Source organism: Chryseobacterium indologenes (assembly GCF_018362995.1).
Classification (GTDB): Bacteria; Bacteroidota; Bacteroidia; order Flavobacteriales; family Weeksellaceae; genus Chryseobacterium; species Chryseobacterium indologenes_G.
Window position 1 is genome coordinate 57,672 of sequence record NZ_CP074372.1, and the last position, 57,671, is coordinate 115,342.

Here is a 57,671-nt window from a genome sequence, read left to right on the forward strand (position 1 = left end):
AGATAAAACAAAAGACTGAGCCTGCAGCAGTGTTTTTTGGGCAGGAGTAGCATTCACCGCTGCTCCGTTAAGCCATTTTGAATAATCGGTAATGGTAAATCCTAAATTTTGAAGATTCTGAAGGTAAGACTGTTCAATAGGAGCATCCTGATCATTGAGAGGAATTCCCAGCGTCGTACGTCTGTTGAGCGATTTCTGGCTGAGTTCAGAAAGAGGATTTGCATAAAATGCAGCTTTGTTGGGCTTATCAGTAAAGAAAACAAAAACAAGTTCTGTTTGGGCAGATACATGAAGATAACCCGTTAGGAAACAAAAGAGTAAAAGTTTTTTCATAACATTATTTTGTATAAAGATAAAAACAAAATCAATAAAATTTTTGATAGGATATTAAATTCCTTATTTTTACAGAAATATTTATTATATGAAAAAAATTCAGATGGTTGACTTGCAAAGTCAGTATTACAAAATAAAGAATGATGTAGACAATGCTGTTTTGAATGTAATGGACTCTGCAGCGTTTATTAACGGACCTGAAGTAAAGTCTTTCCAGAATGAATTGGAGTCTTATTTAGAAGTAAAACATGTGATTCCGTGTGCCAATGGTACAGATGCATTACAGATTGCCTTAATGGCCCTGGATCTGAAAGAAGGAGATGAGATCATCACAGCTGATTTTACTTTTGCTGCAACGGTAGAAGTAATTCACCTGCTTAAGCTAAAATCTGTATTGGTAGATGTAGATTATGATACATTCACCATTTCTACAGAACAGATTAAAAAAGCCATTACGCCAAGAACAAAAGCGATTATTCCGGTACACATTTTCGGACAGTGTGCCAATATGGAAGAAATTTTGAAAATTGCTGAAGAGCACAATCTATACGTTATTGAAGACAACGCTCAGGCAATTGGTTCAGAATATACATTCTCTGACGGAACTGTAAAACAGGCAGGAACAATGTCTACAGTAGGAACAACTTCTTTCTTCCCTTCAAAAAACCTTGGATGCTACGGAGATGGTGGAGCGATTTTTACCAACAATGACGAATTAGCACATCGTTTGAGAGGAATTGTGAACCACGGAATGTACGAAAGATACTATCATGATGAAGTAGGAGTAAACTCCCGTCTGGACAGTATTCAGGCTGCAGTTTTAAGAAAAAAACTTCCTCACCTTGATTCTTACAACGAAGCAAGAAAAAGAGCTGCAGATTTTTATGATGAAGCATTTGAAGGAAATCCGAATATTCTGACTCCAAAAAGAGCTGAAAATTCTACTCACGTATTCCACCAGTATACTTTAAGAATCCTGAACGGAAAGCGTAATGAACTTCAGAAGTTTTTAACGGAAAAAGAAATTCCTGCAATGATTTATTATCCGGTAGCATTAAGAAAGCAGAAAGCATACTTCCAGGAAAGTAATGATGCAGACTTTGTAAATACAGATAAGCTGTTGGATCAGGTAATTTCTTTACCAATGCATACAGAATTGGATGAAGAGCAACTGAAGTATATTACGGATGCTGTTCTTGAGTTTATGAAATAATGAAACAAAAGATATTTAAGTGTAAGTTGGTATACTATTTAGCAGTAATCACCAGCTTATTACTTTTCATAATATCAGCATTTTTGGTTCTTGAAATATTTAATGATTTTAGTTTATTGAAAACATTATTTATTGGTATTTCGTTAGTTATCAATTCATTTGCATTTGTCAATTTAGTTGAAAAATATGATAAAGCTATTTTGTTCCTGAATCTTAGTCTGTTTTTATCCATAATGAGTTTAGGTTATCCTTTATTACTTGGATTTTTAAATGGATATTATATTGTAGGACATTTTACTTTTAAATTTTTAATTGTATTGATATTGAGTTTACTGATTGTAAACCTATTTAAGGTGAAAAGATATAAGGGCGTTAACGAAATAGAAAATATAGGAAAACACGAAGATTAAAAAATAAAAATGGCAATACTTGTTACGGGAGGACTTGGATATATCGGTTCTCATACGGTGGTAGAACTTATCAATAGTGGCTTTGAAGTAGTTATTGTAGACGATTTGTCCAATACGGAAAGGTTTATTTTAAAAAATATAGAAGAAATTACAGGTAAAAAGCCGGCTTTTTATCCTTTTGATCTAAGAAGGAAAGAACTTCTTACTCAGGTTTTTGATGCCCATCAGATCGATGGCTGTATCAATTTTGCAGCTTCTAAAGCAGTAGGAGAGAGCCAGATAAAACCTGTAGACTACTATGAGAATAATTTATTCTCACTGATAAATATTCTTCAGGAATTTAAAGTAAGAGAAATTTCCAACTTTATTTTCAGTTCATCCTGTACAGTATACGGGCAGGCAGATGTAATGCCGATTGATGAAAATACTCCTTTAAAAGTACCTGAAAGTGTGTATGGGAAAACAAAACAAATGGGAGAACAGATCCTGATTGATTTTGCAAATGCCTATCAACGTAAAATTTCGTTATTAAGATATTTTAACCCGATCGGAGCTCATCCTTCTGCAAAACTTGGAGAACTGCCGATAGGAGTTCCTAATAACCTGGTACCTTATGTGATGCAGACGGCTTCAGGAGTACGCGAGAAACTGAATGTTTGGGGAGATGATTATGCTACAGAGGACGGGACAGCCGTTCGTGACTATATTTATGTTGTTGACCTGGCTAAGGCACACGTTGCAGCTTTAAAAAAACTGATGGAAGACTCTTCACCTGAAGCTGTGATTGATACCTACAACTTGGGAACAGGAAAAGGTTCATCTGTGCTGGAAGTGGTGAAAGCATTTGAAAAGGCCAATAATGTAGAAGTGCCGTATCAGATCTGTGCCAGAAGAGAAGGAGATATCACTATTGCGTATGCCAACGCTGAAAAGGCCGAAAAAGAACTCAACTGGAAGTCTGAAACCTCTCTGGAAGAATCTTTAAGAACGGTTTGGGAATGGCAGAAATATTTAAATACAAGGAATGTATAATTTCAATGGTTATGAAATTTTCCTGACTATATGAAAGAACAGGTAAAGAACGAATTATATAAACAAATTACAAAACACCTTCCCTGAATCTTTTGTTTTATCCTTTAAAAAGACATTTAATTCAGAGAAGTTTTTAATTCAAAATTAATATGAAGACACAGAGAATAGGGATTACATTTTCCTCATTTGACTTATTACACGCTGGCCACATCAAAATGCTTGAAGAAGCTAAAACGGTATGTGACTATTTAATCGTTGGACTTCAGATCGACCCTTCCCACGATCGTCCCAACAAAAATAAGCCAAGCCAGACTATCGTTGAAAGGTATATCCAGCTGAAAGCAGTAAATGCTGTGGATGAGATCATTCCTTATTATACAGAAGAAGATCTATTGGATATTTTAAAATCATTTGTGATTGATGTAAGAATCATTGGGGATGATTATATGGACAAAGACTTTACAGGTAAGAAATACTGTGAAGAAAAAGGAATTGAGATCTTTTATAACAAAAGAGACCATAGGTTTTCCACCAGTGATCTAAGAAGAAGAATCTATGAGGCTGAAAAAGAAAAAGATTCCAAAGCTGAACCTGTAAAATAAATTTTCAGCAAAATATATCAGGAATTATAGATAACAAACAGTTGTAAACAAGAGTTTTACAGCTGTTTTTTTATTTTGCCGGAAGCAGCTGGAAATTACATTTTAAGAATATGAAATTACTTCTTTTAGCTATATTTTCTATTTAAAGTCTTTGTCAATGAGATTCAGAAAGTCAAAAAACATTTCTTTCCAATGGCTTATTTTGGTTCCGTCTTCTTTTATTTCTTCAAAATTATGATTGCAGTTCAGATAAACTTTGCTTTTCAGATTCGTTTTTCTGTGACGGATAAATTCTGTGGTAATTAAATCACTGGTTTCTACAGGTACTTTATCATCATGGCTTCCAATGGTGACGAAGATGGGAATTTTTAACTTCAGAAGATTTTCTATAGGAGGTTCGTTTATTGCAACATTCCATTTGTAGGTATCGCCATTAAAATAATCTTTTATCGAGTCAGGATTTTGATAAATTTCATTATAACCTTTCATCAATTCATCAATTTTATCCTGAGCCTGGCTGGCACTTAATTTCCCTTCCAGCATTTGTCTTCTGGTAAAAAGTATATCATTAAATATCTGAGGTGTTGCATTCCCTGCTGAAAAGCAAATATGGGTGATGTTTTTATTGATAGCAGCTAGCTTTGCTACCACGTCACTACCTTCAGAATGTCCAAGCACAGCGATTGTTTTAGCATTGGGGTAAATTCTTTTCTTTATGAAATTAACAACTTTATCGGCAACTTCAGCTCTGTCTAACACATTATTCCTTCGTGTAAATGTTAGGGAAGGTGTATAATTATTTAATGTTTTTGAGTAATAGGGAAGTCCAATTTTCTGTATATAAACGAATGCATAATCTTTTGGAAACTCTGCCATTAATTTTTTTGGATAGTTATTGTAACAGCAAGGTTCTGTATCATCACCATTAACCATAGGTAAATCACCACTTCCCTGCAGATAGATGAACACTTTTTCCTTTGGTAAATTATCTGCAGTATAGATATAAAAACGTACTGTGTCACTTTTATCAGGAATAATGTATTCTTTTAATTTTTGTTTTTCAGGAGTCTGTGCCAATAGAAAGATTGGAAAAAGGAGTAGGATCAACAGGGTTCTTTGAAATAGATTCATAGGTTATTTTTAGTTTTAGAAAATAGATCTGTATTTTTCTTGAGTACTCTCTTTTTCTTTTTATGGGATAAATATAAACCTTTTAGCCTTATTGTCAGATGTTTATCTTTATATTTTACAAATTTATATTTAATCAAGCAAGTAAGCATTAATAAAAAATCCCGAAAAGTACTTTTCGGGATTTTATTTTTGTTGTATTACATCGGACCGCCTTGTTGGTCGTCTCCGGCTGCATTGGAATTGATATCCTTTTTCTTTTTAGGCTGATCTACTTTTTCACCCTGTTTGAATCTATAGGTTAAAGAAACAGAAAACTGTCTTGGCTGCCACTGCATATAGTTTCTTCGGGTATAATCCTCATTGAAACTGAGTACTTCTCTGCTTCTTGTATTGAAGATATCCTGGATGTTGAAGGAAATTGTTCCGTCTCCTTTCCAGATCGTTTTGGAAGCACCAAGGTTCAGCGCATACATATCCTCCGTATTTTGGTTGGCAGATTTCTGAGCTCCTCTATAGAATCCCTGCAGCTGTACACTTAACGTTTTATCAAGTTTAAATGTCGTATTAAGACGTGCTCTTGTAGAGAAACCATCTCCGGTAAAGTCCATATTACGGGTTTGTTTCTGCTTATTCTTATCAAGAGCATCATAATAAGCAATTCCGGTTGTTTTATATCCAAACATGTCTAAGCTCCCCATTATTTTTAACCACGCAAACGGGTCATAGGTAAAGTTCAGATCCAAACCATAACGTTCGTCATTTCCAAGATTGATAGGTTTTGTATAGAATACTCCAAGGTTTTCATCAGGTCTGTAGACCAGCATTTTAGTATCGTCAGTAGCGTGTCTGTAATATAAGGTAGGGTTAATCGTAAACTTTTTTCTTGTAATATTATATCCTACTTCAAATGAATCTACATAAGATGGATTAAGATCTATATTTCCTTCAAAAATATTCTGGCTGTTGCTGTAATTCGGGAAAGGAACCATGAAGAAAGATCTTGGTCTGTCTATCCTACGGGAATAATTAACTAAAATTTGGTTGTTCTTAGATACATCATAGCTTAAGAATACACTTGGAAATAAATTGTTGTAGTTCTTTGTTTTATTTAATTGCGGATCATTAGGATTTTGATTGATGTAATTGATCTTTACATTGGAAAGTTCATCTCTTAAACCGAGCTGATAAGCAAATTTTTCTCCGATTTTACTCTTAAACTGTAAATAGAAAGCATTGAAGATCTCTCTGTAATCCGTATCGTTATTATAGTTTGGAATATAAGGATTATTGGACGTGCTGCTTACAAAATTATTATAAGTATTATCATTCACATCCAATCTGTATCCTGCTTCAATCTTAGACTGTTCTCCTATTGGTAATTCGTAGTCTGCTTTCCCGATAATCGTTTTGCTTACAGAATGTCTTCTGGTAATATCCTGTGCATCCGGAAGCAGGTCATTGGTTTCAAGAATGTCTGCATTATTGTTACTTCTGTTTCTCTGTAAACTTAATGATACTGATAAATTCTGACCGTTGTCATCAAATTTGTGGTCTACACCTACATCTCCCTGGAAGGCAAGGTTATTAAATATCGTTTTAGATTCTCTTTGTCCGTATGGGTTTAATAATTGCCATGTTCCCGCAGTTCCATTCGGATCTGACGGATCTTTGAAAAATCTGTGGAAACTGTCATACGTCTGCAGAAGCTCATTTCCGTCTCCTTCAAAAGTTCTTACCAGTCCTGTTACATTGATCGATGTTTTGTCAGAAAGATCATACACAAAACCCGCACTTACATTATAATTTTTATTATATGTTTTACTTGTGGAGTTTTGAAGCTGATGCTCAAGAACATCATTAGGCTGTGTATTAGGAAGGATCTTAGGAAAAGTAATATTGTGATACGTCGTTTCCGAATTATTTTTCGTTTTGTTTTCTGTGTAACCGCCACCGCCGTTTACAAACCATGTCCAGTTATTTTTTCTCCAGCTCAGGTTGGTGTTAAGTGATGTTCTCGGGAAATATCCTAAAGATCCTACAACACTACCATTAAACCCGATTTTCTTGTTCTTTTTAAGGATAATGTTCAGAATACCGGAAGTTCCGCTTGCTTCAAATTTAGAAGAAGGGTTGGTGATAACTTCAATTCTTTCAATCTGATCAGCCGGGATACTTTGTAAGGCATTCGCTCCATCATCTATTCCCAGAAGGGCAGAAGGCTTTCCGTTGATCAGAAATTTTACGTTGGTACTTCCTCTCATAGAAACCGTTCCGTCCGTATCTACAGAAACTGAAGGAACATTGGTCAGAACATCCTGAAGATTTCCTCCTTTACTCACGATATCCTGCGAAGGATCATATGTTTTTTTGTCAAGTTCTACTTTATAAGGTTTAGCTGCTGAAGCGGTGATCACAACACCCTGGATTTCTTTTGTTTTTCCATCAACAGTAGAAGAAGGCTCTGCTTCAATAGATAATGCACCAATATTACCTGCTGCTGTAATATTTTTGCTGATTACGCTTTTTTTGTAATCAATAGCCTCTACTGTGATATCGTAATCTCCTGGTATAAGCTCAAGTTTATACTGTCCCTTTTCATCTGTCAGTACAGCATCACTTAGAGTTTTGTTTGTCTTATTGCTGAAAGTTACAGAAGCGTAAGGAACCGGTTGATTTTTTTTGTTGACAATGATTCCTGAAACTCCAGCCTTCTCCTGTGCAAAAGCCATCGCCGCCGCTGAAAGTACTAACGTAAGTCCTAAAGTTTTTCTGGTGAAAATATTGACAATTTCTGTCTTATTCTTCATAGGTTATTTTTTTGTATAAAATCGTGAAAGGATAACCCATACTGTTTTGAATATCCATATCAATTTGATCTTCAAAATAGTATGACTGTTTATTGTTTTTCTAACTGTATAAATTTTAGGTGCTTTCTAAACTTATTTTATATTTTTTGAGTTGAGCCAGTCCTGGTAAGCCTTTGCATTTACAGCATGTTCTTCAGCACTTGCCGTAAACTTATGGTATCCAAACCTTGCCGGATCAGCACACATAAATATATAATTGTTGTTTTCAGCATTTAAAACAGCATCAATCGAATTCTTATCCACTACACAGATCGGTCCCGGAGGAATACCTGCGTTTGCATAAGTGTTGTAAGGTGATGGTGTAGACAAATGCTTATATAATACTCTTTTAATAGATTCTTTAAAATTCGTCTGCTTATTGATCGCATAGATCACCGTAGGGTCAGACTGAAGTTTCATCCCTTTTCTATAACGGTTTAAATACAATCCGGCAATCGTTTTCATTTCATCTTTTTTTCCTCCGGATTCCTTATAAACAATAGAAGCCAGTGCATAGATCTGATCTCTTGTAAGGCCAGACTGCTGTTCTTTGTTTTTTCTTTCACTCGTCCAGAAATCATTGTACTGATTTTCAAACTTTGAAAAAAATTCCCTTGGGCTTACGGTCCAGAAGAAATTATAAGTATCAATGAAGAAATATTTTTTCAGATCTTCAACATTTTTATAGCCTTTCTCTTGTGCCACAGCATCCAGATCATTTATAAAATGTAACGAATCAATTTCCGTTTTTTTGGTCACCTTACCAATCATCTGATACATATCTCCAAAATCCCCGATTCTGTAAGAGTTTGCTGTCTGGTTCCCTGCTTTGATCATATTAACAAGGTTCTTATTTCCCGTCCCGCTCTGGATATGATAACGTCCTGCTTTAAAATTTGTATCAAGACCTTTTTCTTTAGCCACTGCTTCAAAAGATTCCCTGTCTTTAATATAAGGAGCAATAGAATCGAGGATCTGTTTAAAACCTGCCCTGTGAGGAATCAGAACATAACCGTCTTTTTCTACGTTATTTCCTAAATATTTATTGTAAAATCTCAAACCAAAAAATCCTGCGGCTGCAAAAACCAGCAGAATGATAATGAGAATAGCTTTTTTCATTCTTATAAATGTTGATTAAAAGTTTTTGTTTTTAAAGAAGATCTGTTTTACCTCTAAAAACTTGCTTTGCAGGACCTTCCAGCCAAATATTCTGGAATGTATCTCCGCTTTTTTCAGCATATACTTTAAGGTTTCCGCCTAAAGTTTTAACTTTTACAGAGGTTAGATTATGTTTTTGAAGAAAAGTTAAAGCAGAAGCCGTAACTCCTGTTCCGCAACTGTAAGTTTCGTCCTCAACGCCTCGTTCATAGGTTCTTACAAAAATTTCATCATCAGAAATTTTTTCTACAAAGTTTACATTGATCCCTTTTTCTTTATAATTTTCAGAATTTCTGATACCATATCCTTCGTCATAAACGTGGTAATCTTTCAGATTTTCTACGTATTTTACATAGTGGGGAGATCCTGTATTCAGAACAAAGTCATTTCCGTCCTGTGAAATAGAATCTACATTAATCATTTTTAATTTGATGATCCCGTTATGGATTTCTGCTTCATGCTCTCCGTCTGTTGCAATGAATTTGCATTTATCTTCAAAGATGTCAAGGAAAAAAGCAAAAGCTACAAGACATCTTCCTCCGTTTCCGCACATGGTACTTTCTCCTCCGTCAGAATTGTAGTAAACCATTTTGAAATCATAGTTAGAATCATTTTCCAATAAAATAAGGCCGTCAGCACCTATTCCGAAACGTCTGTCACATAATTTTTCAATACTGTTTTTATCTTTGGTAAATTGCAGATCACGGTTGTCTACCATTACAAAGTCATTTCCTGTTCCCTGATATTTATAAAATTCCATATTTTTTTGTTAAATGAAGAAGCAAAATTACTATATTTAAAATGAAAAACGAACAGTGTTAACTGTTCGTTTTCTTATTTATAATCGTTTTATCTAAAGCCGCCTCCGCCGCTCTGTTGTCTGCCTGAACTAGTGCTTTGGCTGCTGGAGCTGTTTCTGAATCCACCGCCGGAAGATTCTGATCTGCCGCTGCTTTGGCTGCCACTGTTCTGGTTCCTGAATCCACTGTTATTTTGGTTACCCTGATTATTCTGATTACCGCTGCTTTGGTTTCTGAATCCGCTATTACTGTTGGAATTTCTTAATCCGCTGTTGTTTTGGTTACCCTGATTGTTCTGATTACCACTGTTCTGGTTTCTGAACCCACTGTTACTATTGGAGTTTCTGTTATTATTGAATCCTCCGTTATTATTGTATGAACCGTTACCGTTCGTTGTACGCGTGTTCTGGAACCCGTTTTGAGGTCTTGATGAAGAATTAGATCTTCTTTCTACATAGACTTTTCTTCTGGAGTTGTTATAACTGTCATAGTAATAAGGTATTCCGTTATCATAGTAGTAATTAACGTTGTTTCTATAATAATATCCGTCATTGCCCCAATATCCGCCGCTTCCGTAATATCCGGAAGGTGCATAGTAATACCCGTTGTTATAATAAGGATCTCCATACCCATAGTTTCCATTGCTTCCGTATCCGTCGGTATATGCTAAACAAGAGGTTAAACTGGTAATAGCAAAAATACTGAATGCTATTTTAAATAAATTTTTCATGACTTTATTGTACTTTTTTTTCTTTAAAACTTTTTTTCCAATTGACGTATCCTAAGATAGCCATTATAGTAAATACCAAATATTGAACCGAAGTGATTCCAAGTCCCTTAAAAATCATCATAGGGATGCAGATAATATCTCCGATAATCCAGAAAATCCAGTTGTCAATGCGCTGTTTGGCCATCAACCACATTCCTACTAAAAATATTGAAGTGGTAAAAACATCCATCCAATTTGCCCAGTCCAGATGATACAATCCTAAACTGGTTCCTTCCATAGAAAACTGATTGTCAAGATAAGGCTTATAATAATAAATAAGAGTAACCAGTGCCAGACTCAGTATAAAAAGCAGGGTAGCATAGGTCCATTCTTTTCGGGTAGCCCAGGTAACTTCTACATGAACATGATCTTCAGAATTTTTTGCCCATAGAATCCAGCCGTAAATACTCATGACAGTATAATAGACGTTAATCATGCAGTCTCCTAACAGCCCGGCATTGAAAAGAAGGTATACATAGATCAGGGTTGAAATAATGCCGGTAGGGTATACCCATATATTTTTCTTAATGGAAAAAAATACGCTCAGTATTCCGAAAATTGCACCTGATGCTTCCAGCGTAATCTGTAAAGAATCATAGCTTTCATAAGGCTTTACAAAAAGATCATATAAATTCATGCAATCAAAAATAAGCAAAAATATGGACTTTTTAAAATGGATTTTATAATGTGTTGTTCAGGTTTTAAATACTTTAATGTAAAATAATTAAGGAAAGTTTAACGATAAACGTGGGAGTTCCTAAATTTTTTATATTTTCGTAAATCCTTAATAAATAAAAAAACATGTCGAAAATTTGGGTTAAAAAGCCACTAAGTGCCTATGAGGCAGATATGAAGAAAAGTGAGCTGAAAAAAGTCCTTGGAAAATGGAGTTTAACAGCAATTGGAGTGGGTGCTATCATTGGAGGTGGAATCTTTGTTCTTACCGGAACGGGAGCCTATTATCACGCAGGACCAGCGCTTGCCATTTCCTTTATCATAGCAGGTATTGCCTGCGTTTTTGCTGCATTGTGCTATGCAGAGTTTGCATCCATTATTCCTGTAGAAGGTTCAGCTTATGCTTATGCATATGGAACGGTGGGAGAAATTTTTGCATGGGCCATGGGGTGGTGTCTCATCCTCGAATATGCTATGGCGAGTATGGCGGTTTCCGTGAGTTGGTCCGGATACTTTAACAAATTTTTGAAAATCTTTAATATTCATTTACCGGCTTATCTTACATCAGATCCTGCCAGTTATACAGGAGATGGTTTTTCAATGAACCTGCCGGCATTCATTCTTGTTCTTTTAATTACTGCATTATTGGTAAAAGGAACTAAAGAAGCTGCAGGAGCTAATAACCTGATCGTTTTGATGAAAACTTCTGCCGTTATCTTTGTAATTATTGCAGGAGTCTATATTATTTTTTCCAATACTGACCTTTACAACGCTGTAGATGGTGTTAAAAACTGGAAACCTTTTATTCCGGATCAGGTACAGATCAAGAATTCTGAAGGAGATCTGGTTTCCGCATATGGTATTAAAGGAATTATTTCCGGAGCAGCCGCTATTTTCTTTGCATATATTGGTTTTGATGCCGTTTCTACACAGGCAGGAGAAGCTATTAATCCTAAAAAAGATGTTCCTTTCGCTATTATTGCATCACTATTGGTGTGTACAGCGCTTTACATTTGCGTATCGCTTGTACTGACAGGAATGATGCATTATACAGACTTTAACCCGGAAGGAAAATATCCTGATGCTATTAAAGCACCTGTAGCCTATGCATTTGAAATTGCAGGAAAGCACTGGGCAAGTAATATAGTAACCATCGCTGCAACAGTAGGATTGATCTCTGTAGTAATGGTAATGATGATGGGACAGTCAAGAATTTTCATCGGTATGGCAAAAGACGGATTGATTCCTAAATTTTTCGGAGAACTTCACCCAAAAACAAAAACACCTTACAAAGGAATCATTTTGTTGGGAATTGTAGTAGCATTAATCGCAGCATTTACTCCAATTTCTACATTGGCAGATATGACGAGTTTCGGAACCCTGTTTGCATTTACACTGGTTTGTATTGCCGTTTGGGTGATGAGAAAAAAAGAACCTAATCTGATCAGACCATTCAAAGTTCCGGCTTATAAAATAGTTGTAGCATTGGGAGTGTTTATCAATATTTATTTGATATTTAACTTAAGTGCTCATGCATTGGAACTTTCTGCTGTATGGTTGTTCTTAGGAGGTTTAGTATATTTCCTTTATGGAAAATCAAACAGTAAACTTAACAATCCTGAAAAATATCAGAACCAAGAGTAATAATAATATAAACCGCTTCGGCGGTTTTTTTTGTCCCAAAATTATATATATGAAAAAGATTTTTTCCATCTTACTTCTGTCCGCAGGACTTACGGCGTTTTCCCAACAGGTAGAAAGCCTTGAAACTATTCTCAATGATAAAATCAGCATCAGAGCGCTGGAATTATATGACAATAAGGTCTGGTATTGTGGTACGGATTCCAAATTTGGGTTTGTAGATCTTAAAGATTATAAAAATCAGAAGCAGATCAAGCTGTCTGAAGACAAACTTCAGTTCAGAACATTAGCGCAGAATAAAACTGCTTTCTACGCAATCAATATTGAGAGCCCTGGCCGTTTCTTTGCCATCGATAAAAAAACGCTGAAGTCACAGGTTGTTTTTAAAGATACCGCAAAAACTGCTTTTTATGATGCTCTGCATTTTGTTAATGATAAAGTTGCCTATACTTTCAGTGATGCAGATAAAGATCTTCTTTTGAAGCTGGCTGTCTATAGAAATGGGAAATGGAGCATGTTTAAGAATAATGTAAAATTAAACGAGGGCGAGGCTGCATTTGCCGCCAGTAATACCAATATTTCATCATCTAAAAAATACCTTTGGATTGCGACGGGAGGAAAAGCTTCAAGAATCTTAAGAATGAATCTTAAAGATGAAAAATTTGAAATCTTCAATACGCCAGTTGTACAGGGAGAATCCTCACAAGGAATATATTCCATTGATTTTTTTGAAGATCGTTTCGGGATTGCAGCTGGAGGTGATTATACAAAGCAAGATGCCAATGTCAATAATATTGCAACAACTAATGATGGTGGGGAAACCTGGCAGATTCAGGCTTCAGGACAGAATGCAGGATATACAACCTGTGTGAAAATTAAGCCCGGATCAAAAGGAAAAGAAATCATTGCAGTTGGAGACAAACATATCAGCTATTCTTCAGATTTCGGCAAAACATGGAAGAAAATTTCTGATGAAAAAGGCTTCTTCGTCTGCCAATGGATAGATGCTGATCATGTAGCTCTTGCAGGAAATAGCAGAATTGCAGTGATGAAATTAAAATTTTAAATATAACGTATAGAATTTATCACTATTTGCCAAAAGCCTGACCATACGTATTTAGACTCATTATAAAATACAACCTAATATAATTCATAGGTTAAAATTCATAACTAATGGTTAATTTTGTAAGATGAATTTTAATGATGTTAAATTTCATGCCCTTATAAAATTTTAATTTTCAAAATGAACTCTTTAATAGATAAGTATAATATTCCCGGACCGCGTTACACCTCTTATCCTACCGTTCCATATTGGGATGAATCAACTTTTTCACCGGAAAAATGGAAGGAAACCGTAATCAGGTCTTTTCATGAAAGCAATGCAGAGGAGGGGATTTCTATTTATATCCATTTGCCTTTCTGTGAGGCTTTGTGTACGTTCTGTGCATGTCATAAGCGTATTACCAAACAACACAGTGTTGAAGTGCCTTATCTGGAAAGTGTTTTGAAAGAGTGGAAACTGTATCTTGACCTTTTCAACGAAAAACCTAAACTGAAAGAATTACACTTAGGTGGAGGAACTCCTACGTTTTTCTCTCCTGAGAACTTAAAGGCATTGCTGGAAGGGATTTTTTCAACCGTAGATATTGCGGACCATCCGGAATTCTCTTTTGAAGGGCATCCTAACAATACCACGAAAGAACATCTTCAGACTTTATATGATCTTGGTTTCAGAAGAGTGAGCTTTGGAGTTCAGGATTATGATCCTAAAGTTCAGAAAGCGATCAATAGAATCCAACCTTTTGAAAATGTGAAAAACGTTACAGAATGGGCGAAGGAAATTGGTTACAGAGGAATCAGCCATGATCTTGTATTCGGACTGCCGCATCAGAATTGGGAGGCGATGGAACATACGATCAGAAAAACAATGGAGCTGAAGCCGGACAGACTTGCCTTCTACTCTTATGCACACGTTCCTTGGGTAAAAGGAGTCGGGCAAAGAGGTTTTGATGAAAATGACCTGCCAAGCGGAGAAGAAAAACGACGTTTGTATGAAGATGGTAAAAGACTGCTTCAGGATTTGGGATATATCGAAGTAGGGATGGATCACTTCTCTCTTGAACATGATGATCTGTATCAGTCTTTGATTCATAAAAAACTTCACAGAAATTTCATGGGGTATACTTCAAGCAAAACCCAACTGATGGTAGGGCTTGGTATGTCTGCCATTTCAGATTCATGGTATGCTTTTGCCCAGAATGTAAAAACGGTTGAGGAATACCAGAAAATGGTTGAAGAAGGTGAGATTCCTGTTGTAAAAGGACACGTTCTTAGCGAAGAAGATCTGACTGTAAGAAGACATATTCTGAACCTTATGTGCCAGCTTGAAACCACTTTTGATATCAACAATTCTTTCCCGGAGCTTGAAAATGCTTTGGAAATGCTGAAAGAAATGGAAAATGACGGATTGGTGGAGATTAATGGAACTGAAGTTAAAATTACAGAAGCCGGAAGGGCTTTCACAAGAAATGTAGCCATGGTTTTTGACCTGAGAATGATGAGGAATAAGCCTGAAACAAGGATTTTTTCAATGACAATATAAAGAAAAGCGGTTCAGATCTGAACCGCTTTTTTATTGATCTGTGGGCTTATTTTGAACTTGTTTAAGCTTTTTTGAAACATTAAGATTGCATTAAGGTGTTTAGAGTATTAAGATGAGCTTCGCTTTAAGCTTAAAAATCAGAATGATTTATCTTAACTTAACTATGCTTTACTGCTTAAATCCTTCTTAATGGTTTAAGAAATATCCAATGTTTTTTGCTTAGTGAAACGCTTTTGCCATCATTTTTTATAGAATTTAAAAGCCTTAGCGTTTCGTCTGCGTTTATAACAAAATAGTATTATTTGATAATCAATTTCTGACTGTAAGATTTCAATTCTCCGGATTTCAGGTTAATGTAATAAACTCCGGCAGATATTCCTGAAATATTGATTCCTTTTCCATTAGAGATTTTATCTTTTTCCAATACTTTTCTGCCTTCTGCACTGATGATTTCCAGGGTTGCTTTCTTATCTTTCAGCCCATCGATGAAAATTTCTTTGGAAGCAGGATTAGGATATACTTTTATGGTGCCTAAGGTATTTTCCTGAGTTCCTAAAGTCCCTGTGGATATTTTAAAAATTTTTCCATTGTTCACCGCTGCTACATACAATCCCTTTTGATAATCCTCTCCGAAAGTAGAAAAATTATTTCCCGAATAAGGACCTGTCCATGTGATGGTATTATTGCTATCCAGAATTCCAATTTGGGTAGAGCAGTAGTCTGCGAAAAAATATTTCCCCTGAAGTGACGGATATTGAGTTCCTCTGTAAACATAACCACCCGTGATAGAACACTTTCCACCTGAATGGTCATATACGGCAACAGGGAAGGTCATAGTAGACTGAGCTGCACATCCTGCAGTATTGTAAACATTATTTCCTTCATAGCAGCGCCAACCATAGTTTAACCCTGCTGTCGTAATGGGCATTTTATTGATTTCTTCTATAGCTCCCTGGCCAACGTCTGCAATCATGGCATTTCCCGTAGTCAGGTCAAAGGAAAATTTCCAGGCATTTCTGAGGCCATAAGCCCATATTTCATCAGCACCAGCTACGGTTCCTGCAAAAGGGTTATCCGGTGGAATATTATATAGCCCGGTAGCATCCACATCTATTCTCAGCATTTTTCCAAGCAATACATTTTTATTTTGGGCATTATTGTTCGGATCTCCGCCGCTTCCTCCGTCTCCGGTGATGATCCAGAGTTTTCCGTCAGGAGCAAAATGAATGCTTCCTCCATTGTGATTGTCAAATGGTTTAGGAATGTTGAGCAGGATTTTTTCAGACGCAGGATCAGCCACGTTAGAATCAGTTGAACTTACACTGTATCTCGCAACGATGATATTGCCTGCGGGGTTGTTATAATACACAAAAAAATACCCGTTGGTAGCGTATTGCGGGTGAAAAGCAAGTCCCAGAAGACCTCTTTCACCGCCAAAAATAATTTTTGAACTGATATTCAGAAAATTGGTGGTATTAATTGTCCCGTTGGGTTGAATAATTTTAATAATTCCGTTCTGCTGAACAACAAAAAGCCGACTGTCATTGGCGTTTGTAATCTCTACCGGGCTGGTAAGTCCCGTGGCAAATTCTTCCAAATTAATGCTTTGAGAATTAGCAATTAAGGAAGAAAAAATACTAAGGGTAAAAAGTAATTTTTTCATAATATTTTGATAGTTAGTGTGTTGATTAGGTGAATGAAAATTTTATACCAATCAAATTTTGAAGACTTCATTATGATAGCATGAAAAAATTGTTAAATCTTAAATAGAACTCAGAATACCAATATATCTGAAAATAAACCATTTCTGTTGTTAAAAATTCATAAAATACAAGAAAATCATTATATTTGCCGACTTAATTTAACGTAGTTATAACAAAATGCAAGGAAAAGGACTTATTACAATTGTCGCTATTGTACTAGGGTTGATTTGCTTAAACGAGCTATTACCAACATGGTACGCCAGCAAAATTGAAAAGCAGGCGACTGCTATTGCAGGAGACAATCCGGAGAAGTATCAGAAAGAAATTGCTAGACTTTCTAAGGATACTTTGAATCTAGGATTCACAAAACTTTATTACACTAAAGCCAAAGACAAGGAAATGAAACTTGGTCTTGACTTGAAAGGAGGGATCAACGTTCTTTTGGAGATCAACCAGAGAGACCTTGTGAATGATTTAACAAATTATTCTACAAATCCTGTTCTTATCGAGGCTTTAAACAAAACTGATGAAGCACAGAAGAATTCTACAAAAGCTTACATCGATAACTTTTTCGAGCAATTCGATCTGGTTAACAAAGCTAAAGGAACAAATCTTAAGTTGGCAGATCCGGAAATTTTCGGAAATACTACACTTACTGAAGTGAAGTACAACACTCCTGATGAGCAGGTAAAGAGCATTGTTAAAAGAAAAATTGATGCATCTGTAGGAACAGCTTTTGAGGTAATCAGAACGAGAATTGATAAAATGGGTGCGGTGCAGCCAAACGTTCAGAGAGTACCTGGAACAGCTAGAATTTCTGTAGAAATGCCTGGTATGAAGGACATCGATAAAGTGAAGAAAATGCTTCAAACTTCTGCAAAACTTCAGTTCTGGGAAGTACAGCAGGTTCCTGAAATTGCACCTTATTTCCAGACTTTGACAACTATGGTTGCTGCAAAAGGAGATTCTATGGGAGTGGCAAAGAATGTGAACTTCATGAACCTTTTACAGCTTGACAAATTAAGAACGAACGGTGTTGCCAACGTAAAATTATCCGATACAGCTGTTGTAAATAAAATTTTAAACAGTAAAGTAGGTCAGTCTTTACGTCCGGCTAACATTAAATATACACAGTTCATGTGGGGTTACAAACCTGAAGCTACAGATACTGAAAGCTTGGTATTGTATGCAATCAGAGGTAACATCAACCAAAAAGCTCCGGTAGACGGTGCTGTTGAAACTGCAAATATCAGCTATGATGAGCTGAGCAGAGTAGTAGTAGACATGCAGATGGATTCCAAAGGAGCAAAAGACTGGAAAACATTAACTGAGAAAAACGTTGGTAAGCCGGTTGCTGTAACGCTTGACGGTAGAGTTTATACTGCACCAAACGTTGTTAATGCAATTCCTAACGGTAGAACTCAGATCTCTGGTAACTTCTCTCAGGAAGAAGCTAAGGAATTAGTAGACGTTTTAGGAGCAGGTAAATTACCGGCAGGTGCAAAAGTAGTTCAGGCTACGGTTGTAGGTCCTTCATTAGGGCAAGAGTCTATTGATGCCGGTGTTTTATCATTTGGTATCGCATTCTTATTAATTATTGCTTATATCATTTTCTACTATGGTGGAGCTGGTGTATATGCAGTAATTGCAATGGTGATCAACCTATTCTACATTTTCGGAATTATGGATTCCGTAGATGCTACCCTTACGCTTCCTGGTATCGCAGGTATTGTACTTACGATGGCCATGGCGGTAGATACGAACGTAATTATCTATGAAAGAACCAAAGAAGAACTTTTCGCAGGAAAAAGTATTCTTGAAGCATACAAAGACGGTTTCAAACATGCATTAAGTGCAATTGTTGATGGTCACTTAACGACCTTATTGACGGCAGGTGTACTATTCCTTTTCGGAACAGGGCCAATCAAAGGTTTTGCATTAACGTTAGGAATCGGTATTCTGATGACATTCTTTACTTCGGTATTGATTTCAAGAGTAATGATCTTCTCCAGATTGAATAAAGGAAAACATCTTTCAGTTTGGACAGGTGCTACAAAGAATCTTTTCAGAAATACCTGGATTGATTTTATTGGAAAAAGAAAATATGCTTACATTATTTCCGGTGTTTTAACTATTGTTTGTATCGCATCTATTGCCATCCACGGATTCAAATATGGTATTGACTTTACAGGAGGTAGAAACTATGTGGTAAGATTTGATAAAGCTGTAAATGCTGAAGATGTTGAAGCTAATTTAGTGAAGATGTTCCAGACTGAGGATGGTAAAAACTCTTCTGTAGAAGCTAAAACTTTCGGTAATGACAAGCAGTTGAAAATTTCTACAGATTACCTTATCGAAGATGAATCTTTAAAAGCTGACCAGACTGTTGAGCAGAAATTATATGAAGGATTAAAATCCAGCTTACCTGCAAACATGACGTTAAAAGATTTTAAATCTGCAGATAAAGATCACTCAGGAATCATTTCTTCTGAGAAAGTAGGACCTACGGTTGCTGACGATATCAAGACTCACGGTATTCTTGCTGTAGTTGCTGCATTAGCAGGTATTTTCATCTATATCTTGGTGAGATTCAGAAAATGGCAGTTCTCTCTTGGTGCTGTTGCAGCGTTATTCCATGATGCAGTGATTATTTTGGGAGCGTATTCATTGCTTCATAAGTTTATGCCGTTCAACATGGAGATTAATCAGGATTTCGTTGCCGCAATCCTTACTGTATTAGGTTACTCAATCAATGATACGGTAATTATCTTCGACAGAATTAGAGAATACTTAAGAGAGAAGAAATCTTTAACATTAGCGGGTCTGTTTGATGACTCTATCTCAAGTACATTAGGTAGAACGTTCAACACCTCATTTACTACGATTCTGGTTATCCTTGCGATCTTCATTTTCGGTGGTGATAACTTGAGAGGATTCATGTTTGCTATGTTAATTGGTATTGGATTCGGTACGTATTCATCTATCTTTATTGCGTCTGCAATTGCTTATGACTTCCTTAAAACAGGAAAAGAAGAAGAGGTACATGGAAAAACCACTTCTACAAAAGAAGAGCTTGCTTCAAAGTAATACAAACTACAATAAATTAATAAAGACCGTTTCTTAAGAAGCGGTCTTTTTTTTTATGCTTTACGTTTTTATAAGTTTATAATTAGTTTAATAGCTGGTAACATGTGTTTTCAGAGAGGTTGATGTCTCTTCGTAAGTAACAGTTGAAAAAGGCTTTTTTCTTATTGAATGGCTTATTTTTTTATTCCTTATACATACTGAATGAGATTGAGTATATTATTAATATTATACTTCTTTAATACAATGAAATTTAGAACCATTATTTTTAAGATTTGATTAATTTTGCACCATCATGGAAAATTCAAAGAAAAAAGCGGCTATAGGCTTCATATTTATTACTTTACTGATTGATATTACAGGATGGGGAATCATCATTCCTGTTGTTCCCAAATTAATTGAGGAGCTTATTCACGCAGATATTAGTGAAGCCGCTAAATATGGTGGCTGGCTTGGATTTGCCTATGCATTTACCCAATTTATATTTTCTCCGCTTGTCGGAAACCTGAGTGATAAATATGGACGCAGACCTGTGATCCTGATTTCTCTTTTCGGATTTGCCGTGGATTATATTTTCCTTGCCCTGGCACCCACAATCTGGTGGCTGTTTCTGGGAAGAATTATTGCCGGAATAACGGGCGCAAGTGTCACCACTGCCAGCGCCTACATTGCAGATATTTCTACTGATGAAGACAGAGCCAAGAATTTTGGACTGATAGGAGCTGCTTTTGGGCTCGGATTTATTATAGGTCCGGTTCTGGGTGGAGTGCTTGGTCACTATGGAGCCAGAGTTCCTTTCTATGCCGCTGCGGGTTTATGTCTTCTTAACTTCCTGTATGGGTATTTCATCCTTCCCGAAAGTTTGGATAAAGATAAAAGAAGAGAATTTGACTGGAAACGTGCAAACCCAATTGGTTCATTTAAATTTTTAGGTAAACACCCTGAAATTTCGGGACTTATTCTTTCTTTAATATTGATTTATATTGCAGGTCATGCGGTACAGAGCAACTGGAGCTTCTTTACGATGTATAAGTTCAACTGGACAGAAAGAATGGTGGGAATCTCATTAGGAGTAGTAGGTTTATTGGTTGGTCTTGTACAGGGTGGACTTATCAGATGGACTACTCCAAGGCTTGGAGAGCAGAAAAGTATTTACTATGGATTGGCTTTCTATGCAGTAGGAATGCTGCTGTTTGCTTTTGCCTCTGAAGGATGGATGATGTTTGTGTTTTTAGTTCCTTACTGTTTAGGAGGAATCTGTGGACCGGCATTACAGTCTGTCATCACAAAAAGCGTCCCTTCTAACGAGCAGGGCGAACTTCAGGGAGCATTGACAAGTTTAATGAGTGCAACTTCTATTATCGGGCCTCCGATGATGACGAACTTATTTTACTTTTTCACGCATGATGAAGCGCCGTTCAAGTTTTCCGGTGCCCCTTTCTTTTTAGCATTTATTTTAATGGCGGTTAGCGTTGTGATCACTTATTCTGCATTTCAGAAAAAAAGAAAAGGAAAAAAAGAAAAGGATTTTCAGAAACAATAGATTTGTTCTATTCTGCACATATGTGCCGCTCCGGGTTCAATCTATTCAATACTTTTACAGGAGTAGTTTTTCTGCTTTTTTAAACACAAAACAAATTATGAATACATTCAACCTGGAAAAATATTTCGAACGGATTCATTTCTCCGGAACTCCAGAAATGAGTATGGAGGTATTGAAAACAATACACCAGCTTCATCCTAAGCATATTCCTTTTGAGAATATTGATTCTTACACAGGAACAGTTCCTTCTCTGGATCTCGATGATATTTTCAAAAAACTGGTTACAGAATTGAGGGGTGGATATTGCTATGAGCAGAATTTACTTTTAAGAGAAGTACTCTCAAGCTTGGGATTCAATATTGAACTGCAATTGGGAAGGGTAGTATGGCAAAGAGAAGCAGACAGTAGTGCTGCCAGAAGCCATTTAATGCTAATAGCTGATGTAGAAGGGCAAAAATATCTGGTAGATTGCGGTTTTGGAACTACTACACTTACCACCCCCTTGTTACTGAATGACGAAGAACCACAACAGACACCGAACGGTCTTTTTAAAATTTCAAAAAAAGAAGGAATGTATGTCCTGTGGATCTGGAAAGAAAATTGGCTGCCGATTTATCGTTTTGCACTGGAACAAGCTGAACATGCAGATCTGGAAATTTCCAACTGGTATTTGTCTACACATCCTGAATCCAATTTTAAGAAAAATCTGGTGCTTTCCAAAGTAGATGAAGAAGCCCGCTACACTTTCAGTCAGAATACACTGAATATAAGATATGAAAAAGGAGAGAAAGAATCTGTTTTGATTAATAGTAATGAAGAGCTGTTTGCTATGCTGAAAAATACCTTCGGATTGAAAGAAAATGCAGTAGAACTATTGAAATCAAAAATTGGAAATTAATACCTTTAAAAGCATTGATATAAATACAAACGGGAAGCCCAGCGAGCTTCCCGTTTTTTGAAATCTGATTTTTATGAAAATTATGGATAAAGGGATTTTGTCCCGTTACTTACAATATTACTGCCCAATCCTGAGAATGACACAGAAAAGTTAGTGGAATTAAAGCTTAAAGAACCTGTAGGTGTACAAAGTCCCAATGCATAACGACACTGTCCATATGCACCTGTTCTCTTGGTAATCTTACTTTCACTTTTCGCCTTTCCTAAACTGATATATCCCCAATCGCTTACATCCGCATTGGAAACTGTAGAACCGGAATAATAGATCGTAATCTGATATCCGGCTTCACCTCTCTTGGAACCCCATAGCCAGCTTGCTGTCCACCATTGTTTATACCAGGTAGAAACTACTTTTGCTGCCTGATTGTTGTCGGAAGCTTCCGAATTTCCACGCGGATCCATCATGATAAGACCTCCAAAAATATTGTCCCAGATAATTCCTGAATCTTTGTAAAAACATAGGGTGGTAAATTTTCCGTTTTTTCCGTTCCATATTATTTCCATAATGTTGGTTCCGACTTTCACTTCTTCAGTGACAGCTTCTTTTAATCCCTGCTGAGCTGTTGTCAGATCATCTCCACTGTATAGATCTCCAATTTTTCCAATTTTTACTGAAGAGGGATCCATAATGTTTCCCGAGGCAATAAACTGGTCTTTGTCGGTGATCAGACTATTGGAAAGATCAATGCCTTTTTGAGTTGAAATTTTTCCCAATACTTTCACTTCTGCAATCTGCAGATCATTTTTTAGATAAGTTTCAAGGTTTTTTCCGGATTCATTCAGTTGAAGCTGTACCGCTTCAGGAACAATTTGAGAGGAAAGAGGAGTGATCTCTTTTTTCAGGTCTGCGACGGTTGTTTTGGCCTGAACTGTTTCCTGTTGATTGATTTCGTTGTTTTCATTCTGGCAGCTATTGAATGCCAATACCGATAATACGGCGAAAACTTTAAAAGTAGTCACTAGCTTTTTCATAATATATATATTTGTTTGGTTGTGCATTATAAATATACAGAATTGTTGTTTAATTCTCATTGTTTTGAATTAAATATTTGTTAATTTATAATTTTAGGGATTAGATGATAGGTGGCAGGTTGTAGGTAGCAGGTAATTGCAATTAGAGAATAGGGGAATATTTCAGATAATGACCTATATTCAATTTTTTAACTTGTAACCTTAAACCTTAAACCTTAAACTTTGAACCTTAAACTTTGAACTCAAAACTCTGAAATTTTACAAAATCTTAAAATTTGTTTAAATTTTTAGTTTACCATTCATAAATGCAATAATCTTTCGTAATTTTACCGGATGGAATTAAGCATTGGAGAAATGGCACTCATTGCCATTGCAATCGTTGTGTTATTCGGACCGGATAAACTGCCTCAGATTGCGCGTGACTTAGGTGCAGGCGTTAGAAAAATGCGTGGAGCAGTAGAAGATATCAAGACTGAAATCATGAAGGAAACAGATAATCCTGTTTCTGAAATAAAGCGTGAGATTGAAAAGGTAAAAGATGCTGCCAAAGATTTCAACCCGATGAAGGATATCGAAAAAGATATTCTTACAGAACCTGGTACTCTTGCTTCTAACGAACCTCCAAAGCCGAAGCCGGCTGATGATGAGACTTATGAAGGACCTGTAAGCAGATAATCATGGAGGAAATCATTCAGGAAGATAAAAAGGTATTTCTTTACCTTAATAATCTGGGAGATTCATCTTTCGACCAGTTTTGGATGCTGATTTCAAGTACCTGGATCTGGGTACCTCTTTATATTATTTTTCTTTATTTTTTATACAAAAATTATCAACTAAGAACTTTAGTTTTTATTCTTATATTTATTGGGCTGGGAGCTGTTGTTTCTGATCAGCTGGCCAATGTTTTCAAATACGGGGTTGCGAGGTTGAGACCATGCCATGACCCTACTTTGGAACATCATATGAGGATTGTGAAATGTGGCGGACAGTTTGGGTTTTATTCAGCTCATGCTTCCAATACCTTCTTTTTGGCAACTTATTTAGGTATTTTACTGAAAAAGAAGATTAAATGGTTTCCTTATGCTATATTTGTATGGGCTCTGGTTGTTTCGTACAGCAGAATCTATTTAGGAGTGCATTTCCCAATTGATATTTTGGTGGGGGCGTTTGTTGGATCTTTATTGGGAGTGATATTTGGTGCACTCGCCAAAAAAGTGATCAATAAACAAACTATAACCTCATGAAAAAAACTTTATTATTAGTAACTTCCCTTTGTTTTTCCCTTAATTTCTATGCCCAGGATAAAAAACTGGCCGCAGAATGTTTTAATAAAGCTGATTATAAGTGTGCTGAAGAGCAATACTTAAAACTAGCTGAGAAAGAGCAGATTCAAAAATTTCAGTCGGAATATTATGATTATCTCGGGACGGCTCAGAGGAGGCTGGGGAAGACGACTCAGGCTTTTAAATCTTATGATTCTGCCTTAAAAGCAAATCCTATGTCAGTTTCCGTGTATGTTAACCTCTCATCGCTTTACAGCCAGAAAGGAAACAAGATCAAAGCACTGGAATATGTAGAAAAAGGATTGAAAGTGAATCCTGAGACTCCGGATTTATATCTTACCCGTTCCAAAATCTACGACAGTCAGGGAAAGAAGGAGCTTGCCATCAAAGATCTTAATCAGATTCTGACGTTTGCACCCGATAATATTTTTGCAAAAACAGGATTGGCCAACCTGAAAAAAAATAATGGTGACCTGGATGGCGCTTTAAAAGATTACAATACACTTATTTCTGAAAAACCCGAATCATTGCTGTACAATGGCCGCGCTGATGTGTATTTTAAAATGAAAAAATATAAAGAAGCACTTACTGATGCGAATAAAGCTATTTCCATAGATCCGAAATTTGCGCAATCCTATGTGAGCAAAGCTATGATTCTGATGGATACTTCCAAACTTAAAGAAGCATGTACAAATCTGGATAAAGCGGTTGCTTTGGGCTATGAAAAAGCAGTGCTGACGGATTCCTATGCTAAATGTGGTAAGAAATAAACTGATCTAATTATTTAATAAATCCAAATTAAAATACCAAAATCTGGTTTAACTGTTTTAAAAAACGAATAAAGAAAAAGAGAGATGCTGAATATTGTTCTTGTAGAACCTGAAATACCAAATAACACAGGAAATATCGGAAGATTATGTGTAGGAACCGAAAGCAGATTACACCTGGTTCATCCATTTGGATTTGTAATTAATGACAAAAACCTGAAGCGTTCCGGACTGGATTATTGGGTACATCTCGATGTTTCTGAATATGAAAATGTTGAAGAATGGATTCAGCAGATCCCTGATCGGTCCCGTGTTTTTTTAATGAGTTCACATGCTGAAAAATCATATCTGGAAACCGATTTTCAGGATGGAGATTGGCTGGTGTTCGGAAAAGAGAGTGTGGGGCTTAGTGAAGAGGTTTTGGACCGCTTTGAAAATCATCTGACCATTCCTATGTCTAAACTGATCAGGAGTTTTAATATCGCCAATTCCGTTGCTTTTGTAGTAGGGGAGGCGAAAAGGCAGATTGGACTGAAATAAATTCAATAAATAAAATGAGGCTGTCTCAAAATTCAAAGCTATTTGATTTTTGAGACAGTTTTTTGTATTAATCGTTATGATAAGGTTTGCCCTGTAAAATCTGATCAGCGCGGTAAAGCTGCTCAACAATGAACAGGCGGATCATCTGGTGGGTAAAGGTCATTTTAGATAAAGACATTTTTTCATTCGCTCTGCTGTACATTTCTTCAGAAAAGCCATAAGCACCTCCAATCAGGATGTGTACTTTTTTTACAGAAGAATTCATCCAGGTATCAATTTTCTGTGAAAATTCACGGCTGGTAAACTGTTTTCCTTTTTCATCAAGAATTACTAACAGATCATTTTTATCAATATGATTTAAAAACAATTTGGCTTCTTCCTTTTTAAGAAGTTCAGGAGATAGGTTTTTAGCGTTTTTAACATCCGGGATTTCAGTGATTTCAAAATTCCAGTGTTTGGGTAAACGGTTGAGATAGTAATTGATTAAAGACGTAATTTCCTTATCGTCTGTTTTACCGATACAAAGTAAACTGATTCGCATTGTAAGAAGTTTCAGAGGGCAAAGATAGGGCTTCGGGGAGAAAAGTTCAAAGTTTTGGGTTGAATGTTTCTAGTTGAGGGATGTTGGTTATTAGTTGCTGGTTTCTAGTTAATAGTTCTCGGTTCTTGTATCTCCTTCAAAAAATTCACTATTGACTTGAATAAACCTTCATTACTATTTCACAGAATATTTTCCCTAATCCCTGCTACCTTCTATCTACCACCTGCCACCTAATTCCTGCCACCTATCACCTCTATCTCTTCTCCATTTAATTTAATTCCCCTACATTTGTATAAAGACAAACAGATCGATGAGTGTAAAGGTTCCCAGATTTATTTTGAAGATTCAAGAGTTTTTTGACAGCATCCATATTCCTGTTTTGGGAATATCGCTTTGGCAGATGTTTCAGATCTATATCTCCGGGATTTTCAAAGGAAAAATTGGTAGAAAAGCGGCGGCTATTTCCTGGAGTTTTACCATAAGTCTTTTTCCGTTTATTCTGTTTCTGCTTTCTGTTTTACCTTATATGCCGCATTATGATAAACTACAGTTCTATATTTTTGATGTACTGATGCATAATGTGTTCCCTTCAAATATGGAAGGTGACGTAAGAGGATATATAGAAAGCAATATCATCCCCAATATGAGAGGAATCAGTAATCTTACCATTGTTCTTGCACTTGTTTTTGCTACCAACGGTACATTTTCTCTGATTAATGGTTTTAATGAGAACACGGATGAAAAACTGAGTGATGTAAAGGAGTTTATTCTTTCATTCTTTATCACAATTGGCTTTATTACCATCGTTTTTTTAGCACTTTTCGGGGTGTATTATGTGGAGGTCGTAATGAAGCTGTTTACCCCTGCTTATGATATTACCTGGCTTGTAGATAACCTCTCCAGTATCATCGGATTCGTTTCTTTTCCTCTTTTTTACTTTATCCTTCTGACCTTATTTTATTGGTTGGGAACCGTAAAAATTACAAGATTCCGTCAGGCGGTTCCTGGTGCTATTTTAACCACAATACTGTTCGTTGTTACTACTTATATTTTTGCGATTTATGTAAAGGATATTGCGCGGTATAACGTACTTTACGGATCTATCGGAAGTATGATCCTGCTAATGGTTTGGGTGAATGTGAATGTATATCTGCTTTTATTCGGAAATGAGCTGAATATGGCCATCAGAAAGCTCAGAATAGAAAAGCTGCTGTCTGATGAAATTCAGAGAGAAACCATACACTATCACAGCCAGATTACAGAACCTGACTTTGACGGTGACGAAGAACATAAGAGAAAACTGGAAACCCGAAAAAAAGATTAATTCTCTTCCAGTTCAGGATTTTCTTTTGAACTTATACTTAATATGGTAAATCCTGCAATAGCAGCTATAAATGACGCAATCAAAATAGCAAATTTCGCTTCATCCTGAATAGGGATTTCTCCTTTAAAAGAAAGTAATGCAATAAAAATGGACATGGTAAATCCAATTCCGGCCAACAGACCTACACCAATCATCTGAAGCCAGTTGCTGTTTTGAGGCAGAGAACTAAGCTTTAATTTGATGGCAATAAGTGAAAACAAATTGATACCGATCAGTTTACCCAATACCAAACCGCAAATAATTCCCAATCCTAATGTACTTGTAACACCGGCAACCATTTCACTGGAAAAAGTAATATTGGTGTTCGTTAAAGCAAATATAGGCATGATCAGAAAGCTTACCGGAATGTGAAGCTGATGCTCCAGTTTTTCCAATGGTGATATTTCTACATGGGAAGCATTGGTAGGTATTGAAAAGGCAAGTAAAACACCTGCTATAGTAGCATGAATTCCGGAGTGATGAAGGAAATACCATAAAAACAGTCCGGGAATAATATAAAATATAGTTTTGGTTACTTTTAAGAAATTTAAAATAAACAGCAGGGCAGTCACTCCAAAAGATAACAGGAGATAGCTCCAGTGAATTTGTTCGGTATAGAAAATAGCAATCACAAGAATAGCTCCCAGGTCGTCTACAATAGCCAATGCTGCTAAAAATATCTTGATAGAATTGGGAATCTTTTTACCCAGCATTGAAATAATTGCCAGTGAAAAAGCAATATCCGTAGCCATAGGAATTCCCCAGCCATTGCTATATTCCGTTCCGGTATTGAAAATGCTGTAGATTACAGCAGGAACAAGCATTCCGCCTACTGCTGCAAAAATGGGAAGCGAAGCGTTTTTAAAAGATGAAAGTTCACCTTCTACCAGTTCCCGTTTTATTTCAAGGCCTACCAAAAGGAAGAATACGGCCATCAATCCGTCATTGATCCAGATACTGACAGGATATTCCAGCCCAAAAAGATGGGTACCCACTTCTTTGTCTAAAAAATGCTGAAAGTTTTCTGCAGCGGATGAATTGGCAATAAGCAATGAAACAAGTACACAGAAAATAAGAATAATTCCTGAAGACTGACTGTTGTTGAAAAATTTTTTAAAATATAGAGATAAATTCATGTTTATGATTGTAGTCGTCTCACTCTTGAAACACCATTAATATTTTTAAGCTTTTTGAAAGTTTCTTCCAGCTGGCCTTTATTTTTAACTTCGAGAATGATATTTCCAGTGAAAATCCCATTGTTGGATTCAATAGAAAGACTTTTCATATCCATTCCCATACTTCCACTGATGACAGTGGTGATATCATTGATCATACCCATTCTGTCAAGTCCTTCAATTTCAATTTTTACTCTGTTTTTGAAGCTTTCGGCATTGACCCATTTGGCAGGAATGACACGGTAGTCATACTGCGCTCTCAGGTTGATGGCATTCGGGCAGCTGTCACTGTGAACTTTAATTCCGTCTGAGATGGTGATGAATCCGAAAATTTTATCCCCTGGAATTACCGTACAACATTTTGCATAGGTATAGTTAAGCTTCTCTTCGTCCTTCCCAAAGACAATCATGTCAAGGTTTTCCTCTTTCGGCTCCTCGAAATGCTGACTCTTATTAGGTGATTTTCTGAATCTTGAAAGTAAGTTGTTGAATACGTTTTTACTTTCAATGTATTTTCTCAAGCTGCTGACATCCAGTTCATTGCTTTGGAATTTGAGAAATAGCTCCTGAGAAGATTTTAAATTAAAGAACTTTTGAAGTTTATTAATTTCTTCATCATTGAAATTGATTTTCGCATGACGAAGTTTTCTTTGCAGGATTTCTTTTCCTTCCTCTACCAGTTGGTTTTTCTGAGAGTTCAGATAACTTTTTATCTTTGATTTGGCCTTAGAAGTCACTACGAATTCCAGCCAGTCAGATTTTGGTTTCTGATTCTGTGATGAAAGAATATCCACCTGATCCCCGTTTTGAAGGATATAGGAAATAGGAACCAGCTTTCCATTGATTTTAGCTCCCAGACATTTCATTCCTAAGTCAGAATGGACTGAAAAGGCAAAATCCAGAGCGGTAGCATTGGTGGGAAGAATTTTAATTTCTCCTTTCGGGGTAAATACAAATACCTCTTTGGAGTATAAATTAAGCTTAATATTATCCAAAAGCTCCGAAGTAGAAAGGTTCTGCTGCTGTTCCAGAACTTCACGGATTTCAGTTACCCATTTTTCAAAGTTTCTGTCGTCAGAACTCTGTTTATAGCCTTCTTTGTATTTGTAGTGAGCGGCAACACCTTTTTCAGCAATTTCATCCATACGTTCAGAACGGATCTGAACTTCAATCCATTTTCTGTCCGGACCTAAAACGGTTAAGTGTAAACTTTCATAGCCCGTAGAACGTGGCTGTGTAATCCAGTCACGCATTCTTGATGGGTTACTGTGGTAGACATCTGTAACGATAGAGTAGATCTTCCAGGCTAAAAACTTTTCATTTTTAGCATCCGATTTGTAAATAATCCTGATGGCATAGTTATCAAAAACCTCTTCAAAGGAAACTCCCTGCTTAAGCATCTTTCTGTAAATAGAGGAAATTGCTTTTGCTCGGCCTTTGATTTTAAAATTTAAGCCTTCTTCACGAAGTCTTTCAGATACTTCTTTGGTAAATTCTTCTATATATCTTTCACGGCTTTCTTTGGCAAGTTCCAATTTCTCCGTGATCTCGTTGTATACTTCGGGACTATTATATTTTAGTGAAAGGTCTTCCAGCTCAGATTTGATGTTGTACAATCCGAGACGGTGGGCCATAGGAGCATAGATATAAACCGTTTCTGAAGCGATTTTTTTCTGCTTATCCGGAGCCATACTTTCCAGTGTCCTCATATTATGAAGACGGTCTGCAATTTTAATCAGAATAACTCTGAAATCTTCGGATAAAGTCAATAACAGTTTTCTGTAATTTTCAGATTGTACAGAGATATTCTGGTGGTTCATGATGGAGATCTTAGTCAGTCCATTCACGATACTGGCGATTTTTTCTCCAAAGATTTTTTTCAGATCTTCGTAAGTATAATCAGAATCTTCAATCACATCATGCAAAAGTGCACAGGCAATAGAAGTTGCTCCCAGACCAATCTCCGTTGCTACAATTTTAGCAACAGCAATAGGGTGGTAGATATAAGGCTCTCCGGTTTTTCTCCTTTGATCCTTGTGGGCATCTAAAGCGATATCGAAAGCCTTTCGGATGAGTTTGTTATTTTCCTCATCCAACGTTCTGTATGTGTTAGAAATCAGGTCCTTATATCTTGCAAGGATCTCCTTATTCTCTTGTTCTAAATCGTAACTCATTTGTGCATATGCCTATAATTAAACGAAAATACGAAATTTTTTAGTTTTTTCAAACATAAAAGATCCGCAGAATACACTACGGATCTTCGGTTATTAGATTTTATATCGATTAGAATTTCACTTCAGAATTCATACCGTCACTTGACGTTTTGATTTTAATATCAGGACTGCTATGGATTTCTGCTCTGTTTCTTGCATCAATATACCTTTTGATGGTATCGTAATTGGTTTCATTGATGTTCATGTTTTCAAATAAATATGATTTCAATGCAGCATTCTGAATGAATGCATTTCGCGCAAGATCAATCTGATTAAGATCATTTACGGTAACGCTTGCCAGATATTGGGAATTACCAGACCCATCATTAAGGTATACAATGTAATCTGAGTTTTCAAATCCTGAATTTTCCAGATCACTTTCCAGTTTTTTGTAGTCGCTGTGATGACCAAATACTCCAGCTAATATATGTGACATAGTTAATTGGTTTTAAAGTTCTCATTAAAGTTAGGAATAATTTTCTGATTATAATTGCGTTTAAGATAATATAATTTGTTAATTAACATTCTGTTTTCAATAGAGTGGGCCGATGTCTGAGAATAATTATTGAACGGGTGTTTAATTTTAGCAATTGGATAATGTAGGTTTTGAAAAATAAGTTATTCCTGTTTTTAGGAAAGATGTACACATGGATTAAAATATTAAAACAAATAAAAAAGCCCCGGAAAATAACTTTCAGGGCTTTCATTGGTTAAAAAATTGAATACATTTAAATTCTTTCGTTTTTGATCTCCTCTACAATTTCAGGATTTAAAAGTGTGCTGATGTCTCCGAAATTACTGAAGTCACCTTCAGCAATTTTTCTCAGGATTCTACGCATGATTTTTCCTGAACGCGTTTTTGGAAGTCCGGAAACAAACTGTATTTTATCAAGCTTGGCAATTGGCCCGATCTGATCTGAAATCAACTGATTGATCTCCTTTTTCAGGTTTTCCTTATCACGTCCTTCACCGGATTCTTTAAGCATTACATAACCGTATAGTGCATTTCCTTTGATGTCATGAGGATAGCCTACAATAGCAGATTCTGCAACGGCAGGGTGCTGGTTGATACTGTCTTCAATAGGAGCAGTTCCAAGGTTGTGTCCGGAAACGATGATCACATCATCTACACGTCCCGTAATTCTGTAATAACCCACTTCATCTCTCAAGGCGCCGTCACCTGTAAAGTATTTCCCAGGGAAAGCAGTAAAATAGGTTTCTTTATACCTTTGATGGTCACCCCAGATCGTTCTGGCGATTCCCGGCCATGGAAAACGGATACAAAGATTTCCGGTCACCTGATTTCCGGTAATTTCATTTCGTTTATCGTCCATCAAAACAGGTTGTACACCTGGCAGTGGGAGAGTAGCGTAAGTAGGTTTCGTCGGAGTAACAAAAGGAAGCGGTGAAATCATGATTCCTCCTGTTTCAGTTTGCCACCACGTATCTACGATCGGACATTTTTTCTTTCCAACATGGTCATTGAACCAATGCCACGCCTCATCATTAATAGGTTCACCTACAGAACCAATGACTTTCAGGGAACTCAGATCATGTTTATCTACCCATTCCGCACTTTCTTTCGCTAAAGAACGGATTGCCGTAGGAGCGGTATAAAACTGAGTGATCTTATGTTTTTCAATCACCTCCCAGAAGCGGTCCGGTTCAGGATAGGTAGGAACTCCTTCAAAAATTACAGTGGTAGCCCCATTTAATAAAGGCCCGTAAAGAATATAAGAATGTCCCGTGATCCATCCGATATCTGCAGTACACCAATAAATATCATTTTCTTTATAATTGAATACATTTTTGAATGTATAAGCAGTATACACCATATATCCGGCACAGGTATGAAGCATTCCTTTTGGCTTTCCCGTAGATCCTGAAGTATATAGAATGAAAAGCGGATCTTCAGAATCCATAATTACCGTAACGAAATCAGCAGAAGCTTTCTCATAAAGATCGGCCATCCAGTGATCTCTTCCTTCTTTCATTTTAATTTCGTTGTGGGTTCTCTTGACTACTAGAACGTTTTCAACCGTTGGTGTTTTTTCCAAAGCATCATCAACAATACTTTTCAGGTCAAGAACTTTATTTCCTCTGTAACTTCCATCTGAGGTGATCACCATTTTTGCTTCACAATCATTTACCCTTGAAGCTACTGCCGAAGCTGAGAATCCTGCAAAGATCACAGAATGTACTGCCCCCAGCTTTGCACAGGCAAGCATGGTAATAGCAAGTTCAGGAATCATGGGAAGATAAATACACACCCTGTCTCCCTTTTTAATGCCCATATCATGTAAAACATTAGCCGTTTTATTCACACGGGTATACAATTCCTGGTAGGAAATATGCTGTGCTTCTTCCTTTGGATCATTAGGTTCCCAGATGATGGCTGTTTTATCTCCCCTTACGGCAAGATGTCTGTCAATACAGTTTTTGGTAATATTCAGTTTCGCGTTTTTGAACCAGGTGATTTTAGCTTCATTCATATCGTACTTAACAACCTTGCTCCATCTTTGGTACCACACGAAATTTTGATCTGCTACCTTATCCCAGAATTTTTTAGGATTTTTGATAGACTTTTTATAATCTTCAAAATACTGTGGTAAATCTTCTATTAAGTAATTTCTCATATCCCTTTCGTTTTTTGAAATTTGAATTTATTTTATTTAAATTTATGTTTAATTTCTGGCTTAAGCCCTGTATTCCTTGATTTTTTCCTGAATTTCATCAATGATTTTCTCATCGTCAATCGTTGAAGGAATCTGAAAATCTTTTCCGTCAAGTAAAGTCCGGATCAGCTTCCTTAAAATCTTTCCGGATCGTGTTTTGGGTAAACGCTTGACAACCATGGTGTTTTTCAGAAAAGCCACAGCTCCTATTTTATTGCGGACCATCTGGATGATATCTTTTTCAACATCTTCTTCAGAAATGGTTGAGCCATTCTTTAAAACTACTGTAGCAAAAGGAACCTGTCCTTTTAAATCGTCATCAATACCTACCACAGCGCATTCTGCAACATCCGGATGTGAAGAAACAATTTCCTCCATTTCAGAAGTGGAAAGCCTGTGTCCCGCAACATTGATCACATCATCTACTCTTCCTGTGATGAAAATATAACCGTCTTCATCTTGTATTGCACCATCACCTGAGAAATAGTAGCCTTTGTACTGAGACAGGTAGCTGTTTTCAAAACGTGCATAATCTTTCCATATTCCAAGCATAGCACCGGGGGGAAGAGGAAGTTTGATCACCAGATAACCTTCGTGATGAGGATCGAGTTCCAGTCCGTTTTCATCAAAAATTTTAATGTCATATCCCGGAACAGGTTTTCCTGCCGAAGCTCTTTTGATCTGATAACTTTCATCATAAGTCAGCAATCCAAGCATAGGCCATCCGGATTCTGTCTGCCACCAATGGTCTATAGCCGGAACTCCGATATGTTCTGCAAACCAATCCAGGGTAGCCACATCACATCTTTCACCCGCCAGAAACTGCTTTTTGAAATGGGTTAAATCATATTTTTTTACCAGCTCTCCGTTCGGATCTTCTTTTTTGATTGCCCTGATAGCGGTAGGCGCAGTAAACATCACCGAAACCTTATATTCTGAAATGATTCTCCAAAATGTTCCTGCATCAGGAGTCAAAATAGGTTTTCCTTCAAAAATAATCGTTGTATTTCTGTTGATGAGCGGTCCGTACACTGAAAAGCTATGGCCAACAGCCCAGCCGAAATCTGAAGCCGCCCAATAAGTTTCTCCCGGTTCCACTCCGTAGACATACGTCATGGAAAATTTTAAGGCAGTCGCGTAACCTCCGGTATCACGAACAATGCCTTTGGGTTTGCCTGTAGTTCCCGAAGTGTAAAGTAAATAAAGAGGATGGGTAGATTCCACAGAAATACAGTCTACCGGAGCTGATTTTTCAACCAGTTCTTCATAATCAATCAGTCCTTCGAACATTTCTTCCTGATTATCTACTAATCTTCTGTTATACACAACAATATGATCTACCTTATCCTGTGCCAGTTCAATCGCTTTTTCAACCAGCGGTAGATAAGGAATTCTTTTGGCAATTTCTACTCCTGCGGTGGCTGTGATTAAAACTTTAGGTTTGCAGTCATCAATTCTTACCACAAGTTCATGAGGCGCAAAACCTCCGAAAACCACATTATGAATAACCCCGATCCTCGCACATGCCAGCATCGCAAAAAGAGTCTGAGGAATCATTGGCATGTAAATAACCGCTGTATCTCCTTTGTTTAATCCTAAAGAAGCCAGCCCTCCGGCAAATTTTGAAATTTCCTCTTTCGCCTCATTGAAGGTGTAGGTTTTCTTTTGACTGGTGACAGGAGAATCATAAATTATTGCCGTCTGATTCCCGAACCCGTCTTCAATATGTTTGTCGATACATAAGTAACACATATTAAGCTTTCCGTCGGAAAACCATTGCGGGTAATCATTTTCGTCTTTAGAGAGAATCTGCGTAGGAAAATCAAACCATTTGATTTCTTCTGCCTGTTTTTTCCAGAAGTCTTCTTTATGTTCTATGCTTTGTTTAAATAATGTATCAGTATCCATATCATTAGTCTTGTGTTTGTTTTTGCTTATCCTTGTCAAGGTTTAAAACCTTGACAAGGATAACGAGGATAATTGCGAGCCGGAGGCGAAGCCATCTCTTAATACTCTTAATTCCTTTATGAATCTTAATGGTTTAATTTACACGTTAAAACATCTCCTCAATCTGCTGCATCAGTTTCTTAATCGAGTAGGGTTTTGTGACGTAAGCATCCACGCCCATTTCCAGCCCTTTTTCAATATCTCTGGGATTATTTTTGGCACTCAGAAAGATGACTTTGGTGTCTTTCAGTTTTTCGTCCTGTTTGATGAGGTCCAAAGTGCTGTATCCGTCAAGATTCGGCATCATAATGTCGAGAAGGATCACATCCGGGACCATTGTTTTCAGAAAGTCAAGGACTTCCGTACCGTCACGGGCAATATAAACGTCATAGCCATTTTTCTTGAAGCTGTATTCCAGCGACATTAGTATTTTGTGTTCATCATCCGCAATAATTATCTTTCTCATAAAAGGGTTTTAATGGTATTCAACTTCATTTGTAATCTCTTTTTTAGTTTTTTCGGGAATGTTTATAGTGAAAGTTACGCCCAGTCCGCTGTTTTCAGCTTTTATACTTCCTCCGTGTGCCTGTATTATCTTTTTGGAAATGGCCAGTCCCAGTCCGCTTCCTGTTGGTTTTATAATGTTTTGATTTTTAGACTGATAAAACTTGTCAAAAATCATTTCAAGGTCTTCTTCCGGAATATGTTTCCCGGTGTTGAAAATACTGATGGTAAGCTGTTGATCTTTTTCAAATAATTTGGTCTGGATGGTTCCCTGTTCATCTGTAAATTTTAAAGCATTGCCCCATATATTCTGAAATAGCTGAATCATTCTTGCTTCATCATATTCAAATATAAACTGATTCAGAAGATTAACTTCACTTAAATGAATATTTTTTTGTTGTATCAGATGGAGAAGCGGGTTTAATGCTTTTTTATACGTTTCAATAATATTATTTTCCTGAATGTGTAGAGAGATTTCGCCATGCTGTAGTTTATCCAGATACAAAATATCATTGATGATTTCACTTAATCTGTCAGATTCTGTAATGATGTTGTTTAAAAATTCCTGTTTGATATCGAAAGGAATATCATCATCGTCAGCCAGGATTTCTCCTGCAGAACGGATAGCGGTGATTGGAGTTCTCAGTTCATGGGCAACAGAGTCAAGGAAATCGTCTTTTTGACGGTCTTTGATAATAAGGCTTTCATTGGCGGTTCGCAGATCATCAGAAAGTTTTTGCAGTTCTTCGGATTGTTCGGTAAGCTTTTTATTTAAGCTGATATTTTCTTTAGATTCTTCGAGGATATTTAAAACCTCTTTTAAAGATATTTTATCTTCTTTGGTTACACCTTCAATTAATATTTTTGCCGAAGCCGTACCAATTCTTCCAGCCAAAAGATTTTCTGAAAATTTTATAAATCTTGAGTCGGCGGTTTCCGTTTTGGAATCAATATTATATTTTAAATTGAAAATTCTGAGTGCCTGCTCTGTTTTATTTTTGCCTAAAAAACGTTCAAGAATATTCTGAATATCTGAAATATAAGCTGTTCCACGCCAGATAAAAGCATTTTCATGATTTTGAATATATTTGTCAATATCTACATACAATTCAGCAAAGTTTCTTTCACGGTAATTCCCTTTAGAACTTACGGAAACAATGGTAAACAGGCTTGTATTGACAAGCATTGACCAGAAGAAAATCTGTGGAATTCTTCCCAGATAAGGAATGGTGAAAAATCCAAAAGCGTCATACATGTCTCTCAGTGCCCCCTTGAACTCTTGGTTATATGAAAAATAGTACTGTGGAATAATCAATCCGAAATAACAGATCACCAATCCTGCTATAAGCCCTGTAACAGCACCTTTGTAACTTCCTCTTCTCCAGAATAAAGCTCCGAAAAATGCAGGTGTCAGCTGTGCAATAATAACAAATGAGATCAATCCTACAGAATCCAGAGATGTTTTCAGAATGAAATATTTATAAAAGACAAAAGCCATGATGATCAGTCCGAAAATGCTGATTTTCCTGATATTGGTAATGATTCTTGTGTTTTGTTCCTCACTTTCGGATTTTAGTTTTCCAAGCAGTCCATAGGGAATGATGAGGTTGTTAGAAAGCATGATGGATAAAGTAATGGCGGAAATAATGATCATGGAAATACATGAGCTCAATCCTCCCAGAAAAACAAGTACAGTGATCAAAGTATTATCAAAATGCTGCGGAATCAGAATAGAATAGAACTCCGGGTTTACATTCTGGCCATCAAAAATCAACCTTCCGCCCCAGGCAATCGGGAAAATAAATACAGTGAAGATTAAAAGATAAAGAGGAAAAAACCAAATCGCTGTTTTGATATGTTTTTCCTGTCTGTTTTCGACAATAGCGGTGTGGAACTGTCTTGGCAAAATACAGATTGCTGTTGCGGAAATCATACACAAAATCATCCAGTTCATAGCGCCTTCAATGCCATTGAATGTATTTTTCTCTTTAAAATCTTCAAACTTACTGGCTTTCTCATAAATATCCGAAAAACCATCAAAGGCAAAATAAATAACGAAAAGCCCGAGAATGATAATAAAGAATAGTTTTAAAAAGCTTTCCAGAGCAATCGCTGAGATAATTCCCAGACGTTTTTCCGAAGCATCCACATATCGTGTTCCGTAATAAGATGAAAATAAGGCGATTAAAACTACTACAAAAGTAGCGTTATCAGTCAAAATGTCTTTCGACATCGGAGTTTCAGTTACCAAATGAAAGGTTTCAGAAATGGCTTTGATCTGCAGCCCGATGTAAGGTACAATTGCCAGAAGACAGACTACCGTGATAATGGCACTCAGACTTCTGCTGTTCCCATATCTCAATGAAATGAAATCGGCAAGGCTGCTTATCTTATTGACTCTTGAAATTCTTACAATCCGGGTATTGATGTAGATCCAGGCCGGAATAATCATGATAGGGCCAATATAAATCGGGAGATAGTTTAATCCGCTTGTAGCTGCAACGCCAATGCTTCCATAATACGTCCAGGCAGTACAGTATACCGCAAGAGACAATGCATAGATGTAAGGATTGTTAATCCACAGCTTACTCTTTTTCTTCTCTGCCAGATGGGCAACTAAGAAAAGAAGTGCCAGGTAGAACAGGACTACAAAAAATAATGCGAAACTACTCATCATGTCTTTTTACAATTACAAAAGAAATCACAATGGAAATCATCCAGATCACGAACAGGTAGATAAGGATCATTGGATAGCCCAAAACCTCCCTTTCACTATTGAAAAGCAATGAAATAGGAATACTGAAAGCGATCATAAGCCCCACGCTCAGTATGATAAGTTTTTGCTCGTGTCTCTTTTTCATAAATGATTATTGATAAAAGATAATTGATGGATAGCACATCCATCAATTATCTATTTTGTTTTTAAATTTTATCGTCAGAATATTCTCCTTTCAGGGCGTAATAGCCAAAAATTGCCATTCCACCTGAAATAATCGGCATCAGTACAAAAAGAATGATGATGCCAAAAACCAGATCTTCCTGCTTTCCTGATGTAATTTTTGGGATTCCCAATACCGTAATCCCGAAATACCCTACAATCACCGCGATTGCGATCCAGAGAATGCCTAATATTTTTTTTAGTCCGTTCATTTTAGTAGTTTTAAAATTAATAAAAATTTGAATGATTCAGTACTTAATCGTGAAGATTATTGTTCTTCTTTTTAAGATAAAATAATCCGATGATAAGACATACTGTAGCGACTCCAATCGGGTACCAGAGGCCCTCAAGATACCATGTCACATGTCCTGCTTCTTTCCCGGTAGTGACCAGATAAGTTGCCACTGCAGGAAGAAGTCCTCCAAATACTCCGTTTCCGATGTGATAAGGCAGAGACATTGAAGTATAACGAATTCTCACAGGGAACATTTCTACAAGAAAAGCGGCAATAGGTCCGTACACCATGGTTACAAATATTACCTGGATAAATACAAGGAAGACCAGATACCATTTGGTGTCGTCACTTAGTTTTACAGATGTGGAGACTTTTGGTTCTTCCGCCTTTCCGTCTTTCATAACGGGTCCTGCAGGCGACCAGTGAATAATACTATCTTTTTTGATCAGAGTGCCGTCTGTGTAAAGAGTTTCTTTATGGAAAGTAACCAGGCTGTCCGTGGCAATATCACTGTGGATTTTAGCAGTTCTTTTTTCTGTGATTCCATTGGCGGCAACCATTTTACTTTCAAGATTTACACTCTTGAACATACTGTCGTAAATAGGTCTGTAAGCTAAAATAGCGACTAGCATTCCGGTCATCATTACTGCTTTTCTTCCTATTTTGTCAGAGAGCCATCCAAAAAATACAAAGAAAGGGGTTCCTAAAAACAAAGCTGTAGCCATGAGTGAATCCACCTGTGCTGATTCTACATTCATTACCTTTTGAAGGAAACTCATCGCATAGAACTGGCCTGTATACCAGATAACGCCTTGTCCCATTGCAGCTCCGAATAAAGCCAATAATACAAATTTGAAGTTGTATCTGTTCCCGAAACTCTCCTTCAAAGGGTTTTTAGACGTTTTTCCCTCACTTTTAGCCTTAGCAAAAAGCGGAGATTCTTTCATGTTCTTTCTGATGACATAAGAAACGGCAACCATCAGAATCGAGATCCAGAAAGGAACTCTCCATCCCCAGTTGTCAAACTCTTCTGCTGAAAGGGTTGATTTTGTGATTAAAATAACGATCAGTGAAATGAAAAGTCCTGCTGTTGCAGTGGTCTGAATCCAGGAAGTCCAGTAACCTCTTCGGTGAGGCTGGGCGTATTCTGCAACATACGTGGCAGCACCTCCGTATTCACCACCAAGGGCAAGTCCCTGAAGTAATCTTAAAATTAAGACTAAAACCGGTGCCATAAATCCAATCGTTTTATAACTTGGAATACAGCCGATCAGGAAAGTGGAAAATCCCATGATCAGTAAGGTGACAAGAAAAGTATATTTTCTTCCGATGATATCGCCCAGTCTTCCGAAAAATAAAGCTCCGAAAGGTCTTACAACAAATCCGGCAGCAAAAGTTGCCAGAGTAGATAAAAATGCTGCGGTAGGATTATCTGCAGGGAAAAATTTAGTAGCTAAAACAATAGCTAAACTTCCGAAGATGTAGAAGTCGTACCATTCTATCAATGTGCCGAGTGAAGAGGCAGTGATCACACTCCATATTGTGCGGTTTTTCTGCCTGTCGGTCATATTTTCGTAGCTTTCGTGATGATTTTCGCTCATATTGATTAGTTTTTGATGTTAATGGAATAGGATATTAATTTGTTTTTTAAAACCGTTAAGGGCTTTAAAGGAAACTATTTCAAAAGTGTCATTCTGAATGAAATGAAATGTAATGAAGAATCTCATGTGTGTCTGGCTGTTAGTAAGATTCTTCCTTTTAAATTATTTGAATTTTGGAAAGTATCCTTAATTCATCTTACAATCTTTATTTTTCTTAATAGTTTAATTTTTACAAGTAGATTTGAAACTGTACAATGAATTCCCCTTTAGAAGAAGGACTTTCCGTAGGACTCGTGTAAACAGGTCGTGTTGAATATTGAGTCGTGATTTTTGCATGATGTCCGTCTATGAACCAATTGGCTCCTACATCAAACTGAGAGGAAGATTTATCGAAAGCCTCAAAGCTTTTGTGAGTATAAGCTGCAAAAGGCTGTATTCTGATTTTGGGTTTTTCTGCCTGGCTTGGTAATAGTAAACCTGCCTGTGCGTAGATAATATTACCTGTCCCAATGGTTGGTTGTAGATTTCCCGGTCCTGCGATGGCCTTATTTCCGATAAAATTAGGATCCGAAGCCGCGATATTCATTGTTCCCAGATTTCTTACGTAGTTTGGCCCGAAATTATAGTTGTAATATCCTGCATAGGCTGAAACGGCCATTTTGTTTTTCGCTTCTCCCAAAGGTATATCTACAAAAGCATCTACGGCAAAAAGAGTAATGTCGTGCTTTTCAATGTTGGAATTCACAGATGTTCTCGTCCCGTCTGCCTGATGATAGAAACCTGCTCCTACATTGAAAACTTTCTTCGTTCCAAGGTAAGATCCCACTTTGTATGGAAGGGTGTTTGATTCCTCATCAAGGAACTGATACTCCACATATCCTGCTTTTGAGAAGCTGGGATTTCCGTTGTTGTCTACCGCAACAGCTTTTGATGGATCTGTTACATTTACAGGAACAAGATCTGTGGCGAAAGGTTTATTTAAACTGAAGCGGTATTCCAGTTTTCCGTATTTACCTTTTGCAAACATTCCCAGCTGCCTTGCGAATTGGTCAGAATTGTCAATCAAAGGCCATGAAAAAACAGGAGAGTCTAAGGTGAGGAAATTCAGCGTAGAAGCCATCGTCATACGGGAAAGTCCCATGTAGTAATGAAGACCTGCCCCTAAAGATAAACTGAATTTTCCGGCTTCTCCAGGTAAAATAACTGCATATTCATTCCAGGCATCATGGAAAAATAACTGGGTTTTCTTTCCGTTTCCATAACCTCCTGTGCCTGAAGTGCCTGTGGCTCCTCCGTTGATGAAGGTCTGATTGTTGATCCCGAAATGAAGGAGAATCATGTATCTTTTAGAGATCTGTGCATACGCTAAAGCACGTAATCGTCTGTTTCCTATGCTCCAGGAATTGTCTGTAGGCTCGCCACCTACCATACTTCCGGGATTCATAGAAGTATTCCTCAACCAAAGCTGGTCCCATAAAATAAAACGGACGAATTTATCCCCATCCGGGTTGAGGTTTATTTTTAAGCCATTGCCGTAATCAGGAGAACCTTGAGAGTACACAGAACTGCTGATTAAAGCTACTCCAATAAATGTAAGTAATTTCTTCATAAATTATCAATTTTTGGCGTTGTTTTTTGTGAATGCCAAATTGTAATTAATAATTTGTTTATGAAAATTTAATATATATTAGTGGTAATAGTATAGTTGTGATTTGCTAGGTTATGGGTTTCGAGTTCCGGAATCCGGATTTTTGATCTATGTTGCGGGGTGCAAGATTCAAGACTTTGGATTCGTTTTTCGATGGTATTTAGTATGTTACTGCGTATTTTATATCCCGTAACTCTCACCCCGCATCCCGTAACTCGTATCTATTTTTTAAACCTTTCCCATTTGATCAGCATATACTTATCAGCAAACTGAGTAATGATAATTCCTGAGTTTTTAATGTTTTCTTCCTGAGCAATGTAATCAATCAATTCGTTCTGTTTCAATATCTTATAAACAGGATGGAATTCAGAGTGAGGAGGTCTTGTGATGTTGTATTTTTTAATCCAGGAACTTATGGTGACATGTGAAACCCCGATAATTCTTTCAATTTCACGATAGCTTAAGCCTTCGAGGTACAGCTGTAGCGCTTTGGTGACATAATAATCATCAATCTGTTTTCCCAGCTTTTTAACGGTAAAATAATAGTTGCAGTCTTTGCAGTGGAAACGTTGTTTTTCATTGATGATGCCGCTTTTTACCACTTTGCTGCTGTTGCATTTAGGACAGGTGTTTTCCATAACTATATTATTTTAGCAAATATATAATAAATTAGCAAATGTATATTTTTCAATAAAGATAATTTTACCTGTCTAAAATTTTAAAACAAAAAAAATATCTTTTTTATTTGGATTTAAAAGAAAATATATTTTAAATTTGCCAAAAAAATTAGATAAATAAATGGAAATAGAAATTTCCTCATGCGAACATCTCATGTATGTGAGTGAAATACAGCAGGAAATGTATGATTCTGCCCAGCGCAGAGGAACGGGGATCGCAAAACGTTCCATAGAATATTTGAGTAAAAAGATTTCAGAAGGCAATGCTGTGGTAGCCACTGAAAACGGTGAGTGGGTAGGTTTCTGTTATATAGAGACCTGGTCGCACGGGAAGTTTGTAGCCAATTCGGGATTGATTGTATCACCGAAGTTCAGGAACGGGGGCGTAGCAACTCAAATCAAGCAGAAGGTTTTCCAATTATCTAGAGATAAATATCCGGATGCGAAAGTATTCGGATTGACAACAGGTTTAGCAGTAATGAAAATCAACAGTGATTTAGGATATAAACCAGTGATCTATTCTGAACTGACTCAGGATGAAGAATTCTGGAACGGCTGTAAGAACTGTGTGAACTATGAAATTTTAATGATGAAGGAACGTAAAAACTGTCTGTGTACAGCCATGTTATTTGTTCCTGAAAATATAGAAAAAAAAGGGGTTGCAACTGATCAGCCTGAAAATAAATATAATGGAGCGAGCCAAAATGATTTTGTGTATTCTGCACAAAACTCTGCAAGCGAATTCCATGTGACCATTAATAAAAATAAAAAAAGTCCAGATGAAAAAGAAAGTCATCTTAGCGTTTAGCGGAGGTTTAGATACTTCCTACTGTGCAAAATATCTTAGTGAAACACTAGGGTATGATGTATATGCAGTTACTGTAAATACCGGAGGTTTTTCAAAAGAAGAGGAAAAAGAATTGGAGAGAAAAGCTTTGAATCTTGGGGTAAAAGAATACAGGTGTGTAGACGCTCAGGAAGATTATTATAATTCATGTGTGAAGTATTTGATTTTTGGGAATGTGTTGAAAAACAATACTTATCCTTTATCTGTAAGCGCTGAGCGTACTATTCAGGCACAGGAAATTGCAAAATATGCCATTGAAGTAAATGCAGATGCCATTGCTCACGGAAGTACAGGAGCAGGAAATGATCAGGTTCGTTTTGACCTAATCTTTCAAGTAATGTGCCCTAATATTGAAATTATTACGCCGATCCGTGATATGGCTTTATCCCGTGAAGAAGAGATTGAATTTTTGAAGGAGCACGGGTATGAAATGGAATTCCAGAAAGCACAATATTCTGTAAATAAAGGACTTTGGGGAACTTCAGTAGGAGGAAAAGAAACGCTGACTTCAAGAAATTACCTGCCGGAAGAAGCTTTTCCGTCTCAGATTAAAGAAACTCAGCCTTCAGAACTGGAAATTGAGTTTAAAAACGGAGAGGTAATAGGAGTGAATGGAGAAAGCTTCGAACATTCTGTATATGCGATTCAAAAAATAGAAGAATTGGCTTCAGCATATGGAATTGGCCGTGATATTCACGTAGGAGATACTATTGTAGGGATTAAAGGACGTGTGGGATTTGAAGCGGCAGCAGCATCGGTGATTATCAAAGCGCATCATTTATTAGAGAAACATACGCTTTCAAAATATCAGCAAATGATGAAGTCGCAGTTATCCGACTGGTACGGAAACTGGCTTCATGAAGCATTGTTCTTGGACCCTGTCATGAGAAATATTGAATCTTTCCTGACCGATTCTCAGAAAACTGTGACCGGGAAAGTATTTGTAACCCTTCATCCATACAGATTTATTCTTAATGGAATTGAATCTGATCATGACCTGATGTCCGATAAATTCGGAAGCTATGGAGAAGCAAACAGAGCATGGACAGGAGATGATGTGAAAGGCTATACTAAAATTGTAAGCAATTCCTTAAATATATATCATCAGATTAATCAAAATATCAATTAGTTCCGAAGGGACGGTTTAATGAAAGACAGAACAAAATGCTGTCAGAATCAAAATGAAGAAAACAGTAGGAATCATTGGTGCCAACGGTTATACAGGAAGTGAGCTGATACGCTTACTGACTTTTCATCCCCATGTGACATTGAGTTTTTTATATAGTCGTTCGAATTCGGGAACACGAATTTCGGATCTGTACCCGGATTTAACGACGGTTTGTGAAATGGTGTTGACGGACAAACCTGAAGACGTAGATATTATTTTTCTGTGTCTTCCTCATAAAGAAAGTCAAAACTGGTTAACTCAGAATCCTGTCAAGGAAGAAACGCTGGTGATTGATCTTGGAAACGATTTCCGTTTAGAAGGAAACTTTGGAAACAGAGATTTTATCTACGGATTACCTGAAATCAATAAAAAACAACTGGTAGGAGCAAAAAGCATCGCCAATCCGGGATGTTTCGCTACAGCTATTCAATTGGCTTTGCTGCCATTGGCAGAAAAAGGAGTATTGAATGAGGTTTTTACTACAGGGATTACAGGTTCTACAGGAGCCGGACAATCTCTGCAGGCCACCACTCATTTTACCTGGAGAAATGATAATGTTTCAGCCTATAAAACTTTAACACATCAACATGTGGATGAGATTTTACAGCAGCTGATTGCATTCAATAATAAAGAAGTAACCCTGAATTTTGTTCCATGGAGAGGAGATTTTGCAAGAGGAATTTTTACAAGTTCCACGATGAAGACGGATTTGGAGCTGGAGGAGATAGAACAATTATATCAGGATTTTTATGCGGAGGAGCCTTTCGTTACGGTAAGTAGGAAGGCAGTGGATTTAAAGCAGGTTGTCAATACCAATCGCTGTGTGATTCAAATTGAAAAGAGTGGAAATGTTGTCGTTATTCACTCAGCGATTGACAATTTGTTAAAAGGTGCTTCGGGACAAGCTGTGCAGAATATGAATCTGGCAATGAACTGGGAAGAAAATGCAGGATTGAATTTGAAACCAATAGCATTTTAAATCGACAATAATTAATTGAGAACTTTGAACAAAAAGTAAATCTGACTTAGGAAAATGGAGCGTTAAGAAAATTAATTCTATGAACGTTAAGAAAATTCTACTGTTTGAAGTGCGAGGGAAATACAGAACCGAAGAGCCAATTTGGTTTTCGCACAAGTTTTAGAATTTTTAGAGAATAGAACTAATTTTTAGCGGAAGTTTCCAGGTCTTGAACTTTTGTTTCTTTTGTTTCAAGACAAAAGAAAAATTTAAAAAAACAAAAAATGAATTTATTCAACGTATATCCATTATTCAACATAAATCCGGTTAAAGCTCAGGGATCTTTTCTTTGGGATGACAAAGGTGAAAAATACCTTGATTTCTACGGAGGTCATGCCGTAATTTCTATTGGTCATAATCATCCACATTATCAGAACAAGCTGAAAGATCAGCTGGAAAAAATATCTTTTTATTCCAATTCCGTTCAGAATGAATTGCAGACTGAATTAGCTGAGAAATTAGGAAAGCTTTCAGGATATGAAGATTATAATCTTTTTTTATGTAATTCGGGAGCAGAAGCCAATGAAAATGCATTGAAGCTGGCTTCATTTCATAATGGAAAAAGCAAGGTGCTTTATTTCTCTGGTTCATTCCATGGAAGAACTTCTGCAGCGGTTTCAGTGACTGATAATCCTAAAATTGTAGCTCCGGTCAACTTTTCAGAAAGATTTATCAAATCAGAATGGAATGATGTGCAGCAGCTTGAAGAGACTTTTGAGAAGTTTGGAAATGAAATTTCTTCTGTCATCATCGAGGGAATTCAGGGAGTAGGAGGTATTATGATTCCTACACCGGAATTTTTATCTAAAATTAAAGAACTGTGCGAGAAATACAATGCTGTTCTTATTTTAGATGAAGTGCAGTCCGGATACGGAAGAAGTGGATATTTCTTTGCTCATCAGGAGTTTGGACTTGAAGCAGATATCATTACTACAGCAAAAGGAATGGGGAACGGGTTTCCTGTAGGCGGAGTTTTGATCCATCCTAAATTCGAGGCAAGCAATGGTTTGCTTGGAACTACATTCGGAGGAAATCATTTGGCTTGTGCCGCTTCTATTGCTGTGCTGGATGTCATGAAAGATGAAAATCTTATCGGAAATGCTCAAAAAATGGGCGAATATATTGAAAATGAAATTAAAGATTTACCACATATTAAATCCATCCGAAGGAAAGGATTGATGATTGGAATAGAACTCGATAGAGACTGTTCAGAAATAAGGAAAAGCTTATTGTTCGATCATCATATTTTCACAGGAAACTCTAATGATAAAAGTGTCTTAAGGATTCTTCCGGCACTGAATATCAAAAAAGAGGAAACAGATCTTTTCATCAATGCTTTGAAAACAGTATTGGGAAGTATTTAAGATGTAAAAGACAAATAGTAAAAGGTATTGCGTTTGTCATTCTGAATGTAACGAAGTGGATTGAAGAATCTCTTAAAATATAACAATGCAAGATTCTTCCTTCGTCAGAATGACAAAAACAATTGTCAATTGCTGAGTGAAACGCCTTTGCGAACGAAAAAAGCATCAGTGAAAAGCTTTGCGTCCTTGCGTTAAAATTCTCAAAATGTGTAAACAATCTTTAAAATTAATTCAAAATGAAAAAATTCACCTCTGTAAGTGATGTAGAAAACTTACAGGAAATCATAAAAAAAGCTTTAGAAATAAAAGCAGACCCTCTTACCGAAAAGGAAAAAGGAAAAGGAAAAACAATCGGACTTGTATTTTTGAATTCAAGCTTGAGAACCCGTCTGAGCAGCCAGATTGCAGCACAAAACCTTGGTTTAAATGTATTGACATTAAATGCCGCACAGGAAGCCTGGAATCTTGAATTTGCTGACGGAGCAGTAATGAACGGAGATACCGTAGAACATATCAAAGATGCTATTGAAGTTTTAAACCAATATTGTGATATCATCGCAGTACGTTGTTTTGCAGGAATGAAGAGCAAGGAAGATGATGTGAATGAAAGCATCCTAAGCCAGTTTGAAAAGCATGCAAAAGTACCTGTGATCTCTCTGGAATCGGCTACCCGTCACCCGCTACAAAGTCTTGCAGACTGTATTACCATTACAGAAAACTGGAAAAAAGACCACAAACCGAAAGTAGTGTTGACATGGGCTCCACACATCAAGCCTATTGCACATGCTGTTGGAAACTCTTTCGCAGAGTGGATGCAGGAGATGGATGTGGAATTGGTAATTGCCAATCCTGAAGGATATGATCTGGATAAAAACTTTACAAAGGATGTAAAAGTAATCCATGATCAGGATGAAGCCTTGAAAGATGCGGATTTTATCTATGTGAAAAACTGGTCTTCTTTTGATGATTATGCCGCAATGCCTGAAGTGAAAGGAGACTGGATGCTGACGAATGAAAAATTAGCCCATACCAATGATGCAAAAGTAATGCACTGTCTTCCGGTTCGCCGTAATGTGGAGTTGAGTGATGAGGTAATGGATGGAGATCATTCTATCATCTATCAGCAGGCAAAAAACCGGATTTTCTCTGCACAGGCAGTGTTCAGTGAAATTTTAGATGAATTAAAAGCCTGAAATAATCCTTTTGTCAAGGCTTGACAAGGATAAAAAAGAAAGGATCACAAAACGTTTACAATGAAAGAAAAGTTATACATCATAAAAATTGGCGGAGCTTTAATTGATGATGAGGAATTGTTAGTTCAATTCTTAGAACAGTTTTCTGAAATTCAGGAAAAGAAGATCCTTGTTCATGGCGGAGGGAAATTAGCTACCACATTGGCTGATAAACTGGGCATAGAACAGAAAATGATCAACGGAAGGAGGATTACAGATAAAGAGACATTGGACATTGTAACCATGGTATATGCAGGAGGAATCAATAAAAATATTGTAGAAAAGCTGCAGCAAAAAAAATGCAATGCCATAGGCTTTTCCGGGGCAGACGGAAACTTGATTAAAGCTAAGAAAAGAGAACATCCTGAAATTGATTTTGGATTTGTGGGGGATATTACCAAGAAAAGTGTAAACAGGAAGCTGGTTTCAAAATTAATCAAGCTGGATCTTGTTCCTGTATTTTCTGCGATTACCCACGATAGAAAAGGAAATCTATTCAATACCAATGCAGATACCATTGCTTCCGTGATGGCGCAGGCCCTTTCAGAGAAATATGAAGTTGAGTTGCTGTATTGTTTTGATAAGGAAGGTGTTTTAGAAGATGTAAACGATCCTGAATCTGTGATCAAAAGTGTAAATGAAGAAGAATTTGAAGTATTAAAAGAAGAAGGGAAACTTCACAAAGGGATTTTACCCAAACTTGAAAATGCTCTTGGAGCTATAAAAAATAATGTAGGCAAAGTGTTTCTGATCAAAGAAACAGAATTGAAAAACCATATAGAAAATCATCATGCAGGAACTGAAATCTGTTTATAATAAAGAAGAGCTGTTAAATAATGCGATCGGATTGCTTAAAAATTTGATTGAGATTCCTTCATTCAGCAAAGATGAATTTAATACGTCGGTAGAAATTGAGAATTTTTTCAAAAAGCATCAGATTCCTACGAAACGTTTTAAAAACAACATCTGGGCAGTGAATAAACATTTTGATGTGTTTAAACCTTCCGTTTTGCTGAATACGCATCATGATACGGTAAAACCTAATAAAGCGTATACGCTTGATCCGTTTGTTCCTGTTGAAAAAGACGGCAAACTGTTCGGGTTGGGAAGCAATGATGCAGGAGCTTCACTGGTTTCTATGGCACAGGTTTTTTTACATTTTTATGATAAAGAAGATTTAAAATATAATTTAGTTATTGCTTTGACGGCAGAGGAGGAGATTTCAGGATTTGATGGAATTGAAGCCTTATTTCCGCAGCTACCCAACGTAGAACTCGCCATTGTAGGAGAACCCACGCAGATGAATCTGGCGATTGCAGAAAAAGGACTTCTTGTGATTGATGGAGAAATGAAAGGTACTCCTTCTCATGCCGCTCATCCTAATGACGATAACTCAATTGTAAAATGCATGCAGGATCTGCAGAATATTTTAGCCTTTAAATTTCCAAAAGTTTCAGAATATCTTGGAGAGGTTAAAGTTACTTTATCAGGAATTCATGCAGGAGTACAGCACAATGTTGTTCCGGAATCGTGCAATTTTACACTGGATGTAAGGGTGACAGATGAATATTCTAATCAGGAAGCGTTTGAAATCATCCAATCTCAGATGGAATCTACATTAACGGCAAGATCATTCAGACTGAATTCTTCAAAGATCGAAATGGATCATCCGTTTGTAAAAGCAGGAATTGAAATCGGAAGGACCACTTATGGTTCACCTACTTCCTCAGATCAGGCGATTATTCCATGTACATCAGTGAAAATGGGTCCTGGAGACAGTAGGCGCTCTCACACCGCAGATGAATTTATCTATATCCCGGAAATAGAAGAAGGAATAGAAATCTACATCAGTATTTTAGAAAAAGTGTTATAAATAATGGGAGAATGAAGCGGAAAGATGGAAGTTATTATAGTTTATAATTTCACTTCCGGCATCAGGCTTCCGGCTCAATATATGTTTTGACTCCGCCCGGCAGGCATGAAGTTTAGTTTTTAAAAAGATTTATGCAAAAAGAAAATTAGAAATGAAAGCTTCACATAAGGAAATGTTTTTTTATAGTTAATAGTAATAAGGATTGCCTTGCCGGGCATGTCAAAACCAACAAATATTTTAAATCAGATATTATGAAATCACTACCAACTAATTTTTCTGGTAAAACAGATAGAAGTGGCGATTGCATGTGATTTAAAAAAAATAAACAATTACATATGAAAAAAATATGGCAGAAGGATAACCTTGCCACCAATATATTAGTCAATAATTTTACCGTTGGGAAAGATCTTGACTTCGACGAGCGTTTGGCAAAATATGATGTCAAAGGTTCTATGGCACATTGCAAAATGTTAGCAGAAACCGGAATTATTTCCCAGGAAGAATCAGAGCAGATGTTATCTGTTTTGAATGCTATTTTAAATCAAATTGAGGATGGAACTTTTGAAATTGATAAAGATGCTGAGGATATCCATTCTCAGGTAGAAGCAATCTTAATTGAAGAATTAGGAGATACAGGAAAGAAAATTCATACCGCAAGATCAAGAAATGATCAGGTTTTATTGGATATCAAGCTGTATTTATTGGATGAGATCCGTGAGATTACAGCCCTTACAGATGAGTTTTTCCAGATTTTAATTCAGTTGGCAAATCAGCATAAAAATGTTCTGCTTCCGGGATATACTCATTTGCAGATTGCAATGCCTTCCTCATTCGGGTTATGGTTTGGAGCGTATGCAGAAGCGCTTTTGGATGACGTGGAAATGTTATTTTCAGTGAAGAATATCATTAATAAAAATCCATTGGGATCAGCGGCAGGTTATGGCTCATCTTTTCCGATCAACCGTGAAAGTACAACCTATAACTTAGGATTCCAGTCGATGAACTATAATTCGGTGTATGCTCAGATGACCCGTGGAAAGTCAGAAAAACTACTGGCGATGTCTATGGCAACTTTAGCGGGAACACTCGGAAAATTTGCTTATGATGTATGCCTGTATTTGAACCAAAACTTTGATTTTATCAGCTTTCCAAAAGAATTTACTACGGGAAGCAGTATTATGCCTCATAAAAAGAATCCGGATATCTTTGAACTGGTTCGTGCACGATGCAACAGAATTCAGTCACTTCCGAATGAACTTATTTTATTGACCAATAATCTGCCTTCAGGATATCACAGAGATGTACAGCTGACCAAAGAAATTCTTTTCCCGGCTATTGATTCCCTGAAAGAATGTCTGGAAATCCTAAGCTATACTTTACCCAATATTCAGGTAAAAGACGGGATTCTGGAGGATGAGAAATACAAATACCTTTTCAGTGTAGAGAAGATCAATGAAGAAGTGAAAAACGGCAGCTCTTTCCGTGATGCCTATGTGAAGGTAGGGCAGGAGATTGAAAACAACGCGTTTGAATTTGAACCAGGAAATCTTGAACATACCCATCAGGGAAGTATCGGGAACCTTTGTCTGGATAAAATAGAATATCAGTTCAATAAACTGAAAAATAAATTATTGGGTTAGAATCTAAGCCATTAAGGTCATCAGAAACTTAAGCAAAAATCAGTGGAATTTCTAAATTATTTTAGCCTGCTGTCTTTTTCGTTGTGGAAGCCTTAATCTTATAAATCTTATCTGCTTAAGTGATCTTAATGGTTAGATTTTACTCCGCTCTTTGAATTTGATGATTGATAAATTGAACCATTAGGGAGATGAAGGGTTTAAGATAAGTTAAGAAAATCTGCGATTTTTTAGCCGTATTGTTTTAAAATTCGCTTGCGAATTTCTTAATAATTCTTTACCCTTTAAAAGCTCTTAATGGTTTAATAAGAGAAGATTTATTCCAGATCAATTTTAAACTTGGTAGACTTTTTCACCTCGTGAAGCACAATTGAACTGTGGTACTGCCCGATATTAGGAATGTTTGAGATCACATTTACGGCAAATTCATTATATGAATTGATGTCCTTGGCAATAATCTTCAACATATAGTCATACTCTCCGGAAAGACTGATGATTTCCTGTACTTCATCATATTTACCGATGTGGTTCTCAAAAGTTTCCAATACTTTTTTGGATTGTTCTTTGAGACGGACATTACAGTAGACTACAATATTTAAACCCAGTTTTTCACGGTTCAAAAGACCCACATACTTTTGAATGATCCCCTGCTTCTCCAGTTGTTTGATTCGTTCATACGTAGGAGTGAAGGTAAGACCAATCTTTTCGGAAATTTCCTTAACCGATAATGTAGAGTCTTCCTGAATAATGCTGAGAATCATTTTGTCTTTTAAATCCATAAAATAATTTGAGTTGTAACAAAAATATTAATTTTAAATGAGAATAAGGAAATACTGAGGTTTTTAATTTATTTTAAACTTTGTTTTTGTAGGTTCATAAAATTGTTGTATCTTTGCACCTAATGAATAAAAAAGCATTTATATCATTAGATTTACCGGGCGAAAGCGCCCTTTACGATATTTATTGTTATTAGCGAAGATTGTTGTCTTCGCTTTTTTTATGCCCAAAAATAAGAATTATGTTTACGATTACAGAACTAAGCACCGAGAGAATCAACAGTATACTGACAGAAGCGCTGGCTTTTGCAAACGGTAAAACTGCTAAAATTGAAGGAGAAGTTTTTTGCTCAAACCTTTTCTTCGAAGACAGTACAAGAACGAAAACAAGTTTTGATCTTGCAGAAAGAAAACTGGGACTTCAGGTAGTTCCGTTTGATGCATCACACAGTTCGGTAAACAAAGGCGAAAGTCTTTATGATACAGTAAAGACCATTGAAAGTATAGGAGTAAACCTGGTGGTAATCCGCGATAAGAAAGACAGATACTTCGAGGAATTAAAGAATATCAGCATTCCTGTAATCAACGGAGGAGACGGAACAGGAAATCACCCTTCACAATGTATGCTGGATTTACTGACCATTTATCAGGAATTCGGAAAGTTTGAAGGATTGAAAGTAGGAATTGTAGGCGATGTGAAACACAGCCGTGTTGCCAATTCAAATGCAGAGGCATTAAGAAGATTAGGCGCTAAAGTATACTTCTCAGGACCGGAACAATGGTTTGACGAAGGAGCCTTAATCAACGGAACTTACATGTCAGTAGATGAGTTGATCGGCGAAGTGGATGTTTTAATGCTATTAAGAATCCAACATGAAAGACACGATTCTGCCATGAGTTTCACCGCCTCAGAATACCATAAAAGATATGGTTTGACTAAAGAAAGAGAGCAGTCGATGAAAAAAGAAGCAATCATCATGCATCCGGCTCCCATCAACAGAGGAGTGGAAATAGATTCAGACCTTGTAGAATGCAGGAGATCAAGAATCTTTAAACAAATGCAAAACGGAGTGTTCGCAAGAATGGCCATTTTGAAAGAAGCGCTGGAAAGTAAAGGGTATACCTTTAAGTAAGAAGCAAGTTAAAAGTAAGAAGTTAAAAGTTAGTGAGCCCCGTAGGGGCGGCCTGTTAATAGCAATGGGTGAAGCCCATAAATAAATGGATAATGATATCCAAGCCCTGTAAGGGCGACCTGTTAATGACATATAAATAAATAATAAGAGATAAAAGTTTAAAATGAAGAAAAAATTAATACTGGAGTCCGGTGAAGTGTTTCATGGAGAAGGTTTCGGAGCAGAATTGGAAACTGCAGGGGAAGTAGTTTTCAATACCGGAATGACAGGGTATCAGGAATTGATTTCTGACCCGTCGTATTGCGGTCAGATTGTTTGTATGACCTATCCGCTTATCGGAAATTATGGTATTAACCGTGATGATTATGAAAGTATTGAGCCGGCAATCAAAGGACTTATCGTAAAAGAACTTTGCGATCTTCCTTCCAATTTCCGTACTCAGATTACTTTAGATGAACTATTTAAAAAGAAAAACCTTTCAGGAATTTCAGGAATTGATACAAGAAGACTGACAAGAATTCTTCGTAACTCCGGAGTTGTAAAAGGAAAAATCGTAAATGCTGATGCTGATGAAGCTGCTGTAGCTTCTGAATTGAAATCAACAAACTTCCCAACCAATCAGGTAGAAGAGGTTTCAACAAAAACACCTTATGCTAACCCGAACAGAGGTTTCAAAGTAGTATTGGTAGACTTCGGAGCAAAACTGGGAATTATCAGAGAACTGTCTCAAAGAAACTGTGATATCATAGTGGTTTCTCAGGATACTACAGCAGAAGAAATCCTGTTGATGAATCCAGATGGAATTATGCTTTCAAACGGTCCTGGTGACCCTGAAGATGTACCACATGCTTTAGATATGATCAGAGGATTATTAGGAAAAGTTCCAATCTTCGGAATCTGTTTAGGGCACCAATTGATCGGTCTTGCTTGCGGAGCAAAAACTTTCAAACTGAAATTCGGACACAGAGGAGGAAACCACCCGGTATTGGATTTAGAGAAAAATACAGTAGCCATTACTTCTCAAAACCACGGATATGCGGTAGACCAGGAAAGCTTGAAAGGAACAGACCTTATCGAAACGCACATCGCATTGAACGACAGAACCAACGAAGGATTAAAACACAAAATCCACCCTTGTTTCTCAGTTCAGTATCACCCTGAAGCGAGCCCGGGCCCTGAAGATGCAAACTACCTGTTTGATGAGTTCATTCAAATGATGGAGGACTTTAAAAAGTAAGACACCACAATTGTCATTCTGAATGCAGCGAATGCGTAATGAAGAATCTCAATGAGTTTGATTCCTACGGAATGACAAAATACAATCGCAAGTCTTATAAAAGTAAAAAAATAAGAAGTTTAAGAATTTGATTCTTAACCCCAATTAAAAAAGAAAAATGGCAAAACGTACAGATATAAAAACAATTTTAGTAATCGGTTCAGGACCTATCATTATTGGTCAGGCAGCTGAATTTGATTACGCAGGAACGCAGGCTTGTCTGTCTCTGAAAGAAGAAGGCTACAAGGTAATTTTGATCAACTCAAACCCTGCAACGATCATGACGGATGTGGAAATCGCAGATAAAGTATATATTGAGCCGATTTCATTACAATTTGTAAGCCACATCATCAGAAAAGAACGTCCGGATGCTTTATTACCAACATTGGGAGGTCAGACTGGACTGAACATGGCGGTAGAACTTGAAAAATCAGGAATTCTTGAAGAATGCAAAGTGGAAGTATTGGGAACTAAGCTTTCTGCCATCAACAGAGCAGAAGACAGAGATCTTTTCCGTGAGTTGATGAGAGAATTGAACGAGCCTGTTCCGGAATCTGATATTGTGACTACGGTAGAAGGAGCACTTGCTTTCGCAGATGAAATTGGATATCCTGTAATTGTTCGTCCTGCCTTTACAATGGGAGGAACAGGAGGAGGTATTGCTTCCAATGAGGTAGAATTGAAAGAAATTGCGGAATTAGGATTAAAGCACAGCCCGGTTACACAATGTTTGATTGAAAAATCAATCGCTGGTTTCAAAGAAATTGAATACGAAGTAATGCGTGATGCAAACGACAACGCCATTGTGGTTTGTAACATGGAAAATATAGACCCGGTAGGAGTTCACACAGGAGATTCTATCGTAGTAGCTCCTTCTCAGACCCTTTCAGACAGAGAGTATCAGTTGCTGAGAAATGCTTCTTTAAAAATCATCAGAGCGTTAGGAATTGAAGGAGGATGTAACGTGCAGCTTGCTTTGGATCCACACTCTTTCGAGTATTATATCATCGAAGTAAACCCTAGAGTATCCCGTTCATCAGCTTTAGCAAGTAAGGCAACAGGATACCCGATTGCAAAAATCGCGGCAAAAATTGCTGTAGGATTGACACTGGATGAAATCATGAACCCGGTAACTGGAAAAACATACGCATGTTTTGAGCCGGCTCTTGACTATGTGGTGACAAAATTCCCAAGATTCCCATTCGATAAATTCGAAACGGCAGACAGAAGACTTTCTACTCAGATGAAAGCTACTGGTGAAGTAATGGCTATAGGAAGAAACCTTGAAGAATCTTTACAGAAAGCTATCCGTTCATTAGAAACAGGAATCAAGCATTTAGGATTAAAAACAAAACAGGCTGAGGCACTTACTGCTGAAGAAATCGAAAGAAGAATCAGAGTGTGTGATGATGAGAGACTTTTCATTATCGGAGATGCTTTAAGAAGAGGATACGACTGGGAACAGATTGTAGAATGGAGTAAAATCGACAAGTTCTTCATTTGGAAACTGAAAAAGTTAGTTGACTTCGAAAAAGTAATCGCTGCCAACAAATTTGATAAAGAAACATTAATTGAAGCGAAGAGATTAGGTTTCGCAGATATCAATATTGCAGTTCTTTGGGATGTAAAAGAACGTGAGGTTTTCAACTTCAGAAAAGAAAATGGAGTAATGCCGGTTTACAAAATGGTAGACACTTGTGCCGCTGAGTTTGAAAGTGAAACGCCTTATTTCTACGGAACTTACGAAGAAGAGAACGAAAGTGTTGTTT

49 protein-coding genes (2 of these 49 cut by a window edge) are annotated in these 57,671 nt (G+C 36.9%); 26 read left to right on the plus strand and 23 right to left on the minus strand.

Annotated elements, in window-relative coordinates:
• Positions 1 to 333, minus strand: partial view of a S8/S53 family peptidase gene (locus tag DYR29_RS00235; RefSeq protein ID WP_213278695.1) — the 5' end (the start) only. 1,269 nt of this gene lie to the left of the window's left edge; only the first 333 of its 1,602 coding nucleotides appear in the window; its start codon is at positions 331 to 333; the stop codon falls past the left edge of the window.
• An 88-nt stretch (positions 334 to 421) separates the two neighbouring features.
• Here DYR29_RS00235 and DYR29_RS00240 point away from each other — a divergent pair, with 88 nt between their 5' ends.
• From DYR29_RS00240 to DYR29_RS00255, 4 genes are all read left to right on the plus strand, one after another.
• Positions 422 to 1,546, plus strand: a complete 1,125-nt coding sequence (locus tag DYR29_RS00240; protein WP_047423358.1) for a DegT/DnrJ/EryC1/StrS family aminotransferase — start codon at positions 422 to 424, stop codon at positions 1,544 to 1,546.
• Positions 1,546 to 1,956: a hypothetical protein gene (locus DYR29_RS00245; protein WP_213278696.1), complete on the plus strand. Its 411-nt coding sequence runs from the start codon at positions 1,546 to 1,548 to the stop codon at positions 1,954 to 1,956. The genes DYR29_RS00240 and DYR29_RS00245 overlap by 1 nt, the downstream gene beginning before the upstream one ends.
• A 9-nt stretch (positions 1,957 to 1,965) precedes the next feature.
• Entirely contained in the window at positions 1,966 to 2,988 is a 1,023-nt protein-coding gene (gene galE / locus DYR29_RS00250; RefSeq protein ID WP_213278697.1) for a UDP-glucose 4-epimerase GalE, read from the plus strand.
• A 149-nt stretch (positions 2,989 to 3,137) separates the two neighbouring features.
• On the plus strand, positions 3,138 to 3,590 hold the full coding sequence (locus DYR29_RS00255) for an adenylyltransferase/cytidyltransferase family protein (RefSeq protein WP_047423355.1): 453 nt from the start codon (positions 3,138 to 3,140) through the stop codon (positions 3,588 to 3,590).
• A gap of 138 nt (positions 3,591 to 3,728) precedes the next feature.
• Here the strand turns inward: DYR29_RS00255 and DYR29_RS00260 are convergent, their stop codons facing one another.
• The 6 genes from DYR29_RS00260 to pnuC all read right to left on the minus strand — a co-directional run bounded on the left by DYR29_RS00260 (position 3,729) and on the right by pnuC (position 10,931).
• Positions 3,729 to 4,721, minus strand: a complete 993-nt coding sequence (locus tag DYR29_RS00260) for an acyl-CoA thioester hydrolase/BAAT C-terminal domain-containing protein (protein ID WP_213278698.1) — start codon at positions 4,719 to 4,721, stop codon at positions 3,729 to 3,731.
• 197 nt (positions 4,722 to 4,918) lie between these two features.
• Positions 4,919 to 7,528 (minus strand): TonB-dependent receptor domain-containing protein, encoded by a 2,610-nt coding sequence (locus DYR29_RS00265; protein ID WP_213278699.1) that lies wholly within the window; start codon positions 7,526 to 7,528, stop codon positions 4,919 to 4,921.
• 132 nt (positions 7,529 to 7,660) lie between these two features.
• Positions 7,661 to 8,686: an endolytic transglycosylase MltG gene (gene mltG / locus DYR29_RS00270; RefSeq protein ID WP_047423349.1), complete on the minus strand. Its 1,026-nt coding sequence runs from the start codon at positions 8,684 to 8,686 to the stop codon at positions 7,661 to 7,663.
• A gap of 31 nt (positions 8,687 to 8,717) precedes the next feature.
• Positions 8,718 to 9,485 carry a diaminopimelate epimerase gene (gene dapF, locus DYR29_RS00275; RefSeq protein WP_047423348.1) on the minus strand — a complete coding sequence of 256 codons (768 nt, stop codon included), beginning with the start codon at positions 9,483 to 9,485 and terminating at the stop codon, positions 8,718 to 8,720.
• Between the two features lie 89 nt (positions 9,486 to 9,574).
• The gene (locus tag DYR29_RS00280; protein WP_213278700.1) at positions 9,575 to 10,255 is read right to left on the minus strand and encodes a hypothetical protein; all 681 of its coding nucleotides are present in this window, start codon (positions 10,253 to 10,255) and stop codon (positions 9,575 to 9,577) included.
• A 4-nt stretch (positions 10,256 to 10,259) separates the two neighbouring features.
• Positions 10,260 to 10,931 (minus strand): nicotinamide riboside transporter PnuC, encoded by a 672-nt coding sequence (gene pnuC / locus DYR29_RS00285; RefSeq protein ID WP_213278701.1) that lies wholly within the window; start codon positions 10,929 to 10,931, stop codon positions 10,260 to 10,262.
• 164 nt (positions 10,932 to 11,095) lie between these two features.
• Here pnuC and DYR29_RS00290 point away from each other — a divergent pair, with 164 nt between their 5' ends.
• The 3 genes from DYR29_RS00290 (at position 11,096) to hemN (ending at position 15,212) form a co-directional block, all read left to right on the plus strand.
• Entirely contained in the window at positions 11,096 to 12,613 is a 1,518-nt protein-coding gene (locus DYR29_RS00290; protein ID WP_213278702.1) for an amino acid permease, read from the plus strand.
• 49 nt (positions 12,614 to 12,662) lie between these two features.
• Positions 12,663 to 13,676: a WD40/YVTN/BNR-like repeat-containing protein gene (locus DYR29_RS00295; RefSeq protein ID WP_213278703.1), complete on the plus strand. Its 1,014-nt coding sequence runs from the start codon at positions 12,663 to 12,665 to the stop codon at positions 13,674 to 13,676.
• Positions 13,677 to 13,853: 177 nt separating this feature from the next.
• Positions 13,854 to 15,212: an oxygen-independent coproporphyrinogen III oxidase gene (gene hemN, locus DYR29_RS00300; RefSeq protein ID WP_213278704.1), complete on the plus strand. Its 1,359-nt coding sequence runs from the start codon at positions 13,854 to 13,856 to the stop codon at positions 15,210 to 15,212.
• Between the two features lie 298 nt (positions 15,213 to 15,510).
• On the opposite strand, the gene DYR29_RS00305 is transcribed toward hemN, so the two are convergent.
• The gene (locus DYR29_RS00305; RefSeq protein WP_213278705.1) at positions 15,511 to 16,875 is read right to left on the minus strand and encodes a PQQ-dependent sugar dehydrogenase; all 1,365 of its coding nucleotides are present in this window, start codon (positions 16,873 to 16,875) and stop codon (positions 15,511 to 15,513) included.
• A gap of 217 nt (positions 16,876 to 17,092) precedes the next feature.
• On the opposite strand from DYR29_RS00305, the gene secD reads away from it, so the two are divergent.
• The 3 genes from secD to DYR29_RS00320 all read left to right on the plus strand — a co-directional run bounded on the left by secD (position 17,093) and on the right by DYR29_RS00320 (position 22,440).
• Entirely contained in the window at positions 17,093 to 20,002 is a 2,910-nt protein-coding gene (secD, locus tag DYR29_RS00310; protein WP_213278706.1) for a protein translocase subunit SecD, read from the plus strand.
• A gap of 292 nt (positions 20,003 to 20,294) precedes the next feature.
• Positions 20,295 to 21,542 (plus strand): TCR/Tet family MFS transporter, encoded by a 1,248-nt coding sequence (locus DYR29_RS00315; protein ID WP_213278707.1) that lies wholly within the window; start codon positions 20,295 to 20,297, stop codon positions 21,540 to 21,542.
• 97 nt (positions 21,543 to 21,639) lie between these two features.
• Positions 21,640 to 22,440, plus strand: coding sequence for an arylamine N-acetyltransferase family protein (locus DYR29_RS00320; RefSeq protein ID WP_213278708.1), 801 nt, complete (start codon positions 21,640 to 21,642; stop codon positions 22,438 to 22,440).
• An 80-nt stretch (positions 22,441 to 22,520) separates the two neighbouring features.
• Here the strand turns inward: DYR29_RS00320 and DYR29_RS00325 are convergent, their stop codons facing one another.
• Positions 22,521 to 23,471 carry a hypothetical protein gene (locus DYR29_RS00325; RefSeq protein WP_213278709.1) on the minus strand — a complete coding sequence of 317 codons (951 nt, stop codon included), beginning with the start codon at positions 23,469 to 23,471 and terminating at the stop codon, positions 22,521 to 22,523.
• Between the two features lie 333 nt (positions 23,472 to 23,804).
• Here DYR29_RS00325 and DYR29_RS00330 point away from each other — a divergent pair, with 333 nt between their 5' ends.
• The 4 genes from DYR29_RS00330 (at position 23,805) to DYR29_RS00345 (ending at position 26,061) form a co-directional block, all read left to right on the plus strand.
• Positions 23,805 to 24,146 (plus strand): Sec-independent protein translocase subunit TatA/TatB, encoded by a 342-nt coding sequence (locus tag DYR29_RS00330; protein ID WP_047376773.1) that lies wholly within the window; start codon positions 23,805 to 23,807, stop codon positions 24,144 to 24,146.
• Between the two features lie 2 nt (positions 24,147 to 24,148).
• Entirely contained in the window at positions 24,149 to 24,715 is a 567-nt protein-coding gene (locus tag DYR29_RS00335; RefSeq protein ID WP_047423334.1) for a phosphatase PAP2 family protein, read from the plus strand.
• The gene (locus DYR29_RS00340; RefSeq protein ID WP_213278710.1) at positions 24,712 to 25,524 is read left to right on the plus strand and encodes a tetratricopeptide repeat protein; all 813 of its coding nucleotides are present in this window, start codon (positions 24,712 to 24,714) and stop codon (positions 25,522 to 25,524) included. Before DYR29_RS00335 ends, DYR29_RS00340 begins: the two co-directional genes overlap by 4 nt.
• Before the next feature lie 84 nt (positions 25,525 to 25,608).
• Positions 25,609 to 26,061 (plus strand): tRNA (cytidine(34)-2'-O)-methyltransferase, encoded by a 453-nt coding sequence (locus tag DYR29_RS00345; protein ID WP_213278711.1) that lies wholly within the window; start codon positions 25,609 to 25,611, stop codon positions 26,059 to 26,061.
• Between the two features lie 67 nt (positions 26,062 to 26,128).
• Here the strand turns inward: DYR29_RS00345 and DYR29_RS00350 are convergent, their stop codons facing one another.
• Positions 26,129 to 26,602: a 23S rRNA (pseudouridine(1915)-N(3))-methyltransferase RlmH gene (locus DYR29_RS00350; RefSeq protein WP_213278712.1), complete on the minus strand. Its 474-nt coding sequence runs from the start codon at positions 26,600 to 26,602 to the stop codon at positions 26,129 to 26,131.
• Between the two features lie 310 nt (positions 26,603 to 26,912).
• Between DYR29_RS00350 and DYR29_RS00355 the strand changes: the two genes are divergently transcribed.
• On the plus strand, positions 26,913 to 27,926 hold the full coding sequence (locus DYR29_RS00355; protein ID WP_142716321.1) for a YihY/virulence factor BrkB family protein: 1,014 nt from the start codon (positions 26,913 to 26,915) through the stop codon (positions 27,924 to 27,926).
• Here the strand turns inward: DYR29_RS00355 and nhaA are convergent.
• The 12 genes from nhaA to DYR29_RS00415 all read right to left on the minus strand — a co-directional run bounded on the left by nhaA (position 27,923) and on the right by DYR29_RS00415 (position 43,539).
• Complete coding sequence (nhaA, locus tag DYR29_RS00360; protein WP_142716322.1) at positions 27,923 to 29,101, minus strand: Na+/H+ antiporter NhaA; 1,179 nt, start codon at positions 29,099 to 29,101, stop codon at positions 27,923 to 27,925. The two genes, DYR29_RS00355 and nhaA, sit on opposite strands and share 4 nt — an antisense overlap.
• Positions 29,102 to 29,103: 2 nt before the next feature.
• Positions 29,104 to 31,314 carry a RelA/SpoT family protein gene (locus DYR29_RS00365; RefSeq protein ID WP_213278713.1) on the minus strand — a complete coding sequence of 737 codons (2,211 nt, stop codon included), beginning with the start codon at positions 31,312 to 31,314 and terminating at the stop codon, positions 29,104 to 29,106.
• Positions 31,315 to 31,423: 109 nt separating this feature from the next.
• Entirely contained in the window at positions 31,424 to 31,789 is a 366-nt protein-coding gene (locus DYR29_RS00370) for a hypothetical protein (RefSeq protein WP_213278714.1), read from the minus strand.
• A gap of 292 nt (positions 31,790 to 32,081) precedes the next feature.
• Complete coding sequence (gene acs / locus DYR29_RS00375; RefSeq protein WP_142716324.1) at positions 32,082 to 33,989, minus strand: acetate--CoA ligase; 1,908 nt, start codon at positions 33,987 to 33,989, stop codon at positions 32,082 to 32,084.
• Positions 33,990 to 34,049: 60 nt separating this feature from the next.
• Positions 34,050 to 35,936, minus strand: coding sequence for an AMP-binding protein (locus DYR29_RS00380; RefSeq protein ID WP_213278715.1), 1,887 nt, complete (start codon positions 35,934 to 35,936; stop codon positions 34,050 to 34,052).
• Positions 35,937 to 36,081: 145 nt separating this feature from the next.
• Positions 36,082 to 36,441, minus strand: coding sequence for a response regulator transcription factor (locus tag DYR29_RS00385; protein ID WP_213278716.1), 360 nt, complete (start codon positions 36,439 to 36,441; stop codon positions 36,082 to 36,084).
• 9 nt (positions 36,442 to 36,450) lie between these two features.
• Positions 36,451 to 39,153, minus strand: a complete 2,703-nt coding sequence (locus tag DYR29_RS00390) for an ATP-binding protein (RefSeq protein ID WP_425394642.1) — start codon at positions 39,151 to 39,153, stop codon at positions 36,451 to 36,453.
• The gene (locus DYR29_RS00395; RefSeq protein WP_213278718.1) at positions 39,146 to 39,340 is read right to left on the minus strand and encodes a hypothetical protein; all 195 of its coding nucleotides are present in this window, start codon (positions 39,338 to 39,340) and stop codon (positions 39,146 to 39,148) included. The genes DYR29_RS00390 and DYR29_RS00395 overlap by 8 nt, the downstream gene beginning before the upstream one ends.
• Before the next feature lie 61 nt (positions 39,341 to 39,401).
• The gene (locus tag DYR29_RS00400; RefSeq protein ID WP_047423321.1) at positions 39,402 to 39,629 is read right to left on the minus strand and encodes a DUF6814 family protein; all 228 of its coding nucleotides are present in this window, start codon (positions 39,627 to 39,629) and stop codon (positions 39,402 to 39,404) included.
• Between the two features lie 43 nt (positions 39,630 to 39,672).
• The gene (locus tag DYR29_RS00405; RefSeq protein ID WP_213278719.1) at positions 39,673 to 41,253 is read right to left on the minus strand and encodes an MFS transporter; all 1,581 of its coding nucleotides are present in this window, start codon (positions 41,251 to 41,253) and stop codon (positions 39,673 to 39,675) included.
• Between the two features lie 229 nt (positions 41,254 to 41,482).
• Positions 41,483 to 42,862, minus strand: a complete 1,380-nt coding sequence (locus DYR29_RS00410) for a porin (RefSeq protein ID WP_213278720.1) — start codon at positions 42,860 to 42,862, stop codon at positions 41,483 to 41,485.
• 260 nt (positions 42,863 to 43,122) lie between these two features.
• Positions 43,123 to 43,539, minus strand: a complete 417-nt coding sequence (locus tag DYR29_RS00415; protein WP_213278721.1) for an IS1/IS1595 family N-terminal zinc-binding domain-containing protein — start codon at positions 43,537 to 43,539, stop codon at positions 43,123 to 43,125.
• A 160-nt stretch (positions 43,540 to 43,699) separates the two neighbouring features.
• Between DYR29_RS00415 and DYR29_RS00420 the strand changes: the two genes are divergently transcribed.
• The 8 genes from DYR29_RS00420 (at position 43,700) to argH (ending at position 52,720) form a co-directional block, all read left to right on the plus strand.
• Positions 43,700 to 44,386: a GNAT family N-acetyltransferase gene (locus tag DYR29_RS00420; RefSeq protein WP_213278722.1), complete on the plus strand. Its 687-nt coding sequence runs from the start codon at positions 43,700 to 43,702 to the stop codon at positions 44,384 to 44,386.
• Positions 44,358 to 45,554, plus strand: coding sequence for an argininosuccinate synthase (gene argG, locus DYR29_RS00425; protein ID WP_213278723.1), 1,197 nt, complete (start codon positions 44,358 to 44,360; stop codon positions 45,552 to 45,554). Before DYR29_RS00420 ends, argG begins: the two co-directional genes overlap by 29 nt.
• Before the next feature lie 52 nt (positions 45,555 to 45,606).
• On the plus strand, positions 45,607 to 46,572 hold the full coding sequence (gene argC, locus DYR29_RS00430; RefSeq protein ID WP_213278724.1) for an N-acetyl-gamma-glutamyl-phosphate reductase: 966 nt from the start codon (positions 45,607 to 45,609) through the stop codon (positions 46,570 to 46,572).
• Between the two features lie 263 nt (positions 46,573 to 46,835).
• Positions 46,836 to 47,975, plus strand: coding sequence for an aspartate aminotransferase family protein (locus DYR29_RS00435; protein ID WP_213278725.1), 1,140 nt, complete (start codon positions 46,836 to 46,838; stop codon positions 47,973 to 47,975).
• Positions 47,976 to 48,211: 236 nt separating this feature from the next.
• On the plus strand, positions 48,212 to 49,168 hold the full coding sequence (locus DYR29_RS00440; protein ID WP_213278726.1) for an N-acetylornithine carbamoyltransferase: 957 nt from the start codon (positions 48,212 to 48,214) through the stop codon (positions 49,166 to 49,168).
• 60 nt (positions 49,169 to 49,228) lie between these two features.
• Complete coding sequence (gene argB / locus DYR29_RS00445) at positions 49,229 to 50,023, plus strand: acetylglutamate kinase (protein WP_213278727.1); 795 nt, start codon at positions 49,229 to 49,231, stop codon at positions 50,021 to 50,023.
• Positions 49,998 to 51,080 carry a M20 family metallo-hydrolase gene (locus DYR29_RS00450; protein WP_213278728.1) on the plus strand — a complete coding sequence of 361 codons (1,083 nt, stop codon included), beginning with the start codon at positions 49,998 to 50,000 and terminating at the stop codon, positions 51,078 to 51,080. The genes argB and DYR29_RS00450 overlap by 26 nt, the downstream gene beginning before the upstream one ends.
• Before the next feature lie 335 nt (positions 51,081 to 51,415).
• Positions 51,416 to 52,720 (plus strand): argininosuccinate lyase, encoded by a 1,305-nt coding sequence (gene argH / locus DYR29_RS00455; RefSeq protein ID WP_213278729.1) that lies wholly within the window; start codon positions 51,416 to 51,418, stop codon positions 52,718 to 52,720.
• A 314-nt stretch (positions 52,721 to 53,034) separates the two neighbouring features.
• Here the strand turns inward: argH and DYR29_RS00460 are convergent, their stop codons facing one another.
• Positions 53,035 to 53,496, minus strand: a complete 462-nt coding sequence (locus tag DYR29_RS00460) for an Lrp/AsnC family transcriptional regulator (RefSeq protein ID WP_002980286.1) — start codon at positions 53,494 to 53,496, stop codon at positions 53,035 to 53,037.
• Between the two features lie 239 nt (positions 53,497 to 53,735).
• Here DYR29_RS00460 and DYR29_RS00465 point away from each other — a divergent pair, with 239 nt between their 5' ends.
• The 3 genes from DYR29_RS00465 to carB all read left to right on the plus strand — a co-directional run.
• Positions 53,736 to 54,626: an aspartate carbamoyltransferase catalytic subunit gene (locus DYR29_RS00465; protein WP_047423311.1), complete on the plus strand. Its 891-nt coding sequence runs from the start codon at positions 53,736 to 53,738 to the stop codon at positions 54,624 to 54,626.
• Positions 54,627 to 54,789: 163 nt separating this feature from the next.
• On the plus strand, positions 54,790 to 55,863 hold the full coding sequence (locus DYR29_RS00470) for a carbamoyl phosphate synthase small subunit (protein ID WP_047431858.1): 1,074 nt from the start codon (positions 54,790 to 54,792) through the stop codon (positions 55,861 to 55,863).
• 157 nt (positions 55,864 to 56,020) lie between these two features.
• Positions 56,021 to 57,671, plus strand: partial view of a carbamoyl-phosphate synthase large subunit gene (carB, locus tag DYR29_RS00475; RefSeq protein WP_213278730.1) — the 5' portion only. Its footprint extends 1,532 nt past the window's final position; 1,651 of the gene's 3,183 nt are visible here — the first part of the coding sequence; its start codon is at positions 56,021 to 56,023; its stop codon lies beyond the right edge, outside the window.

Excerpts from the sequence above, each read along its gene's own strand:
- DYR29_RS00240 (WP_047423358.1), top strand. The coding sequence starts at position 422 with ATGAAAAAAATTCAGATGGTTGACTTGCAAAGTCAGTATTACAAAATA.
- DYR29_RS00245 (WP_213278696.1), top strand. The coding sequence starts at position 1,546 with ATGAAACAAAAGATATTTAAGTGTAAGTTGGTATACTATTTAGCAGTA.
- galE (WP_213278697.1), top strand. The coding sequence starts at position 1,966 with ATGGCAATACTTGTTACGGGAGGACTTGGATATATCGGTTCTCATACG.
- DYR29_RS00255 (WP_047423355.1), top strand. The coding sequence starts at position 3,138 with ATGAAGACACAGAGAATAGGGATTACATTTTCCTCATTTGACTTATTA.
- DYR29_RS00260 (WP_213278698.1), bottom strand. The coding sequence starts at position 4,721 with ATGAATCTATTTCAAAGAACCCTGTTGATCCTACTCCTTTTTCCAATC.
- DYR29_RS00265 (WP_213278699.1), bottom strand. The coding sequence starts at position 7,528 with ATGAAGAATAAGACAGAAATTGTCAATATTTTCACCAGAAAAACTTTA.
- mltG (WP_047423349.1), bottom strand. The coding sequence starts at position 8,686 with ATGAAAAAAGCTATTCTCATTATCATTCTGCTGGTTTTTGCAGCCGCA.
- dapF (WP_047423348.1), bottom strand. The coding sequence starts at position 9,485 with ATGGAATTTTATAAATATCAGGGAACAGGAAATGACTTTGTAATGGTA.
- DYR29_RS00280 (WP_213278700.1), bottom strand. The coding sequence starts at position 10,255 with ATGAAAAATTTATTTAAAATAGCATTCAGTATTTTTGCTATTACCAGT.
- pnuC (WP_213278701.1), bottom strand. The coding sequence starts at position 10,931 with ATGAATTTATATGATCTTTTTGTAAAGCCTTATGAAAGCTATGATTCT.
- DYR29_RS00290 (WP_213278702.1), top strand. The coding sequence starts at position 11,096 with ATGTCGAAAATTTGGGTTAAAAAGCCACTAAGTGCCTATGAGGCAGAT.
- DYR29_RS00295 (WP_213278703.1), top strand. The coding sequence starts at position 12,663 with ATGAAAAAGATTTTTTCCATCTTACTTCTGTCCGCAGGACTTACGGCG.
- hemN (WP_213278704.1), top strand. The coding sequence starts at position 13,854 with ATGAACTCTTTAATAGATAAGTATAATATTCCCGGACCGCGTTACACC.
- DYR29_RS00305 (WP_213278705.1), bottom strand. The coding sequence starts at position 16,875 with ATGAAAAAATTACTTTTTACCCTTAGTATTTTTTCTTCCTTAATTGCT.
- secD (WP_213278706.1), top strand. The coding sequence starts at position 17,093 with ATGCAAGGAAAAGGACTTATTACAATTGTCGCTATTGTACTAGGGTTG.
- DYR29_RS00315 (WP_213278707.1), top strand. The coding sequence starts at position 20,295 with ATGGAAAATTCAAAGAAAAAAGCGGCTATAGGCTTCATATTTATTACT.
- DYR29_RS00320 (WP_213278708.1), top strand. The coding sequence starts at position 21,640 with ATGAATACATTCAACCTGGAAAAATATTTCGAACGGATTCATTTCTCC.
- DYR29_RS00325 (WP_213278709.1), bottom strand. The coding sequence starts at position 23,471 with ATGAAAAAGCTAGTGACTACTTTTAAAGTTTTCGCCGTATTATCGGTA.
- DYR29_RS00330 (WP_047376773.1), top strand. The coding sequence starts at position 23,805 with ATGGAATTAAGCATTGGAGAAATGGCACTCATTGCCATTGCAATCGTT.
- DYR29_RS00335 (WP_047423334.1), top strand. The coding sequence starts at position 24,149 with ATGGAGGAAATCATTCAGGAAGATAAAAAGGTATTTCTTTACCTTAAT.
- DYR29_RS00340 (WP_213278710.1), top strand. The coding sequence starts at position 24,712 with ATGAAAAAAACTTTATTATTAGTAACTTCCCTTTGTTTTTCCCTTAAT.
- DYR29_RS00345 (WP_213278711.1), top strand. The coding sequence starts at position 25,609 with ATGCTGAATATTGTTCTTGTAGAACCTGAAATACCAAATAACACAGGA.
- DYR29_RS00350 (WP_213278712.1), bottom strand. The coding sequence starts at position 26,602 with ATGCGAATCAGTTTACTTTGTATCGGTAAAACAGACGATAAGGAAATT.
- DYR29_RS00355 (WP_142716321.1), top strand. The coding sequence starts at position 26,913 with ATGAGTGTAAAGGTTCCCAGATTTATTTTGAAGATTCAAGAGTTTTTT.
- nhaA (WP_142716322.1), bottom strand. The coding sequence starts at position 29,101 with ATGAATTTATCTCTATATTTTAAAAAATTTTTCAACAACAGTCAGTCT.
- DYR29_RS00365 (WP_213278713.1), bottom strand. The coding sequence starts at position 31,314 with ATGAGTTACGATTTAGAACAAGAGAATAAGGAGATCCTTGCAAGATAT.
- DYR29_RS00370 (WP_213278714.1), bottom strand. The coding sequence starts at position 31,789 with ATGTCACATATATTAGCTGGAGTATTTGGTCATCACAGCGACTACAAA.
- acs (WP_142716324.1), bottom strand. The coding sequence starts at position 33,989 with ATGAGAAATTACTTAATAGAAGATTTACCACAGTATTTTGAAGATTAT.
- DYR29_RS00380 (WP_213278715.1), bottom strand. The coding sequence starts at position 35,936 with ATGGATACTGATACATTATTTAAACAAAGCATAGAACATAAAGAAGAC.
- DYR29_RS00385 (WP_213278716.1), bottom strand. The coding sequence starts at position 36,441 with ATGAGAAAGATAATTATTGCGGATGATGAACACAAAATACTAATGTCG.
- DYR29_RS00390 (WP_425394642.1), bottom strand. The coding sequence starts at position 39,153 with ATGAGTAGTTTCGCATTATTTTTTGTAGTCCTGTTCTACCTGGCACTT.
- DYR29_RS00395 (WP_213278718.1), bottom strand. The coding sequence starts at position 39,340 with ATGAAAAAGAGACACGAGCAAAAACTTATCATACTGAGCGTGGGGCTT.
- DYR29_RS00400 (WP_047423321.1), bottom strand. The coding sequence starts at position 39,629 with ATGAACGGACTAAAAAAAATATTAGGCATTCTCTGGATCGCAATCGCG.
- DYR29_RS00405 (WP_213278719.1), bottom strand. The coding sequence starts at position 41,253 with ATGAGCGAAAATCATCACGAAAGCTACGAAAATATGACCGACAGGCAG.
- DYR29_RS00410 (WP_213278720.1), bottom strand. The coding sequence starts at position 42,862 with ATGAAGAAATTACTTACATTTATTGGAGTAGCTTTAATCAGCAGTTCT.
- DYR29_RS00415 (WP_213278721.1), bottom strand. The coding sequence starts at position 43,539 with ATGGAAAACACCTGTCCTAAATGCAACAGCAGCAAAGTGGTAAAAAGC.
- DYR29_RS00420 (WP_213278722.1), top strand. The coding sequence starts at position 43,700 with ATGGAAATAGAAATTTCCTCATGCGAACATCTCATGTATGTGAGTGAA.
- argG (WP_213278723.1), top strand. The coding sequence starts at position 44,358 with ATGAAAAAGAAAGTCATCTTAGCGTTTAGCGGAGGTTTAGATACTTCC.
- argC (WP_213278724.1), top strand. The coding sequence starts at position 45,607 with ATGAAGAAAACAGTAGGAATCATTGGTGCCAACGGTTATACAGGAAGT.
- DYR29_RS00435 (WP_213278725.1), top strand. The coding sequence starts at position 46,836 with ATGAATTTATTCAACGTATATCCATTATTCAACATAAATCCGGTTAAA.
- DYR29_RS00440 (WP_213278726.1), top strand. The coding sequence starts at position 48,212 with ATGAAAAAATTCACCTCTGTAAGTGATGTAGAAAACTTACAGGAAATC.
- argB (WP_213278727.1), top strand. The coding sequence starts at position 49,229 with ATGAAAGAAAAGTTATACATCATAAAAATTGGCGGAGCTTTAATTGAT.
- DYR29_RS00450 (WP_213278728.1), top strand. The coding sequence starts at position 49,998 with ATGCAGGAACTGAAATCTGTTTATAATAAAGAAGAGCTGTTAAATAAT.
- argH (WP_213278729.1), top strand. The coding sequence starts at position 51,416 with ATGAAAAAAATATGGCAGAAGGATAACCTTGCCACCAATATATTAGTC.
- DYR29_RS00460 (WP_002980286.1), bottom strand. The coding sequence starts at position 53,496 with ATGGATTTAAAAGACAAAATGATTCTCAGCATTATTCAGGAAGACTCT.
- DYR29_RS00465 (WP_047423311.1), top strand. The coding sequence starts at position 53,736 with ATGTTTACGATTACAGAACTAAGCACCGAGAGAATCAACAGTATACTG.
- DYR29_RS00470 (WP_047431858.1), top strand. The coding sequence starts at position 54,790 with ATGAAGAAAAAATTAATACTGGAGTCCGGTGAAGTGTTTCATGGAGAA.